Annotated in this window: 63 protein-coding genes and 1 pseudogene (1 of these 64 running past the window's edge); 48 read left to right on the top strand and 16 right to left on the bottom strand. The window is 37.6% G+C overall.

Annotated features, from left to right (window positions below):
- Positions 1–93: 93 nt before the first annotated feature.
- From EFT72_RS01250 to EFT72_RS01265, 4 genes are all read right to left on the bottom strand, one after another.
- A complete protein-coding gene (locus EFT72_RS01250; protein ID WP_124065016.1) occupies positions 94–1101 on the bottom strand; it encodes a tetratricopeptide repeat protein in 1008 nt (335 codons plus the stop codon).
- 12 nt (positions 1102–1113) lie between these two features.
- Complete coding sequence (locus tag EFT72_RS01255; RefSeq protein WP_124065017.1) at positions 1114–1422, bottom strand: hypothetical protein; 309 nt, start codon at positions 1420–1422, stop codon at positions 1114–1116.
- Positions 1423–1456: 34 nt separating this feature from the next.
- Complete coding sequence (locus EFT72_RS01260; RefSeq protein WP_124065018.1) at positions 1457–1663, bottom strand: hypothetical protein; 207 nt, start codon at positions 1661–1663, stop codon at positions 1457–1459.
- 150 nt (positions 1664–1813) lie between these two features.
- Complete coding sequence (locus EFT72_RS01265) at positions 1814–2011, bottom strand: hypothetical protein (protein ID WP_124065019.1); 198 nt, start codon at positions 2009–2011, stop codon at positions 1814–1816.
- Between the two features lie 222 nt (positions 2012–2233).
- Between EFT72_RS01265 and EFT72_RS01270 the strand changes: the two genes are divergently transcribed.
- The 5 genes from EFT72_RS01270 to EFT72_RS01290 all read left to right on the top strand — a co-directional run bounded on the left by EFT72_RS01270 (position 2234) and on the right by EFT72_RS01290 (position 4199).
- Positions 2234–2440: a helix-turn-helix transcriptional regulator gene (locus EFT72_RS01270; RefSeq protein WP_124065020.1), complete on the top strand. Its 207-nt coding sequence runs from the start codon at positions 2234–2236 to the stop codon at positions 2438–2440.
- Positions 2437–2865: a hypothetical protein gene (locus EFT72_RS01275; protein ID WP_124065021.1), complete on the top strand. Its 429-nt coding sequence runs from the start codon at positions 2437–2439 to the stop codon at positions 2863–2865. Before EFT72_RS01270 ends, EFT72_RS01275 begins: the two co-directional genes overlap by 4 nt.
- A 19-nt stretch (positions 2866–2884) precedes the next feature.
- On the top strand, positions 2885–3217 hold the full coding sequence (locus EFT72_RS01280) for a DUF3784 domain-containing protein (RefSeq protein ID WP_124065022.1): 333 nt from the start codon (positions 2885–2887) through the stop codon (positions 3215–3217).
- Between the two features lie 191 nt (positions 3218–3408).
- Complete coding sequence (locus EFT72_RS01285) at positions 3409–3621, top strand: hypothetical protein (protein ID WP_124065023.1); 213 nt, start codon at positions 3409–3411, stop codon at positions 3619–3621.
- Positions 3622–3644: 23 nt separating this feature from the next.
- Complete coding sequence (locus EFT72_RS01290) at positions 3645–4199, top strand: GNAT family N-acetyltransferase (RefSeq protein WP_124065024.1); 555 nt, start codon at positions 3645–3647, stop codon at positions 4197–4199.
- A 128-nt stretch (positions 4200–4327) separates the two neighbouring features.
- Here EFT72_RS01290 and EFT72_RS01295 read toward each other — a convergent pair whose 3' ends face one another.
- Complete coding sequence (locus tag EFT72_RS01295) at positions 4328–5671, bottom strand: PLP-dependent aminotransferase family protein (protein ID WP_124065025.1); 1344 nt, start codon at positions 5669–5671, stop codon at positions 4328–4330.
- A gap of 160 nt (positions 5672–5831) precedes the next feature.
- Here EFT72_RS01295 and EFT72_RS01300 point away from each other — a divergent pair, with 160 nt between their 5' ends.
- The 5 genes from EFT72_RS01300 (at position 5832) to EFT72_RS01320 (ending at position 9147) form a co-directional block, all read left to right on the top strand.
- Complete coding sequence (locus EFT72_RS01300) at positions 5832–6149, top strand: GNAT family N-acetyltransferase (protein WP_124065026.1); 318 nt, start codon at positions 5832–5834, stop codon at positions 6147–6149.
- A gap of 1 nt (position 6150) precedes the next feature.
- Entirely contained in the window at positions 6151–7071 is a 921-nt protein-coding gene (locus EFT72_RS01305) for a DMT family transporter (protein ID WP_124065027.1), read from the top strand.
- 187 nt (positions 7072–7258) lie between these two features.
- Entirely contained in the window at positions 7259–8143 is an 885-nt protein-coding gene (locus EFT72_RS01310) for a fructose bisphosphate aldolase (protein WP_124065028.1), read from the top strand.
- A gap of 13 nt (positions 8144–8156) precedes the next feature.
- Positions 8157–8930: a 2,3-diphosphoglycerate-dependent phosphoglycerate mutase gene (gene gpmA, locus EFT72_RS01315; RefSeq protein WP_124065029.1), complete on the top strand. Its 774-nt coding sequence runs from the start codon at positions 8157–8159 to the stop codon at positions 8928–8930.
- Between the two features lie 46 nt (positions 8931–8976).
- Positions 8977–9147 carry a hypothetical protein gene (locus EFT72_RS01320; protein WP_243109913.1) on the top strand — a complete coding sequence of 57 codons (171 nt, stop codon included), beginning with the start codon at positions 8977–8979 and terminating at the stop codon, positions 9145–9147.
- Between the two features lie 24 nt (positions 9148–9171).
- Here the strand turns inward: EFT72_RS01320 and EFT72_RS01325 are convergent, their stop codons facing one another.
- Together EFT72_RS01325 and EFT72_RS01330 are read right to left on the bottom strand one after the other, a co-directional pair.
- On the bottom strand, positions 9172–9804 hold the full coding sequence (locus EFT72_RS01325; protein ID WP_124065030.1) for an HAD family hydrolase: 633 nt from the start codon (positions 9802–9804) through the stop codon (positions 9172–9174).
- Between the two features lie 82 nt (positions 9805–9886).
- Complete coding sequence (locus EFT72_RS01330; RefSeq protein ID WP_243109914.1) at positions 9887–10999, bottom strand: PTS transporter subunit EIIC; 1113 nt, start codon at positions 10997–10999, stop codon at positions 9887–9889.
- A gap of 165 nt (positions 11000–11164) precedes the next feature.
- On the opposite strand from EFT72_RS01330, the gene EFT72_RS01335 reads away from it, so the two are divergent.
- The 11 genes from EFT72_RS01335 to EFT72_RS01395 all read left to right on the top strand — a co-directional run bounded on the left by EFT72_RS01335 (position 11165) and on the right by EFT72_RS01395 (position 25340).
- A complete protein-coding gene (locus EFT72_RS01335) occupies positions 11165–12058 on the top strand; it encodes an AraC family transcriptional regulator (RefSeq protein ID WP_124065032.1) in 894 nt (297 codons plus the stop codon).
- A 270-nt stretch (positions 12059–12328) separates the two neighbouring features.
- Positions 12329–14605, top strand: a complete 2277-nt coding sequence (locus tag EFT72_RS01340) for a pyruvate formate lyase family protein (RefSeq protein ID WP_124065033.1) — start codon at positions 12329–12331, stop codon at positions 14603–14605.
- Entirely contained in the window at positions 14595–15557 is a 963-nt protein-coding gene (locus tag EFT72_RS01345; protein ID WP_164473039.1) for a glycyl-radical enzyme activating protein, read from the top strand. The genes EFT72_RS01340 and EFT72_RS01345 overlap by 11 nt, the downstream gene beginning before the upstream one ends.
- Positions 15558–15605: 48 nt before the next feature.
- On the top strand, positions 15606–16919 hold the full coding sequence (locus EFT72_RS01350) for a DUF6271 family protein (RefSeq protein WP_124065035.1): 1314 nt from the start codon (positions 15606–15608) through the stop codon (positions 16917–16919).
- A 193-nt stretch (positions 16920–17112) separates the two neighbouring features.
- Positions 17113–18165 (top strand): methyltransferase, encoded by a 1053-nt coding sequence (locus EFT72_RS01355; protein WP_164473040.1) that lies wholly within the window; start codon positions 17113–17115, stop codon positions 18163–18165.
- Complete coding sequence (locus tag EFT72_RS01360; protein ID WP_124065037.1) at positions 18137–18589, top strand: MarR family transcriptional regulator; 453 nt, start codon at positions 18137–18139, stop codon at positions 18587–18589. Before EFT72_RS01355 ends, EFT72_RS01360 begins: the two co-directional genes overlap by 29 nt.
- Before the next feature lie 17 nt (positions 18590–18606).
- Positions 18607–19713 carry an ABC transporter substrate-binding protein gene (locus EFT72_RS01365; RefSeq protein WP_124065038.1) on the top strand — a complete coding sequence of 369 codons (1107 nt, stop codon included), beginning with the start codon at positions 18607–18609 and terminating at the stop codon, positions 19711–19713.
- A gap of 5 nt (positions 19714–19718) precedes the next feature.
- Positions 19719–20756, top strand: a complete 1038-nt coding sequence (locus EFT72_RS01370; protein WP_243109915.1) for an iron ABC transporter permease — start codon at positions 19719–19721, stop codon at positions 20754–20756.
- A complete protein-coding gene (locus EFT72_RS01375) occupies positions 20756–21526 on the top strand; it encodes an ABC transporter ATP-binding protein (RefSeq protein ID WP_124065039.1) in 771 nt (256 codons plus the stop codon). The genes EFT72_RS01370 and EFT72_RS01375 overlap by 1 nt, the downstream gene beginning before the upstream one ends.
- 128 nt (positions 21527–21654) lie before the next feature.
- Positions 21655–23256 carry a GNAT family N-acetyltransferase gene (locus tag EFT72_RS19860; protein WP_206426592.1) on the top strand — a complete coding sequence of 534 codons (1602 nt, stop codon included), beginning with the start codon at positions 21655–21657 and terminating at the stop codon, positions 23254–23256.
- A 278-nt stretch (positions 23257–23534) separates the two neighbouring features.
- Positions 23535–25340 carry a BCCT family transporter gene (locus tag EFT72_RS01395; RefSeq protein ID WP_124065040.1) on the top strand — a complete coding sequence of 602 codons (1806 nt, stop codon included), beginning with the start codon at positions 23535–23537 and terminating at the stop codon, positions 25338–25340.
- Between the two features lie 130 nt (positions 25341–25470).
- On the opposite strand, the gene EFT72_RS01400 is transcribed toward EFT72_RS01395, so the two are convergent.
- Positions 25471–25662: a hypothetical protein gene (locus tag EFT72_RS01400; protein ID WP_124065041.1), complete on the bottom strand. Its 192-nt coding sequence runs from the start codon at positions 25660–25662 to the stop codon at positions 25471–25473.
- Positions 25663–25830: 168 nt separating this feature from the next.
- Here EFT72_RS01400 and EFT72_RS01405 point away from each other — a divergent pair.
- Positions 25831–26166, top strand: a pseudogene (locus tag EFT72_RS01405) (nitroreductase family protein); the annotation flags it as partial.
- 2 nt (positions 26167–26168) lie between these two features.
- Here EFT72_RS01405 and EFT72_RS01410 read toward each other — a convergent pair.
- Positions 26169–26369, bottom strand: coding sequence for a hypothetical protein (locus EFT72_RS01410; protein ID WP_124065042.1), 201 nt, complete (start codon positions 26367–26369; stop codon positions 26169–26171).
- Positions 26370–26580: 211 nt separating this feature from the next.
- Here EFT72_RS01410 and EFT72_RS01415 point away from each other — a divergent pair, with 211 nt between their 5' ends.
- From EFT72_RS01415 to EFT72_RS01430, 4 genes are all read left to right on the top strand, one after another.
- Positions 26581–27060, top strand: coding sequence for a thioredoxin family protein (locus tag EFT72_RS01415; protein ID WP_124065043.1), 480 nt, complete (start codon positions 26581–26583; stop codon positions 27058–27060).
- Complete coding sequence (locus EFT72_RS01420; RefSeq protein ID WP_124065044.1) at positions 27045–27698, top strand: thioredoxin family protein; 654 nt, start codon at positions 27045–27047, stop codon at positions 27696–27698. The genes EFT72_RS01415 and EFT72_RS01420 overlap by 16 nt, the downstream gene beginning before the upstream one ends.
- Positions 27699–27713: 15 nt before the next feature.
- Positions 27714–28235 (top strand): hypothetical protein, encoded by a 522-nt coding sequence (locus EFT72_RS19425; RefSeq protein WP_206426593.1) that lies wholly within the window; start codon positions 27714–27716, stop codon positions 28233–28235.
- 227 nt (positions 28236–28462) lie between these two features.
- Positions 28463–29242, top strand: coding sequence for an SUMF1/EgtB/PvdO family nonheme iron enzyme (locus EFT72_RS01430; RefSeq protein WP_124065045.1), 780 nt, complete (start codon positions 28463–28465; stop codon positions 29240–29242).
- A gap of 854 nt (positions 29243–30096) precedes the next feature.
- On the opposite strand, the gene EFT72_RS01445 is transcribed toward EFT72_RS01430, so the two are convergent.
- Positions 30097–31059 (bottom strand): glycoside hydrolase family 43 protein, encoded by a 963-nt coding sequence (locus tag EFT72_RS01445; RefSeq protein WP_124065046.1) that lies wholly within the window; start codon positions 31057–31059, stop codon positions 30097–30099.
- 131 nt (positions 31060–31190) lie between these two features.
- A complete protein-coding gene (locus EFT72_RS01450; RefSeq protein ID WP_124065047.1) occupies positions 31191–32324 on the bottom strand; it encodes an ROK family transcriptional regulator in 1134 nt (377 codons plus the stop codon).
- A 251-nt stretch (positions 32325–32575) separates the two neighbouring features.
- Here EFT72_RS01450 and EFT72_RS01455 point away from each other — a divergent pair, with 251 nt between their 5' ends.
- The 4 genes from EFT72_RS01455 to EFT72_RS01465 all read left to right on the top strand — a co-directional run bounded on the left by EFT72_RS01455 (position 32576) and on the right by EFT72_RS01465 (position 36345).
- The gene (locus tag EFT72_RS01455) at positions 32576–33352 is read left to right on the top strand and encodes an SDR family oxidoreductase (RefSeq protein WP_124065048.1); all 777 of its coding nucleotides are present in this window, start codon (positions 32576–32578) and stop codon (positions 33350–33352) included.
- Positions 33353–33435: 83 nt separating this feature from the next.
- Positions 33436–33861, top strand: a complete 426-nt coding sequence (locus EFT72_RS19865; RefSeq protein ID WP_347561824.1) for an FGGY family carbohydrate kinase — start codon at positions 33436–33438, stop codon at positions 33859–33861.
- Positions 33768–34961: an FGGY-family carbohydrate kinase gene (locus EFT72_RS19870; protein ID WP_347561825.1), complete on the top strand. Its 1194-nt coding sequence runs from the start codon at positions 33768–33770 to the stop codon at positions 34959–34961. Before EFT72_RS19865 ends, EFT72_RS19870 begins: the two co-directional genes overlap by 94 nt.
- A gap of 16 nt (positions 34962–34977) precedes the next feature.
- Positions 34978–36345, top strand: a complete 1368-nt coding sequence (locus EFT72_RS01465) for an MFS transporter (RefSeq protein WP_124065049.1) — start codon at positions 34978–34980, stop codon at positions 36343–36345.
- 63 nt (positions 36346–36408) lie between these two features.
- Here the strand turns inward: EFT72_RS01465 and EFT72_RS01470 are convergent, their stop codons facing one another.
- Positions 36409–38247 carry a rhamnogalacturonan lyase gene (locus EFT72_RS01470; RefSeq protein ID WP_124065050.1) on the bottom strand — a complete coding sequence of 613 codons (1839 nt, stop codon included), beginning with the start codon at positions 38245–38247 and terminating at the stop codon, positions 36409–36411.
- 383 nt (positions 38248–38630) lie between these two features.
- Complete coding sequence (locus EFT72_RS01475; RefSeq protein WP_124065051.1) at positions 38631–38846, bottom strand: nucleic acid-binding protein; 216 nt, start codon at positions 38844–38846, stop codon at positions 38631–38633.
- A 328-nt stretch (positions 38847–39174) separates the two neighbouring features.
- Here EFT72_RS01475 and EFT72_RS01480 point away from each other — a divergent pair, with 328 nt between their 5' ends.
- The 5 genes from EFT72_RS01480 (at position 39175) to EFT72_RS01500 (ending at position 42368) form a co-directional block, all read left to right on the top strand.
- A complete protein-coding gene (locus EFT72_RS01480) occupies positions 39175–39486 on the top strand; it encodes a metalloregulator ArsR/SmtB family transcription factor (RefSeq protein WP_124065052.1) in 312 nt (103 codons plus the stop codon).
- A gap of 84 nt (positions 39487–39570) precedes the next feature.
- The gene (locus tag EFT72_RS01485) at positions 39571–40584 is read left to right on the top strand and encodes a permease (protein WP_124065053.1); all 1014 of its coding nucleotides are present in this window, start codon (positions 39571–39573) and stop codon (positions 40582–40584) included.
- Between the two features lie 20 nt (positions 40585–40604).
- Positions 40605–40937: a thioredoxin family protein gene (locus EFT72_RS01490; protein WP_124065054.1), complete on the top strand. Its 333-nt coding sequence runs from the start codon at positions 40605–40607 to the stop codon at positions 40935–40937.
- Positions 40934–41989, top strand: a complete 1056-nt coding sequence (gene arsB, locus EFT72_RS01495) for an ACR3 family arsenite efflux transporter (RefSeq protein ID WP_124065055.1) — start codon at positions 40934–40936, stop codon at positions 41987–41989. The genes EFT72_RS01490 and arsB overlap by 4 nt, the downstream gene beginning before the upstream one ends.
- The gene (locus EFT72_RS01500; protein WP_124065056.1) at positions 41976–42368 is read left to right on the top strand and encodes an arsenate reductase ArsC; all 393 of its coding nucleotides are present in this window, start codon (positions 41976–41978) and stop codon (positions 42366–42368) included. Before arsB ends, EFT72_RS01500 begins: the two co-directional genes overlap by 14 nt.
- 106 nt (positions 42369–42474) lie before the next feature.
- Here the strand turns inward: EFT72_RS01500 and EFT72_RS01505 are convergent, their stop codons facing one another.
- Positions 42475–43518, bottom strand: a complete 1044-nt coding sequence (locus tag EFT72_RS01505; protein ID WP_124065057.1) for an NADH:flavin oxidoreductase — start codon at positions 43516–43518, stop codon at positions 42475–42477.
- 179 nt (positions 43519–43697) lie between these two features.
- Between EFT72_RS01505 and EFT72_RS01510 the strand changes: the two genes are divergently transcribed.
- Entirely contained in the window at positions 43698–45254 is a 1557-nt protein-coding gene (locus tag EFT72_RS01510; RefSeq protein ID WP_124065058.1) for a DUF5060 domain-containing protein, read from the top strand.
- Between the two features lie 18 nt (positions 45255–45272).
- Here EFT72_RS01510 and EFT72_RS01515 read toward each other — a convergent pair whose 3' ends face one another.
- On the bottom strand, positions 45273–45833 hold the full coding sequence (locus EFT72_RS01515; RefSeq protein ID WP_124065059.1) for a TetR/AcrR family transcriptional regulator: 561 nt from the start codon (positions 45831–45833) through the stop codon (positions 45273–45275).
- Between the two features lie 132 nt (positions 45834–45965).
- On the opposite strand from EFT72_RS01515, the gene EFT72_RS01520 reads away from it, so the two are divergent.
- The 10 genes from EFT72_RS01520 to EFT72_RS01565 all read left to right on the top strand — a co-directional run bounded on the left by EFT72_RS01520 (position 45966) and on the right by EFT72_RS01565 (position 54798).
- Positions 45966–46508: an HXXEE domain-containing protein gene (locus EFT72_RS01520; protein ID WP_124065060.1), complete on the top strand. Its 543-nt coding sequence runs from the start codon at positions 45966–45968 to the stop codon at positions 46506–46508.
- Between the two features lie 237 nt (positions 46509–46745).
- Positions 46746–47084, top strand: coding sequence for a DUF4280 domain-containing protein (locus EFT72_RS01525; protein WP_124065061.1), 339 nt, complete (start codon positions 46746–46748; stop codon positions 47082–47084).
- 24 nt (positions 47085–47108) lie between these two features.
- Positions 47109–48515 (top strand): contractile injection system protein, VgrG/Pvc8 family, encoded by a 1407-nt coding sequence (locus tag EFT72_RS01530; protein WP_124065062.1) that lies wholly within the window; start codon positions 47109–47111, stop codon positions 48513–48515.
- Positions 48516–48528: 13 nt separating this feature from the next.
- Positions 48529–49053, top strand: a complete 525-nt coding sequence (locus EFT72_RS01535; protein ID WP_124065063.1) for a hypothetical protein — start codon at positions 48529–48531, stop codon at positions 49051–49053.
- On the top strand, positions 49028–50410 hold the full coding sequence (locus EFT72_RS01540; protein WP_124065064.1) for a hypothetical protein: 1383 nt from the start codon (positions 49028–49030) through the stop codon (positions 50408–50410). The genes EFT72_RS01535 and EFT72_RS01540 overlap by 26 nt, the downstream gene beginning before the upstream one ends.
- Positions 50411–50423: 13 nt before the next feature.
- Positions 50424–51074: a hypothetical protein gene (locus EFT72_RS01545; RefSeq protein WP_124065065.1), complete on the top strand. Its 651-nt coding sequence runs from the start codon at positions 50424–50426 to the stop codon at positions 51072–51074.
- A 4-nt stretch (positions 51075–51078) separates the two neighbouring features.
- Positions 51079–52215 carry a pentapeptide repeat-containing protein gene (locus EFT72_RS01550; protein WP_124065066.1) on the top strand — a complete coding sequence of 379 codons (1137 nt, stop codon included), beginning with the start codon at positions 51079–51081 and terminating at the stop codon, positions 52213–52215.
- Positions 52216–52233: 18 nt separating this feature from the next.
- Positions 52234–54249, top strand: coding sequence for an EndoU domain-containing protein (locus EFT72_RS19430; protein WP_206426594.1), 2016 nt, complete (start codon positions 52234–52236; stop codon positions 54247–54249).
- A 14-nt stretch (positions 54250–54263) separates the two neighbouring features.
- A complete protein-coding gene (locus EFT72_RS01560) occupies positions 54264–54566 on the top strand; it encodes a hypothetical protein (RefSeq protein ID WP_124065067.1) in 303 nt (100 codons plus the stop codon).
- A gap of 13 nt (positions 54567–54579) precedes the next feature.
- On the top strand, positions 54580–54798 hold the full coding sequence (locus tag EFT72_RS01565) for a hypothetical protein (protein ID WP_124065068.1): 219 nt from the start codon (positions 54580–54582) through the stop codon (positions 54796–54798).
- A 51-nt stretch (positions 54799–54849) separates the two neighbouring features.
- Here the strand turns inward: EFT72_RS01565 and EFT72_RS01570 are convergent, their stop codons facing one another.
- Positions 54850–55125, bottom strand: coding sequence for a hypothetical protein (locus EFT72_RS01570; protein ID WP_124065069.1), 276 nt, complete (start codon positions 55123–55125; stop codon positions 54850–54852).
- A gap of 976 nt (positions 55126–56101) precedes the next feature.
- On the opposite strand from EFT72_RS01570, the gene EFT72_RS01575 reads away from it, so the two are divergent.
- Positions 56102–57415: an IS110 family transposase gene (locus tag EFT72_RS01575; RefSeq protein WP_347561826.1), complete on the top strand. Its 1314-nt coding sequence runs from the start codon at positions 56102–56104 to the stop codon at positions 57413–57415.
- A gap of 120 nt (positions 57416–57535) precedes the next feature.
- On the top strand, positions 57536–57671 hold the 5' end (the start) of the coding sequence (locus tag EFT72_RS01580; RefSeq protein WP_124065070.1) for a hypothetical protein. It continues 341 nt past the right edge of the window; only the first 136 of its 477 coding nucleotides appear in the window; the start codon lies at positions 57536–57538; its stop codon lies off the right edge, out of view.

Consider the following 57671-nt stretch of genomic DNA (forward strand, 5'->3'; position numbering starts at 1 on the left):
GTATAATGTTCTCAGACATAGTTTTTATCCTCCTTTGGAAATTTTGTTGTGGTAACTTAATTCTACCAAACGATAAAAACTATGTCTATTTGCTTATTTGAATTTGCGCAATCTATTATACGTCATCCTGTAATCACTGTCAGTTCCCATAACAGCAGAGATTTTCAGTTCGGCTTCCAGTAAGCACAATTCTGCCTTTTCAGGGTTATTCTGAGATAGCGCAATTATCCCTTTTCCCATCTGGCAGATAGCATAATCAAAACTGTTATCACCTTCATGTTCCAGCACTAAGGATTCATAAAGGGATAAAGCTTGATCTGCAAGATCATAATTCTTCGCCAGAATCAACATGTTTGTCAGGTTCATTAGCTGTTGCAAAGTATCATGGGATTCAAAAATTCCATATTCCCTACGAATTTCAAGTGCCATTTTCAAATGTTCCGTTGTTTCTTTGCCGTTTTTCAGAAAAAGGTACACATTAGAAATATTATTATGCAGATTGGAAAGCAGGGCAGCAACCTTTCTATCCATATCTGATAAAGGAATAGAATGAAGTAATTCCAGTGCTTTCAATCGCTTCTTTAATGCACTGCCATAGTCTTTACGGATAATAAATAGTTCTGCTTTGTAATCCAGTAACAAGGCTCTGTCAGAAATGGAATTAAGTTCATGTTTTTCCATGGTATAAGAAATTCGTTCCATTAGCTTTGGCAGATAATCCATGACGAGATATTTATCCAGATAAGGAAACATATCCTGAAGGAATAAAAGATAAGCTTCTGGTTCATCCATTAGAATACGCTCCACAACACTAATTAAGGACTGAATCACATTCTCTGGACGTTTGACTTCTAACCCATGGGTCAGGCAGATAAGGTGTGAGCTGTCAATCAAAGTCCTACAATTAGATACAGAAGGCATCGTTTCTAACATAGCCACGTCCTTAATTAGGGGATGGAGGCTTATTTTTTTGTTCTCTTCATCATCCATGACAAATCCATATCGTACTAGATGGTTCACTTCGTTCAGAGTCCCAAGCTTTAGCCACTTCTTAAAGGCATTCTTTAATACACCAGAGTTCGGAAGCAATGATAGATTCATTAAAATATCCATCTATTCTGCGGTTAATTGATTTAACTGTAACAGTTTTCTCAAGTGTTCTATCATTAATGCTTCTGAATATTCCTCGTCTTTGTAGATTTCAACTTCTTCACCAGAATGAATGTTCAATCCACAGCTCTTTAATTCAAACAATAATTCTTCTGGTTCCATGCGACTTGCAGAAAGCGATAAAGCTGCTAGGCAGACAGTCAGTGTATGGCCTTTTAGTTCGCGTATGATGTCATAAGTAAACTCAAGTTCCCTCTTAGCAGAAGGGCAGGACTGATAAAATAATGCTGTTAGCTCATTCGCTTTATCCAATTCTTTTACTTCCAGTGTTTGAAAAGATGTTCTTTTACATCTGGATAAATTCCTTAAAAAATGGATCATCTTTTGGAAGTACATTAAAGTTATCTAGAATCATCAGACTGTCAGAACGCAGTTTTTGCAAGGTCTGATAGTGGCTCTGGAACAATTCTTCTTCGGTCATTTCTACAGTGTCATCTGTAAAAGAAAGCCCGGCAATACATTTCTTTATACTTCCCTCATAATGAAAGAACAAAATGTTGGTATACTTCTTTCGATTCTTATTTGCGAAGGTCTTTGCAAATTCACTTTTTCAAATACCAGCAATTCCAGTCACAAATAGAAGTGCATGTTCCTGTAGCAGAGACAATGCAGCTTTTAATTCTTCTTTTCTTCCAAGAAATGTTTACGTTGCAGTTGGTACTTTAGAAGAAAGCAATACTTCACCTAAATCTGGTGAATACAGTGTGCTATGGCTATGGTCGTTTAAAATGGCATATCGGATTGCTTCGGTAAAGAATTGATCCAATGCTTGAATCATGAGTATTTCATCAGCTTTCTGATTACCTATCACAGTTTTGCTATCTTCAATCAATTCTTCCATCTGAGAGCGAGCCTGTGTCTCGTTAAGCAGATTTGGAATAATCATATCCAATAGTATTTAAAGAATGGATTCTAGGAAAAGTAATTCACTTATATTTCTATATGTATAAATTATATATTTAAATAAAAAATATGTAATGCTAGCTTGACATATAAGCATCTTTACTGTATAGTAAATGTAAGGGTAGCATTACATATGACTGTCTGGGAAAGGAGAATCTCAGTGGTTAATAAGGTGAAAGAATTACGAGAGGGACTGGGTTTGTCTCAAAAACAATTAGGCGAACAAGTTAACGTTTCTCGTCAAGCAATTAACGCCATAGAAACAGGAAAATACGATCCCTCATTATGGCTAGCTTATAATTTAGCTAAACTTTTTGGTAGATCAATTGAGGATATTTTTCTTTTTAAGGAGAGTGATCAAAAATGAAACTATTAAAATATCCTATGGCTAATGCTTTTTACACAGGTGCTATTACAGTAATATATGCTACAGTTTTTATTTTGGCAGCAAAATTTCTAAATACGCATGCAATTCCTGATACGAATAATTCTTTGGTGGTGTTTGTGAAAAATGGGAATAGTCTTTATGTAGGCTTAATTATGATAACTATTGCAGTGATTTTAGATATTGTTTCAGCTTCAAAGAAAAAATTATACGACGAGTATCAATGCAGGATTTTTGAACTAAATCTCATTATAAGCAGTATAGTCAATATTATATTACTTCCGATAAGCGCATATATGCAGCTATTTTTTTATGCGTATAGCTTTTGCTTAATTCTGTTATTGATGTTCCTACATTGGGTCTTAATAATATGCGTAAATTCTATTATTCTAATAAAAAATTACTAGATAAGAAGGAGATAATATTATGCTTGTGTTATGGATTATTATAATAATCTTTCTCGTTTTGACACTTATACTATTAAGTGGAAAGGGAAGTAACCTTGTTGCGGGCTTTAATACATTACCGGAAGAACAGAAAAATAAATTTGATAAAAAGAAGCTAAGTAGAGATACGGGATTCTTTCTTGTATTTGTTGATATAGGTCTCATAGTATTAGGAATTTATCTAAAAGTAAGGGTGGCAACCAGAACTGATATCGCACCAATATCAAATGAAGTAACGGTAGTAGCTTTACTATTTCTAGCCTATTTAATTATTCTTCTTGTGATTTGGATGTTACGTGGACGTAAGAAGTAAAATTAGTATAAAAGTATTTGCTCACTTTTTATGATAGAGACGTGGCTGTATTATTCTTATATCAATTCCCGTATGCAGGATTAAAGGCCTCCATTATGAATGTCAGAAACGTAAAATCGAACATGTGAAAGTCTTTCTGTAAAAAAGGGTCTTCTATGATAAAATAATTAATCATAAGGAGGTCCTTTATTATGGCGAGAGAAAAGAAACCAGTGCACAGAGTACAAATGACAGATGGTAAACGTAATACTATCCGACAACTTCTTGAAGATTCTGCTACCCAAGAATATCAGAATCAGATGAATGAGTGTCAGCCTCTAATCTTCACAGAGAATGAATTCAGGGCGGTACCGAAAGAAAGAGCGAAAAGAAGTAACGTCTTTACGGACGAAAAAAATAAGTAATCATAATTTGTTGAGGTGAAGTCATGATTGAAACAGAAAGATTGATACTGCGTCCTTTCCTTGAAAGTGATGCGACAGATGTATTGGAATATTTGAGAGAACCAACGGTAAACTGCTTTGCCAGTATGAAACTAAACTCACTTGAGGAAGCCAAAGCAGAAGTGAAAAATAGAGTCAGTGAGACTGAATATTATTTCGCCATCGTTCTGAAAGAGACAGGAAAGGTCATCGGAGAGATAGATGCCTATCCCGAGCGTGGTGAGCCTCACGATACAAGTTCGCCGTTGGATACCTTCAGCCCATGCTGGATGCTGAACGGAGATTATCAAGGCAAAGGTTATGCACATGAAGCAGCTCACGCTTTTTTTGATTATCTGTTCCGAGAGATAGGTGCAAGACGCATCTACGCCTATACGGAGGATTACAATTTGTCCAGCCAGCACCTTTGCGAAAAACTCGGTATGCGACGGGAAGGATTATTTGAGGAATTCGTATCCTTTGTCAATAACCCGGACGGCACACCTTGCTATGAAAACACGATGCAGTATGCCATTCTGAAAAAAGAATGGAACGGGTAATTGCTATCATGCAAACAACCATGAGGTTATGTTCTTCGTTACTGAAAAACATAGCCTATTTTTTGTTTGATTTGCAGAAAAAAGAAAGGTCTGATTAAGATGCTTCCACATGGATAAGCATCAATTCATTAGAAAATTTGGTCCACAATCTGTGAAATACCTTCTTCAATATAGTTTTCTTCCACATTTGAAATATTCAGTTTTAATATAGAGTCTCTTGTATGGAAGGAACACATATAATTATTATCTGTTCCATCAATGATAATTGATTTGTTTTTTAGTCGCTGAATCACCTTTTCACGTGATACCTGTTCATTCAATTCAATATAAGTATGAAAAGCAATATTTTTTATAGGAGTAAACGAAAATTTAGTGGGAGCCCCCTCTTTTTGTTTGTTTTCCAATGCTGATATTAGGTAGTTTGCTCTTGAAAGATAGGTTGCTTTCATTTTTTCCTTATGTCTTTCAAACATGCCGTTTTTAATATAGATTTCTAGTGCTGCCTGAGAAAGCATAGAGCTGTCTATATCAAGGATTCGTTTGTGTTGACGAAATGTTTCAATCAGTTTATCAGGAATTACAGCAATACCGATTCTTAATCCCGGGAAGATAACTTTTGAATAACTTTTTAAATAGATGACATGTGTAAAATCATCATAGGAATAGATTGGATCAGCTTTTGAATTCTGTTCAAAATCAGCTAAATAATCATCTTCTACAATAAATACATTATATTTTTGTGCCAATTCTAGAATTTCTTTCTTCTCTTCTTGAGAATAAGACGTTCCCAGAGGGGCATGATATCTTGGCATGGTATAAAAAAATTTAATATTCCCTTGTCTAAATAGTTTTTCTAGTTCTACGAAATCGATTCCCATGCTGGTTCTTTTGATACCAAGTACCGGTATTTGCAGTGTTTGTAGGACTTCGATGAATAAATGATAACCGGGTTGTTCTATTAATATTGTTTTCTTATTATTGGGGAAAGGAATTGTAGCTAAGATGGATAATGCCTGCTGAATTCCAGAGGTTATAAAAATATTTTGTTTCTTAGCAAACACCTGATAATTGGTTAACTGTTTTTGTACCACATCGATTAAGGAAGGCAATCCCCTAGGAGTGCCATAGATAAATAAATCATTTTTATAGATGTCAATGGCTCGATTAATGCAGTGCTGAAAATCCAAATATGGAAATACCGCAGGGTCAGGAGCAGAAGAGGAAAAGTCCATTACAAGGTTTTCGCCTTGGTTTAATTTGTTTTTTGATGTTACAACATAATATCCGCTTTTTGGAAGTGAATAAATTACATGTTTCCGTTCCAATTCAGCCAACGCACGAAGAACAGTACTTTTATTACAATGATAAGAAACAGATAAGCTGCGGATAGAAGGAATTCTCTCGCCTTGCCTATAGGTACCATTTTTTATCATGTTTTCAATTTCATTTAATAGGGTTAAATATATATACATAACATACACCTCTATTTCTGTACCGGTACACATTGACTTTATTTACATTGTAACATAGTGCTATATAAATTAAAATAGAGATATGAAAACTATAGATATAAAAACTATAGATATAAAAACAATAGTAAATAATAGAAAAATAATAAAGGGAGGCATGGAAATGAAAATGCTCTATGAAAAACCAAAAGCAGAAGATTATGTAAGCTTGAGACTCCGTTCGGGAATGGGAAATAAGGATTTGGAAAGAAGCAGAAAAGCAATCACAAATTCTTTATTTACAGTCTCTCTTTATGACAAAGAAAAATTAATAGGATTTGGAAGGATTGTAGGGGATGGAGGAATCACTTATGTGATAAGTGATATTATGGTAGATGAAACATATCGAAGAAACGGATTTGCAGATCAACAATTTGAGTATTTGCCACCGAATAAGTATGGCATGCTACGGGAGCAAGTCAAGACTAGAGGTGAATGTTAGAATGAAAAATAAAACAACAACAAATGCTTATTTTGCGGCAGTACTGTATGCTTTTATAATAGGTCTATCTTTTCTGTTTACAAAGATGGCCTTAACTGTGGATGATCCGCTGAATATTCTGGCGCATAGGTTTACAATTTCTTTTTTCACATTATTGATTCCAGTATTGTTTGGATGGATAAATTTGAAAATTACTGCAAGGGATGTGCTTTCTATATTGCCGCTATCCCTGTTTTATCCCGCACTATTTTTTGCCTTTCAAGCTTTTGGATTAGTCTATGTTTCTTCCTCTGAGGCGGGTATTATTCAAGCAACCATTCCCATTTTTACCATGATTCTGGCGGCTCTTTTTTTAAAGGAAAATATTAACCTGCTACAAAAGGTATCTTTAGGGGCATCTGTATGCGGAGTGATTTATATATTTGCAATGAAAGGCATTCAATTAAAATCTGCCAGTTTTCTTGGTATTGTATTAATTATGTTATCAGCACTTTCAGCAGCATGTTATAACGTAATGGCAAAGAAAATAACCCAAAAATATAAAGTAATAGAGATAACTTATATCATGACTGCAATTGGCTTTTTAAGCTTTAACGTATTATCAGTCGCAGATCATATTATTAAAAACACTCTTATAACATATTTCAAACCGTTTTCAAGTCCAGTGTTTTTGATTTCCATATTCTATTTAGGAATTCTATCGTCATTGATAACATCTCTGCTATCAAATTATATATTATCTAAAATTGATGCATCTAAAATGAGCGTATTTAGTAATTTGTCTACGCTAATAACTATATTTGCCGGGAGTATCTTTTTGCATGAGGGAATCGAATCTTATCATATGATTGGGGCAATTATGATTCTGTTTGGAATTATTGGCATGAACTTATTAGGCAGAAAGAGGAATATTAATCATTAGCAGCTTGCAATTCTATCAAGTGTATGCTTGACGTACAATAAAAAAGGGCGCATAATTAATATAGAAAAGGTTAGTTGAAACTAACGTTTGGCAAATGGAAGTAAAATAGAGTATTAGTCATGCATTAAGGATGTGTTGTTTCCTTATCTGGAAAACAACGCAGAAGATAAAGGAGGTTATGTATAACATGAAAACAGAACAATTAGAACGAATGAAACAGGGTGCTGGATTCATAGCAGCATTGGATCAAAGCGGAGGGAGCACACCGAAGGCTCTAAGAGACTATGGAATTGAAACGTCAGAATACCATACAGACGATGAAATGTATGATCTGATTCAGCAGATGAGAAGTAGGGTTATAGAAAGCAAGGAATTTACGTCCAAACATATATTAGGGACAATCCTATTTGAAAAAACAATGGAACGTAAGATCGACAACCTGTATACTGCGGATTATCTATGGGAGAAAAAAGGGATTGTACCTTTTCTGAAAATTGACAATGGACTGGGTGAAGAAAAAGACGGGGTTCAGTTGATGAAGCCGATTCCTAAGCTGGATGATCTTTTGAACAGAGCGACCGACAAAAACATTTTTGGAACAAAGATGCGTTCCGTTATCCATGAAGCAAATGGTGATGGCATTCATGCGATTGTAGAACAACAGTTTGAATTAGGACAGAAAATTTTTGATGCCGGATTTGTACCGATTTTAGAACCGGAGGTAGATATTCATAGCAGCAGCAAACAAGAAGCAGAGGAAATGTTGATCACGGAAATTATAAGCCATTTAAAAAAGCTTAATGATTCAATGAACATTATGCTCAAAGTGTCGATTCCTTCAGTGGCCGGTACTTACAATTGTCTAATGAATGATCCGAGAGTTGTGCGGATAGTGGCATTATCCGGTGGTTACAGTCGTAAAAAGGCAGATGAACTGTTGATGCAGAACCCGAAACTGATAGCCAGCTTTTCCAGAGCACTTCTCTCGGACCTTTCTGTAAAGCAGACACAGCAGGAATTTGATGCGGTATTATTGAAAACAATTAATGAAATTTATGAAGCATCCTTATAGGGAGGAACTAAATATGAGTCATCAATTAGTATTACTCCGTCATGGAGAAAGTATCTGGAATTTAGAAAACCTGTTTACTGGCTGGACGGATGTTGACTTATCAGAATCCGGCAAAGAAGAAGCAAGAGAAGCTGGCCGGTTGTTTAAGGAGCAAGGATATGAATTTGACCTCTGTTATACTTCTTATCTGAAACGTGCAATCCATACGCTGAATTTTGCCCTAGAGGAAATGGATGCAGAATGGCTGCCTGTAATAAAGGCATGGCAGCTTAATGAACGCCATTATGGAAATTTACAGGGATTAAATAAGTCACAGACGGCTGAAAAATATGGAGAGGAACAGGTGAGAATCTGGCGGCGTTCTTTTGATGTACAGCCACCGTCTTTAGAGCCGCAAGACGAAAGAAATCCGGCGCATCAAAAAGCATATCAAAATGTAGGGGAAAACGAATTGCCGTTAGCGGAAAGTCTGAAAGACACCATCGCACGGGTCATTCCATACTTTGAGAAGCAGATCAGACCACAGCTAATGGCAGGGAAAAGGGTACTGATTACAGCTCATGGAAATTCTCTGAGGGCACTGATTATGTATCTGGAGCATCTTTCCCAGCAGGAAATTATAGGGCTTAATCTAGCTACGGGCATACCATTGGTATATGAACTGGATGATACACTCTCAGTCATTAATAAGCAGTTTTTAGGAAATCCTGATGTGATAGCCGCAAAAATGAAGAGAGTAGCAAATCAGGGAAAAGCAAAAACAATAGAACGCACAGCGAGTGGATAAAAACGTTTTTTGGTTCATAGATAAACAAAGTTGTAGGAGATCGGCTTTGCCAAATATACAAATGGATGGCAACTTACTGGTCGTTCCAGCAGGAAGTATTGACAGTGATATAAATATCAAACCCCAAGGCCATATCTTTTTTGCAAGCAAAGCAAATTGGGATGCTGACTTTGAGACTGTACCAAAGTTCGAAGAACTTCCATATGATTTAAAATAAAAGTATACGTCTGAGACCTGTTCCTCACACACGTGAACGATTGTACAGTTTAAGCAGATCCTCAGGCGATGAAAATAGATAGTCAACATTAGGTTCTAAAACAGATGAATGGTTCCAGGTAACAAGTCCAGAAGCAAAACCAGCCGCATTTGCACATGCAATATCTGTCGGCATATCGCCGATATAGATGCATGAATTTGGGGTTGCACCAGACCTTTTGGCATAATAGAGAAGTGGTTCAGGATCCGGTTTGTGTTGCTGCGTATCGTCAGCACAAACGATCAGATCAAATAGTTGATCAAGATTGAACGTTCGGAAATAGTTTTCATATTCCGTTTTCTTTCTGGAAGTGACAACACCAAGTTGTAAGCCACTTTTTTTCATAATCAGCAGCATGTCTTTCGTACCTGGGAAAAATACAGCCTGGTCTGAAAACTTGCTATAATTTTGTATCCATCTATTTTCAAAATCCTCATCTACACATGCATTAAGCAGTTTAAGAGCCTCAGGAATCGGAATTCCCAACACGATACGCAGATTTACAAGAGAGTACTCAAGTCCATAGGATTCAAGTGTGTACTGCCAGGTCTTCAAAATGGCATTTTCGGTATCAATCAGTGTTCCATCCAAATCAAATACGATATGATTATATTGCATAAGCGTCTCCTTTTATAGTTAAGATATAATTTTCGATAGGCGTCACATTTGCTGTCTTGAACCCAATATATCAGATTTAAGATTAGGGCGCAGAGACATCAGCTAAGATGCCGGTATCGGCAACGGCAGTATCAGATGCGATCAAAAATGTAAGAAAAAATCCAATCACAAACCCAGAAAGACATCCCATTAGATAAAGCATAAAGTGATCACTAGAATAGATTGGTAATGTGATAAGACTGGGTAAAACAAAAGCGGGAGTCTGAATTTTGGAAAGTCCAGCTAGCAGCCCACCAATGGCACCACCAATGCATCCAAAAATGAAGGGCTTTTTTCTGGGAAGATTTATATTAAATAATGCAGGTTCCGTTATTCCAAACAGTGCAGAAAGAACTGCAGGGGCACATAAGGATCGAAACGAAATATTTTTACTTTTTATCATAACTGCAAGGGCTGCACCTGCCTGAGCGAAAATAGCAGGAGCCATGATTGGAATAATACTGTCATGCCCCATAACTCCAATGTTATTGATTGCTACCACAAACAATCCCCACTGAAAGCCGAAAATTACCATTGGTTGAATCAGTACACCGAGCAGAAGACCAGCTGCTGGAGAGGAAAAAGAATAAAGCAATGAATACCCCCCTGCAAGAGCATCACCAATTATGGCACCAATTGGTCCGAAAACAAAAAGGGTGGCAAGACTGACAAACGTGAGACTGAGAAGCGGGGTAAGAAAACCTCGAACCAGTTCTGGGATGATCCGATCAAAAAAACGCTCCGTAACAGCCAAAAGAGCACTTGCAGCAATAATTGGAATGATACTGGAGTGGTAAGTTACTGCTTTAATTGGAAGATCGAAAAAATAAAGAGTTGTACCAGATTCAAAAGCATTTGTTAATGATGGATACAATAGAATCAAGGCGACTACTGTACTGTAAAACGGATTGGCGTGAAAGGTTTTTGCGGAAGTAATTGCCAGCAGCACTGGAAGAAAGTAAAAAGTGCTGTCGGATATTGCATTCAGTATGAGATACGTACCACTACCGTCAGACAGAAGGGAGGATGCTGTTAATATAAGCAGAACCCCTTTCATAATTCCACCTGCGCACATTAAATTCATAAGGGGCATAAACATATTAGAAATGGCGGATATCGACCTGGAAAGTAATTTTTTTTTCTTATCATGCTTCACTGTATTTAACATCCTTTCATTTGACCCTTTTATTTTGTATGAATATAATTATAACGAACAAAATAAGTTGTGTCTTTCTGGTGTGCGACATATAATATAATTATTACGACATACATAGGATTATGCAGGTTTCATGTTGAAGCGGAGATAAAGAGGTGAAGAAGTATGTTTTCGATTGTTAATACAATTCCTTTGAATGAGGAAGGAAAAGAAATCAAAAGGCGTGGAACACCAGGTTTTTCCTGCAATGCTTACATCGGTGATGTTCATAATTTTATCGGAGGTGAAATATCGCTGCATTGGCATAGTGAGTTTGAAATGTTTGTGCTGGATGAAGGAATGGTGCAGATCATAATTGCAGATCATTCCTATGTTCTGCGACCGGGCGAGGGTTATTTCTTGAATTCGGATGTCCTGCATAAAATAATCTGTAATACAGATCAGCCCTGCCGATACCGCTCTATTGTTTTTGATCCGTACGTTATAGCAGGACGTACTGGAAGTGTATTTGATGAAAAATATGTCAGACCCTTTATAAAAGGAAGCTCATCATCCTGGACATTTAGTCTGAGAGATGCAGGCAGTGCGTCAGTGCTCTCTCTTTTTTATACAGCGTTCAATGCCTGCGAGTTGGAGCCGGATGGCTATGAATTTACAGTAAGAGATACAATGTCGAAGATTATCATGTTATTGAATGGAGACAAGGAAAAGCAGATCATCAGAGTTGACTCAATGAAGGAACAGCGCTTGAAGCAGATGATGAATTGGATTGATGAACACTATATGGATAAAGTAACCGTTGAACATATTGCTGGTGCAGCCGGAATCTGTGCACGTGAATGTCAGAGGACATTTGCAACAGTTATCAAGGATACTCCCATAAGATATCTGATGCGAAGGAGAATTGCGGTTGCAGCTGATATGTTGAAATCATCAAACGCTGCCAATAGTGAGATCTGTGCACAGTGTGGTTTTGAAAGTCAGAGCTATTTTACAAAACAGTTTCGGCTTATTATGGGAGTTACTCCAAAACAGTATCAGAAAAATGTACGGATTTGAATTTTCTTTTTGCCAAGATAACATGTAATAGAGATGAAATATTATAAAAAGGATACTGAAACAGAACCGGTAAATATTACGGTTCTGTTTTGTTATATAATGAGAAAATTTTAACATACAGACATAGAAATATGCTCTTTAGACTATATGATATAATTTTATATCAATATTAATATATAGTTATTAATAAAAAAGGATGAAGGTGATAGAAAGGACTGCCTTAGGAAGAACATATTACAGTATAGATTAAAGAAAGGAAGTATACAAACTATGAGAAAAAGATTGGAAAAATTAAAAAAAGTTCTTTTTGAAAGTTATTATTTAAAAAAAGAATGGTGGGGTGATGATTTATCTATCTTTGATGATGATCCTTTACTTGGAAATCAACCCTTGGTGATTAGAAAGGCAATTGCGACTCAAAAAGTATGTAGGGAGATGCCAATTTCCTTGATATCTGATGAACTTATCGTAGGGAAACCAACGATGTCATCCGTAGGTTATGGCCATACGTTCCCACGCTATGAGACGATTGAAGAAGAGAAAGAAGCTGCAAAATATAATTTGAACAGAAAATCAGTTTGGGGACACCATAATCCTAGTTATAAACAAATACTTGAAAGAGGCATTCTTTCAATCATAGAAGAAGCAATAGAGTTAAAAAATAAGGTTTTAGATGATCAAATTGAAACAAAGAATTGGTACGAGTCTGTTATAATTTCTTTAAAAAGTGTTGAAATTTTATCCAATAGATATTCTAAACTTTTAGAAACAGAAGCGGAAAAAGAAGAAAGCCAAGAAAGGAAAAAAGAGCTATTTAATATGTCAAAGATCTGTTCTAAAGTACCGATGCAACCAGCTTCCAATTTTCATGAAGCACTTCAAAGTGTCTGGTTTATACATGTTATTTTGCATAGTACGTTAAACTATACGTCTATCGGAAGATTAGATCAGTATCTTTGGCCTTTCTATAAAAATGATTTAGACAATGGAATGATAACAACGGAGTATGCAGAAGAACTATTAGGATCCTTTTTAATAAAATTTAATGAACGAATTCAATTAAATAATGATCATATAGAGAATCATCTTACGTTTGGTGATATGTCACAAGGGGGAAACTTAGATCAACTTCATTACTCCGTATCAAATGAGGCTCAGTTTAATTTTGGACAAACATCCAATAGTTGGCTTCAAAACTGCATACTGTCAGGCATTACCCCTGACGGAGATGACGCAACGAATGATCTTACTTATATGATTATGGAATTAGTCAGAGAATTGGAAATTACAAATCCAATGGTATCAGTAAGATTGCATAAAAACTCTCCAACTAAATTATTCAAATCAGTTGCAAAAGTCTTATCAGATGGTGGTGCTCAGCCAACGATATTTAATGATGATGTATTGGTACCAGGTTTGGTGAAGCATCTTGGGATTCCGGAAGAAGATGCACGTGATTACAGCAACGATGGATGTTGGGAAACGCTGCCTCAAGGGCGAACACAATCTTCTTTTGGTCATATTGATCTTTTATTATGTTTAGAAAGTGTTATAAATCAAGGAAAATCATTAATCAATGAGAAGCCAATTGGGTCAGACTATGGAAATCCAGTTCAGTATAAAACATTTAACGAATTTTTTGAAGCTTTTAAAATGCAATTGAAAGAAAGTTTACAGTCTTTATTAGAAGATAAGATTATAAATTATGAATATGTATATCAAATAGCGCCAGATCCCTTATTATCAGGTTTATTAGAAGACTGTCTTAAAAATGGAAAAGATATCACTCAAAAAGGAGCAAGATATAAGATATATGCTCCATTAGTGGCAGGGTTATCACACTGTGCAGATTCTTTAGCAGCTATTAAATATTTAGTTTATGAAACTAAGACGATTTCCATTGAGCAACTTAGAATGATACTGAAAAATAACTGGAAAAATGAAAAAAAATTACAACAATATGTTCTAAATAAGGTACCTAAATATGGAAATGATGATGATTACGTAGACAGTATCAGCGTTGATCTTTTAGAAAGTTATTGTAATTATTGTGACGAATGGAATAGAAAAATCGATTGGTTAACAATTGCTCCAGGAGTAGGTACGTTTGAAAATTATGCAAAGATGGGGTACCTTTGTGGTGCTTCTGCAGATGGACGGCTTTCACAAGAATCTCTTTCTTCTAATTATTCTCCTTCATTCGGGATGGACAAAGATGGTCCTACATCAATTATCAGATCTTCAATCAAATTCAACCTTCAACGTTTAAATAATGGATGCCCTATTGATCTTCGTATCGATGTAAACAAATCGGATCAAAAGAAAAGTATTGAAGTTCTCAGTGCGTTCGTTAAATCTTTTATAATTGAGAGGGGAAATATACTTACAGTTACAACGGTAAGTACAGAAACTCTATTAGCGGCACAGAAGGAGCCTGAAAAATATGGTTCTCTTAGAGTGAGGTTAGGAGGATTAACAGCCTATTTCGTACAGCTTTGTAAGACTCAACAAGATGAATATATTAGGAGAACACAACATGAATTCTAAAACAAATCTACTTATGGAAGGGAAAAGCTCTTTATCAATAATACCTAAAAATAAAAAAGGATTAATTTTTGATATACAAAAGTTTGCGATTCATGATGGATATGGCATAAGGACACTTGTATTCATGAAAGGGTGTCCGCTTAAATGTAAATGGTGCAGCAATCCCGAATCACAGGAAGTAAATATTGATATTACCTTTCATTCTGAAAAATGTATACAATGCTATGAGTGTATAAATGTATGTCCGTCGGGGGTGTTAAACAAAAATAACTTATTTTCCAATCGTGGAGACTGTATTAAATGTGGAAATTGTGTTGATGTTTGTTATTCGCAAGCCAGACAAAAAGTAGGTAGATGGGTAGGAATCGATGAATTATTTGACATTGTAAAAAAGGATAGTACTTATTATACACAAACGAATGGAGGAGTTACGATTGGAGGCGGTGAACCAACCTTTCAAAATGAATTCTTAGTAGAATTCCTGAAAAAATGTAAACGAAATGGAATTAATACAGCAATTGAAACATGCGGATACACATCATGGGAAAAAATGAAAAAAATTCTAGATTATACGGATCTTCTTCTTTTTGACATGAAACAAATAAATTCAGAAAAGCATGAAAAATATACGGGTGTAAAAAATGAAGTTATAATTAAAAACGCAATATTAGCTGCACAATATGTAAAGGAAATGATCATACGAGTCCCTTTAATACCAGAAGTGAATAATTCATATGATGATTTGAATTCACTTGGAAAATTTATTCATGAAAAACTTCCAAGAGTAATGAAAGTCAATATATTGCCATACCATTCTATGGGTGAGTCAAAAGCAATGAAACTAGGTAAAGAATATAGTTTGAGTGGACTAAGAACTTTAAGAAAAGAAGAAATTCAAGAGGCAAAAAAAATTCTTCAATCTTACAAATTAGAAGTAGACATTTTAAATTAACACAAGTTGGATGATAATATGAACAAAATGCGATAGGAGGAAGAAATTATGAACAAACATGTGTATACGATTGGAACAGAACGTAGATTAATTCCAGAATTTGTAGGTACTTATTTTAAAGAAATAGAGAATATGCAAAAAACTACAAATGAAGAAACCACTTTGGTTATCATTGATGAATGCAATGATGAGGCGGCAAGAGCTAATGACATAATATTGAAAAAAAATAAAAGGTCAGGTGTAAACTATATACATTTTGATAAAGAAAAGCAATATGAGTTGTTTCATTACCTAAGAAATAATTGTTCGGACTCTTCCATTGTTGATTTGTTAGACTTTGAAGGATATTCCTATGGGAGAGTTATGAATAAACAGTTCTTGGTTGCAAGTATGCTAAATGCTAATTTTTTACATAGAAGAGATTCCGATGTAAAAATTATTGATGATACATTTGGATTTCCATCAAAATTTGAAAATAAATACTTAGGAAAAAAAGTGAAAGATGTCAATTATCATGTGAATGGGAAAGAAAACCATTCATTAGAACAAGTTATTTATATGGTAGGAAGTGGTTATTCAGGCAAAAGCAGTTGGAAGGCAGATTTTGGTATATTTTTAGAAAAGGATATGAACTTAATTAGTGAAGTTGCTAAATTATTTAATTATGATGATTCGTTAATGAAAGAATACATGAATGAAATTGTTGATGGGAATGTGAATATAGAGGGAGATGAATTATTCTTACCATTGCATAATCATCCAAATCCTGTTTGTGGTAATATTTCTATGTATGAGGTATTTAAGCATTTGCCATGTTCAACTATGGAATCTACAATTGGATCAGATAATTTGATTCGAGAATTCTTAAAGAGAGTAGGAATGCCAATAATATATCATTCTAATTTTGTGTATCATGAATTTGGTAAGGATAGAGATAATAGTGATATTAAGTATTTATTATCCTATTGGCCTAGAATGATAAATAAATTAATCTATTATAAAATGATTGAAAATCTAATATTTAAAAATCAAAAGTTAAAATCGGATACGATTAAAAATGTGGAAGATGTTGATTTTAAAAATTTAATTAATAGAGAAAAATTAACATATGATTACGTATATTCTACAGCGAATGAGTGTATTGATTTATTTGTCAACATAATGAAAAAAGGCAAAAATTTTAAGTTTAAACTATTAATAGAGCATTTCCAAAACGAAGAATTCTTAAGAAATACGGCAGATAACATGTACAATGGTATGGTAAATGGGGATAAACTATTAAGAGATTGGGAAGAAATAATTTATCTTTGTGAAAATTACAGCGTTTCAAAAGATACAGAGAAGATTATGAAAATCGTATAGTAATCGCAGTGAAGTGAAGTAATGAACACTGGCAGAACTCCCCTTACCTACGTTTTTTGTTTGCGTTGGTAGGGGAGTTTTTTTCTCTTCCTATTCGATAAAAAAAATGTATGCTTGACATACAATTAAAGAGGTTGTATACTTGGCATACACGAAAGTTAGCGAAAACTAACCAATGAAAGGAAGTGAGGTAATGTATCAATCAAATGGAAATCAAAAGTTGTATTATAAAATGCTTCATCAGAAACGAGAAACAGAGCTGCTTTTATCAGCATTAAGGGTGAAGTTATTTTCGTATCTGGAAAGCTGGGAAACTCCAAAAGCGGTTGCAACGAATTCAGGCTTAAATGAGCGTAATTTATCGTTTGTGTTAAACGCATTGGCATCCATTGGATTACTAGAAAAAAGCAGTGAAGCTTATAGAAATACACAGCAGAGTAATAATTTTTTAAATCCAAACAGTTCAGTTTATTTGGGCGAGAGTATCCTTTTTAGGGAGAAAATGATGTCTCTGCGAAGCATCGAGGAGCGTTTGATAAACGGTCCTAACAAAAACGTTCTTCATAATAATCAAGGGGTGGAGGTATATGATTTTTATGAGGCTGCGCGTGTGAGTATTCCTGAAATGTATACAGGGCGTGTTCAGTCTCTAATTCAGGCTGTTACAAATCTTTATGGAAAGAAGACCCCTGAAAAGATACTTGATCTCGGAGGCGGATCAGGAATTCTTGCAATGGAACTTGCAATTACCTTTCCCAATTGCAAAAGCGTTGTTTTTGAGCATTCGAATGTAGCACGGCTGCCACGTGAGTTAGTGTTAGAGAAAAACCTTTCCCAGCATGTAAGTGTGCTAGAAGGAGACTTTAATACAGATGATATCGGAAAAGGATATGATTTAGTTATTGCCTCAGGAGTACTGGATTTTGCAAAAGACCATTTGGACTCCGTGATGAGCAAGTTATATAATGCTTTAACATCAAATGGTTACTTATATGTTGTTACCCATAATGTCAGTGAGGATTATCAGAATCCGCCTGAAAGCATTCTTGGTTGGTTATCCAGTCATATGGATGGACTAGATATATTGCTTACAAAAAAAGATATTGAGAATGCATTAACGATCCACGGATTTCAGCAGATTCAGAGTGATGATGACGGTGGCGTATTTGAAGGCTTGCAAGGCGAATTTTACTTAAAAAGAACGGGAGGAATTCAAGATGGAAAAGTTACAAAAACTCGTGATTAATGATTTTATACAGATGACAGAGCGAATAGCCAATGGAAAGACAAATGTATTAGATTTTGGCTTAGAAGAAATGCAATTCTATCGTGGAGAAATCCACATGATTAAAATGGTGGGGGATCATCCAGGGATATTTATTTCTGAAATGGCACGCAACTTTAATGTAACACGTGCTGTCGTAGCAAAAACGGTCCGAAAGCTTGAAGAACACGGTTTTCTCGAAAAAAAAGAGGATGAAAAGGATAAAAAGCGCTTGTGCCTTTTCCTTACGGAAAAAGGGGAAATGGCTTATAAGCTTCATAATCAGTATCATCAGGAATATGACCGCCCGTTGTTTGCTTATCTTGAAAGTTTGAATGACAATGAACTTCATACCATTCAGGAATTTTTAAAGTATGCAAATAGGTTGATAGTAAATCATTTTTAAATCTCAGGAGGGATAGAATGAAATCTAAAAAGATATTTTTCTTAATGTTATCAATAGTTTTAACTATGGCTTTCGCAGGCTGCGGGGCACCGGAAAAGGCATCGGTTACAGAGTCTAAAAATTCATCAGCATCAGCCATGAGAACGATAACCGATTTAGGCGGAAACACCGTGACTGTGCCGACGGCAGCAGAAATTCAGCGTGTAGTCATCATATCTCCGCCAACGACATCCGTACTTTTGGGTGTCCTTTCGGATCCCGATCGAATTGTAGGGGTTAATTCTAGAGCGTTTACGACGTCAAATACTGAAATTGTCAGTAAGCTTTTTCCGAACTGGAACGGTGTTGAGACCTCATTTGTAAGTGAGGGCTTTGTTTCAAATACAGAAGAACTTTTAAATCTCAATCCGGATCTTGTGTTTTATTATGGAGAAGCTCAGAAATCAGGCATTGAAAACTTAGGGATACCGATTGTTGATATGATGAAAAAAGGAGATAATAATCCGGAAACAGTTACGATTGCATGGGATAACCTGATGCGTGAGGTATTTGAGGTAGATAATTCTGTTTCGCTTCAGAACGAATGGGACGCTTCCGATAAAAAGGGAGCAGAGGTTCTTGATACATATACAGGAGAAAAAAAGACTGCACTCTTTCTTTTTAGCAATATGGGAGGTGTGATTTCCGTCTATGGAAGTGGAACTTATGCAGATACGTGGTTTTCAAAAAGCGGTCTTTCCAATGCGGCAGCAGAAATATCAGGACAAGCTGAAGTTAGTATGGAACAGCTTTATGAGTGGAATCCCGATTTTATTTATGTATTTATCGGAAGTCCTGCTTCTGCTCTGTTGGAAAATAAAATGAACGGACAGGACTGGAGTTTGCTTTCTGCTTATAAAAACAACAAAATCTTTGATATTCCACAGGGAATCTACTCATGGGGTGCACCATGCGCAGATGCTCCGCTTACACCACTATGGATGATTTCCAAAAGTTATCCCGAGTTGTTGAGTGAGAGTGATTTTAAAATGTTGTTTAAAGACTATTACAGCCGGGTGTACAAAATTACACTGGATGAGGAGCTGATTTCTACTGTGCTTCGTCCGAGGCAGCTGCAGAAATAATGATTATGAATAAAAAACGAAAACCAATGAAAACAAAAGATCATAATAAATTAAAATTTGTATTGCTCGCAGGGCTTCTTGTTCTTGTAATGGTAGCATCACTTTTTGGAGGGCGTTACCATATGGAATATGGGGTTGTCTTAAAGCTTATAGAAGCAAAGCTATCTATAGTTTCGAATCCTGGCTTTGAAGTTGCAGAGCATGTCCTGTTTCAAGTCCGACTGCCGCGTATTTTGATTGCGTTACTCGTTGGAGCAGGATTGTCCATAGCAGGAGCTTCCCTGCAGGGACTATTTCAAAATCCTCTAGTCAGTCCTGATATTCTTGGTGTTTGTTCCGGCTCAGGCTTTGGTGCAGCGCTAGGAATACTCCTTACCTCCGGCATGGGTGTGCTGACCTCCGTGTTGTCGTTAGCATTCGGACTTATTAGTATGTTCTTAACACTTTTTATGGTTCGAGCCAAGGGACAAGCTCAAACCATGTCCTATATTTTATCCGGGATTATTGTGACCTCGGTATTTTCTGCTCTAACATCACTGATTAAATATGTTGCTGATGGAAACGATCAACTTCCGACAATTACCTTCTGGTTAATGGGGAGCTTTGCAAATACGGAATTTGATGACTTAAAAATAATTATTTTGCCGATAGTTATCGGTATTGCAGGGCTGCTACTTTTACGGTGGCAGCTTAATATTTTATCATTAGGAGAAGAAGAAGCTTATTCTCTTGGGGTAAATCCACAAGCGGCACGTATTGCGGTTATTTTGTTCAGTACAATTATTACAGCAGCTTGCGTCATGGTTTCTGGTATTGTTGGCTGGGTAGGTCTGGTTATTCCGCATATATCCAGAAGGATTATGGGGGTAAACCATAAAGGATTACTGCCTGCATCTATGCTGCTTGGTGGAACTTTTATGGTAATTGTAGATAGTGTTGCCCGCAATCTAACTGCAGCTGAAATACCAATTGGAATATTAACAGCATTAATCGGAGCGCCGTTCTTTGCACTCATTTATAACCGAATGAAAGGAGAGTCATAATGTTGCTTCGTGTAGAAAAAGGAAGTTTTTATTATACATCAGATACCCCTATTTTGCAGGACATCACATTATCGCTTAAAAAAGGAGAAGTAATTGCTGTTATGGGGCCGAATGGCATAGGAAAAACTACGTTTTTAAAATGTTTGATGGGTATTTATAAGTGGAAATCTGGTCATTCACTCATAGATGGAAAGGATACTGGCAACGCAAGAAAACAGATTGGATATGTACCACAGGCGCACCGATTTTCGTTTCCGTATTCAGTCAGGGATATGGTTGTGTTTGGCAGAGCAAAGTATCTGACTGCATTTGCATCTCCTGGAGAAAAGGATTATGAGCTTGCTGATAGAGCCTTAGAAGAAGCGGGCATTTTAGCAATCAGTGATAAATCCTGTAATCAGTTAAGCGGCGGACAACTTCAAATGGTCTTGCTTGCGCGTGCATTAGTAGGAGAACCTCAATTGCTGATCTTAGATGAACCAGAATCTCACCTTGATTTTGGAAATCAGATTACAATCCTGAAAATAATCAAAAGACTAGCAAAAGAAAAAGGAATTGCCTGTGTAATGAATACACACTATCCAAATCATGCGCTTAATATTGCGGATAAGACCTTACTTTTAAAGGGAAACAAATTTCTTGTAGGGGAAACGAAACAAATACTTACAAAAGAAAATATACGAGAGTATTTCGGAGTCGATTCCATCATTGTTACAGCACAAATGGATGACAAAGAGATTAACACCTTTGTATTAACTGATTTGATATAAATATGAAGCACTCTGTAACTTGGGAATAGGTTGCAGAGTGCTTTTTACTTTATGGGTATTGACAAAATAGACACACGTGACTAAAATTGAAATAGACACGTGTGTCGAAAAAATAAGGCGGTTGAAAGATGACTGGGAAAAAAGAAAGAACAAGAGAATTAATTGTAGATATATCATATACACTTTTTGCAAAATATGGATTTAATAAAATCACAATGAAAGATATATGTGATGCAACCAATATGAGTCGTGGTGGTTTATATAGCCATTTTTCAGGTACTAGAGAAATTTTTGAGGCAATACTTGAAAAGCTAAATCAAAAAGATGTAATGAATTTTTCAGAGGAGATAGAAAAAGGCATTCCTGCTATAGAAATCATGAATCGTGCACTTTTACTTATGGAAAATGAGATGAATCATTCTGAAGATTCGTTAAGTCTTGCGATGTATGAGTATTCAGGAAGTGTAGATTCAAATTTAATGGAACATTTTAATAACATAGGCGAGAAAAAATGGACAGCACTCATCGAGTATGGGATTGAACGTGGTGAGTTTTATAATGTTAATGTAGCCGAATTGGTCAATGTTATTCTATATGCTTATCAAGGTGTTCGAATGTGGAGCCGAATTATACCAATAGAACCGGAGGTCTTCAAATCAATTACGAACCATATAAAAAATCAGGTTCATAAAAGTATAGAGGATAGCTGTGAAATTATTAAAAATGTTCTGTCAGCTCCGGAGACATATGCAGTTTGTTTAAAGGAGGATAATATGGCAATAGGAAGCATTGGTCTGATACCATCAATGCAGTCTCACACAACTGCCACTCATGAAGAAATAGAGATAGGTTATTGGATTGGGGTTCCTTTCTGGGGGTGTGGATATATTCCAGAGGCTGTACGTGAAATGCAGAGACACGCCTTTGAAGAGTTGGGCTGCAAGGCAATGTGGTGCGGTTATTACGATGGCAATGAAAAATCCAAGCGTTGTCAGGAAAAATGTGGGTTTACATATCACCATACAGAAGAAAATAAACCATGCACATTGATGGGGGATGTAAGAACGGAGCATTTTACCTATCTTACAAGAGGAAAATGGAAGATAAGTGGAACAGCAAATAAGAAAACTATAGTTTTATACATTCATGGACAGGGTGGACATGCGAAGGAAGCAGAACACTATAAGTCTTTATTTCCGGAATGTGATGTATATGGTTTGGATTATCATACATTTACACCTTGGGAAACCAGTGTTGAAATAAAAGAGGAAATCGCTGCGCTTAAGAAAAAGTATGAAAGTATTATCCTTATTGCAAATAGTATTGGCGCTTATTTCTCCATAAATGCAGGAATTGATGTGGATATCAGCAGGGCGTATTTTATTTCCCCGATTGTTGATATGGAAAAACTGATTCGGGATATGATATCCTGGGCGAATGTTACAGAGGAAGAATTGCAGAAAAAGAAAACCATCGAAACTACATTTGGCGAAACATTATCATGGGAATACCTATCGTATGTGAGGAACAAACTGACTCGCTGGTCGGTGAAAACGGATATTTTATACGGAAATGCAGATCATCTTACAACCATCGAGACCATGACTGAATTTGCAAAGAGGCATAAGGCGGACTTGACGGTAATGGACGGTGGAGAGCATTGGTTTCACACCAGCCAACAGATGGAATTCTTGGATCAATGGATTAGAAAAGCTCACGGCGCCCCATAAGACATATACCGTTCGCCCAAAAGCGATTTACTGTTATACTAGGATACTTTATGTTGAAGTGAGAGGACGCGAATATCATATGCAGTTTAGTAATTATGTATAATTTGATTTATATTAGGAACTAATATAGTGAGAAAATATAACTATATTGAGAAAATATAGTTATATTACGTTAAAAATCAATAAACTTGATATAATATTCAATGATTTTATCCCCGAATTGACAGATGATAAATTTTAAGATAGACTATAGTAGGAATAATTAGGAGGTACAAAGTTTGATAGATGAAAAAAAGGAAACAGAATCAAAAATTATACTTGCGAAAAAGTTAAAAAGCGCAGAAAAAGAAGCTCGAAAAAAAGCAATTAAAAATCGTGAACCGTTTAAGGGATTACAAATACGACCGACGCCTTCATTATTTGATGAAGAAGGACGACAGGAACCGGGTGAAAATAACTGGTCAGGTCGTGGTTTTGATATACATCCGCAGGTTACAATAATATCAGTTGTATTATTGTTTATATTTATATCATTAACTTTATTATTTCCCGGGAGAGCAGAGAATACATTTTCAGGGATGATGTCAGGCATAACAAAAAATGCAGGATGGTTTTTTATCGTGGCAGCGAATATTTTTGTCGTAGCAGCGTTATATTTTGCCTTTAGCCGATTTGGCAGTATTAAAATTGGAGGAAGTAAAGCAAAGCCTGAGTTTAGTAAGTTTGGCTGGTATGCTATGCTGCTTAGTGCGGGAATGGGAATTGGTCTTTTGTTTTGGAGTGTTGGAGAACCGATTAGTCATTTGCAAGATCCGTCCCCTATGTTTGGACAACTAGATAAAGGATCACCGATTGCAGTTCAGGCGGCAATGGCTACTACATTTTTTCATTGGGGCTTTCACCCATGGGCGATTTATGCAATAGTTGGATTGGGACTTGCATTTTTTTCTTATAATAAAGGATTGCCTCTAACGATCAGATCAGTATTTTATCCCTTGATAGGTAATAAGATATATGGAATTTTAGGGAATATGATTGATGTATTATCTGTGCTTGCAACACTGATCGGACTTGCAACTTCATTGGGGTTGGGCGTTGCACAGGTTAATGCTGGACTAAATTTTTTATTTGGAATACAAATGAGTAGAGGGATACAGGTCGTGCTTATTATAGTAATAACCGGATTAGCGACCATCTCGGTAGTTCTTGGATTGGATGGTGGAGTAAAACGGTTAAGTGAGATTAATATGATAATGGCCGGTATATTTATGTTATTTGTATTGATTGCAGGACCAACCGTATATATTTTAAGTGGATTCTCGCAAAATCTTGGTTTTTATTTTTCGAAGCTTTTGGAGATGAGTCTTTGGACAGAAACGTACAGTGACACCTCCTGGCAAGGGGGATGGACTATTTTTTACTGGGCATGGTGGATATCATGGTCTCCATTTGTCGGAATGTTCATTGCACGTATATCAAAAGGGCGAACCGTGAGAGAATTTATTTTAGGTGTTATGTTAATTCCGTCCTTGTTGTCTTTCTTATGGATGAGTGTATTTGGAGAAACAGCATTATATGTACAGACGAATCATATCGGAGACATTGCCTCGGTGGTATCCCGTGATGTGTCCGTAGCTTTATTTTCCATGCTGGAATATTTACCATGGACGTCACTATTATCTATAGTCGGAATTGTTTTAGTGACAGTATTTTTTGTTACCTCCTCTGACTCCGGCTCTTTGGTCGTGGATCATTTGATTTCGGGTGGGAAGCTTGACTCACCGGTACCGCAACGTGTTTTTTGGGCGGTTATGGAAGGCGTTATCGCTGCAACATTATTAATTGGAGGTGGGTTAAATGCACTTCAGACAGCCTCTGTTATAACCGGGCTGCCCTTTGCGGTTCTCTTGATTTTGCTTGTGTATTCCTTAAAGATCGGGATGCAGGAGGAATATGAAATTGAGGAAGCAGTGCGAATAAGCTTGATCAAGGTTGAAAAAGATCACTTCCTTAATGAAGCGATTATGGAGGTGGTTCAGGAAGAAAATGCATTACTTGCAAATTCAGTTGAAGATGAAAATTAATACAACTTTCCTTAAAAACCTTTCCTTTACCATAGGCGAGGCAGGTAATTCCGGCATTGACAGTCACAGGGAAAAACAGCCAATTGATAACTCTTTTTAAAGGGTTGTCAATTGGCTGTTTATTTTGACTTTAATGACCAGTGGTCAAACGCATCAATGCAATCGCTCCTAATAAGTTATTGGAACCGGCCTCATACCGTGCGGGACCTTTTTTGAGCTTAATCTCGTAATCAGTTGCAGAAGTTTCCATCCCGGCACCGAAATACAAGGGAAGAGCTGCATCGAACGACAGTTCTGTGTTGTACAAGCTGTGCCCCGTCAACGAATATTTCAGCACCATATCGGTGTGTCAGTCGAGCGAATGGAGTATATTCCTCTATTGCCTTGACAACGGATTCCATAGGTGGAGTAGCTATCCTCATACATTTTATTACTTAATTATATGCATGAAATAGGTTTTCATCAGGCCTTATTTTTTGTTGTGGAATCTGATCCTCCGATATTTATTGTGTGTGTAGCAGATATTCGTTGCCGTATTTCCATAGAAACCAAGGTCAGACTGGATGAGAGCAGCTCTGAACCGGAACTTAAACAAATCATCCGAGACACAGCAATTGCGATTGAACATATATTGCTTGAAGCAGAACAATTGGGATTGGCAACTTGTTGGACGGCGTGGTTTGAGCAAGAAGCCGTCAGAACTATTGTGAACATACCGGATGATAAATATGTGTGTGGAATCATTACATTGGGATATGGTGATGAGGAACCAAAACAGCGACCGAGAAAAACGCTGGATGAGATAGTAAGATATGAAACGTGGTGATTTCATTTTACAACTTCATTCAACGTTAATACAGTACTAATAACAAGTTCAATCGAACTTTTTTCTAATGCTTGTAAAAGATTTTCATTTGATATAACATGTTCAGTTAACAGGCCACCCGCTATGCTTGTAATCATACAAATTAAATATATCATTACGGCCGGAATTTCATAGCGACGGGTGTTTGCTCTTTTTTGCATCATAGATATCCCTCCGTATGCAACCGTTGTCCTTCGTACTGGAGGCACAACGGTTTTTTTGATTGTATATAGAAAAATTAGGCACAAGATTTTTATAAGTTGACAGATCTATTGTTTTATGTTTAAATAATAATACAAACAAAATAATGACTAATTAATATAAATAAAAATAATTGGAACTTATACGTTAATCAGCAACAAGAAAGGGGATTTTTTGAAAAAAGCAATACGTTTATCCATAATAGTTATTTTACTGGTCTTATCTGCGAGTTCATTCTATATTAATTCAACATCAAGTGATCACTATGAACTAATTCCGATCCAAAGCATACAGGAACTTTCTGATATCGTACAAAGTTCGAATTCTGCTTATATCTATTTTGGACGTCCAACCTGTCCTGACTGTTCTGATTTTATCCCTATTCTTGAAAAAGAACTACAATTAGCGAAAACTAATGTTTATTACTTTAATACGGATAGGTTTAATAAAGAACCTGAATATGAAAATGTTATAAAAACCTTTCAAATTATATGGATTCCAGCACTTTATGAAACAGAAAGCGGTAATATAACGAATTCTTTTGATTTAAAATTTGAACAAAATTCCGATGAAGAATCCAGAATTGAATGTGAATCATATCTTAAAAATTTTTTTCTTAAGCAGGAGGGCATTGCGCTATGTATAATAAAATAATTAGGAGTAAAAAAACACTTGTTATTCTCAAGTTTGTTTCAGTGCTATCGTTCATTTTAGGCATTTTATCCTGGGTTCCTAATATTGTTTATCATAAACCAATGGGGTTTTGGATCTATTCGATTCCTCTTGGAATCATTGGAATCATATGCTCTATAATCACAAAAAAATATTTATTGCTTGTGCTCAATGTATTAGTAGCCTTTAGCTTTTTTATTTTTATGATGATCGGATATACAAGCAATGCTATTTCAAAGCATTTTTATCCTCAAAAGAAAAATATGTTTATAAATCAAATCGTTACAGCCCCTGAAGGAACCATCCCTTTAAATGAGGGGGAAATATATGAGAAATTATCAAAAGAAACAACAGATACTCAAATCATTTACTTTGGTCGCACAAACTGTACTTACTGCGATGAATTTAATACATCACTCAATGAGGCACTGGAATTAAAAGATCAAAAATATAGCATTTATTATTATAATACAGAAGAAATGCCTTTTGAAGAAGCATCGGAGGTTCTTGAACAGTTAGATATAGACAGAGTTCCTTATTTAGTAAAAATTGAGAAAGGGATCGTTGTTGCCACGCAAACGGTAGCTGATAAAACTCAAATAATAAACTTTTTAAATTAAAATGGAGGTGTGTGTATGAAAAAGCTTTTATCCCTATTACTTGTATTAACTCTTATGTTCAGTATGTCTATCACTGCATTGGCTTCTTCTGATCATGAGCTAGATGAGATTTTAACACAATTGGATCCATATGTTGTTACAACAGAAAAGGGTACTGTTTATTTTAACACGCAAAAAGCAAGAGAAGACAATACCAGTGAATATATCATGGAGATTGGACGAACACTCAATCAGTTTAGTGCTGATATGCAGAAAAATTCCGGCGAAGCAGTAAAAACATATAAAATTAGTCTCCCCATTTGGGGAAATTGGTGTGGACCTGGACACAGCGGACCGGAAGCACCGATTGATACACTGGATGCACAATGCAAGAAGCATGATCTTTGCTATGGTCGGGAAGGATATTTCGCATGCTCCTGTGATATTGCACTGATTAAAAACATTGCTAAAAACTTTAAAAAAATGGGAACCAAAGAAAAAATTGTGGCTGCAGCTGTTACCGCCTATTTCACAGCCGCACCATGTAATCCCTTTTAGTTCATTGATTAAGTCGTGGCAACATCCTTTCTGGGAATGAATTCATTTCATCATTCAGTTTCAGAAAGGATCTTTTTTTATGACATTCAATCCCTGTTTGCATAATAAGGTCGATCATATGGATTAAAAGTGCAATAAATACAAAACTGAAATAAAAGTTGGTGAATGAGATCGAGTATGCTAGAATGACTTTATAGATAGCAGCACCTTCAAGATAGGGGAGTTTAATGAATGGGAATATAAAAGATTATTTAAACAATTTAATGGTGTCTATTCCTGGTGGCATAGAGTATTTAAGAGAATATCGGGATGATCAAAAATGGGTTAGTTCAAATTCCAAAATGAGCATACCAGGACGAAAAGGTAATTTGATGGAAACCGAAAGAAAAATTGAAATCAAGCCTTTTTTTCTTGCTAAATATCCTGTAACAAAAAGTTTATATGAAATCGTAACCCAAAAAGCAGGGATTAGTTTAGAGTCGGATTCTACGCCAGCAGTGAATGTAACCTGGTACGAAACTATTACATTCTGCAACCTGCTTTCGAAGGAAAGTGGATTAAAGGAATGTTATACGATTAATAAAAATAGCAGTAATATATTATGTGATTGGAATGCCGATGGATATAGACTGCCAACAGATGCAGAGTGGCAGTATGCGTGTAAAGCCCAATCGATCGGATATAGATATGGAGAAATTAAAGATATTGCCTGGTATTGCGATAATTCGGAAGACAAGATTCATGAAGTGGGAGAAAAAGAACCGAATAAATGGGGCTTGTATGACATGATAGGAAACTCGTGGGAATGGTGCTGGGATTTGTATGATGAGGAAACATATGGAGCATATCGTATTTTTCGCGGTGGGAGTTGGGCAGAATCGGCAAGAGGATGCGGGGCAACATGTCGTCGTCGTGGTCACCCTTCATTTGGCATAGATGACTTAGGATTTCGCTTGGCTCAATCATCCTATGCAGACAACACTAGATCAATGGATCCGGAAGCTTGAAAGAAGTGAAATGGGAGACCAGGAATTATATTCTTGATCTCCCATTTCGATTATAAATTGACGACTGGGCTAGGATTCATGATAGCTAATTATCAAATATTGGTTCAATATATCCTTTGATGAATTCTAACCGATCCTTAACATTCGGTATAAAAAAAGATGCGATAGAAATAACCATTTTATTTTTCGTATTGATATAAATCACATTTCCACCGTCTCCCATAGCTGCAAAACTGTCCTCGGATTCGAATCATTAAATCTGCCTTCTGTTTATCTAACATTACCTTGCGTTCTGGAATGGAAGATTTCCCCTTTAGACAAAGACTGATATAGAGCTTCATATCTTGTATACTCATACCACATTTTTTTAGGCAAGATAAATTGGTTAGCCAGGCAATATCCCTATCATCGAAGATTCTATAGTTGCTGAGAATATGATTAAGAATAAAGTCCAAATTGAATCATGGGCTCCATTTGGTGAAGGCAGAAACAATATGTTTACGAACTCTTTCATGCTCCATATCGGAAAAAAGTATTAGAAGTCAGTGGCTCAAGTAGTTTTAAGATGGCTGATTTAAAGAGGAGTTGTAGCCTTAGCTAAATCAACACATATGGAAAGAATGCAGGAAAACTTTGATATCTTTGACTTTGAATTATCACATAAGGATATGGAAACCATTAAAACATTAGATGCTGGAAACAGCTTATTCTTTTCTCATCAGGAAGCAAGTACGGTTGATTACTTTATTGAACTTATTAACAAAACAAAAACGTGTTCCTAAAATGGAGTTATAATAAAAAAAGCAGATATAGCAGTGGACTCCAACTGTTATATCTGCTTTCAATCTTGCGAATTAATAGGTTGGCCACCCGTTACTGAAATACAGGTCGTTGATCAATAAGGTTGGATTTCCATTCTTATCAGCATCATATGCATGACGTGTAATGATATAATTATTTCCATGCTTATAGACATCTTGACCGCCTGGACCCTTCCATCTTATATTGCCGGAATCTAAGATGGTGCCGCCTCCACTCGTCATGCTTGTCCCGTTCTGATCCACATATGGTCCAGTCATGCTTTTCGACCGGCCATAGATGATCTTATAAGTACTGTTTACACCTTGGCAGCATACACCGATGGATGCAAAGAGATAATAATATCCGTCCTTGTAAATTATAGAGCCAGCCTCTATACCTCCTGATTTATTAGCAATGGAATAAATGGTACCACTTGGCTTCATTGTAGACTTATTCAGTTTTACAATATGCAAACCGTCAAACCAAGAGCCAAAAACAAGCCAAGGATTCCCGCTGGTGTCAATTACCAGATTAGGATCAAGAGCATTGTATGAATTGGTCCCGTTTTTTGAGGAGAGAATCATTCCGTCATCCCTCCAGTCACCAGATAAAATACTGGAGCAGGAAGTTAGCCCAATGGCCGAATTATTCTTTCCAAATTCTGATACACAGTAGAATAGGTAATAACGTCCATTATAATACTCAATATCCGGAGCCCAAACATCATTTGATCCCATATTAGGAGCATAGGACCGCCACCAAGATAGTTCGGATTGGAATATCTGCACTCCGTTTTGCCAATTACTTCCATCTGAAGAGTATTTCATTGCCAATCCCTTGCCGGTATAAGGTGACCACCAGAGATTCCCCTCTTTTATTAGTGTAGGGTCGTGTGTACCAACGTCTCCGGTAAGATTCCAAAAGGCAGCCTGAACTGGCACCGTGCTTATCAGAGTAACAAGCACGATTATTGAAATTAATCGCAATAAAAACTTACTTCTTACTATTGATCCCATATTTACATACCTCCTTCATTATAATTATATCATATTATTATTAAAAAAATACTTAATATAATTTAAATAATATATTAATATAAATATAATTGAGTTAGAAATTTATTAAATGAACGGAATGTAGTAAGTTTTCAGTTTAGACTTTTAAACTGTTCCAAAAAACCCTGGATATAAGGTAATACAGCTCCAACAGGAACGGTGTGTTCCAGATATTTACTTTGGAACAGAAACGGTTCCTTATCAGGGAAGGCAGATTTTTCATTGCACAGTGCCTGTAAGGTATTGATGTCCTCCTCAGTCAGATAGGAAGAAATCTGACCACCGATAACGATATCACAATCCAGTAATGTATGCAGGCTATTAATGGCAGAAGAAAGCATTTCTATAAACTCTTCCCATCGGTGAAGTTCATCTTTGGAGTGATTTCGCAGAGCCTGAAAGAAGGCTTCCTGATTTTCATCTTCGTTTAAAAGGGCATCTATAGAACAATAAGTTTCCATGCAACCTGTTTTGCCGCAATAGCATTTACGGCCATTTGGTATCAGCTGAATATGTTCTGCTGCGCCGCAATGGCCGTTTTTACCCATAACAATCTGTCCATTCATAATCAGCGCACTGCCAAGATGCTTTCCAATAGAAAGATAAATTGCATGATTCATGGTATTTCCAAACCATAGTTCGGTTCCGGCAGCACATTTTGCGTCATGGAGAAATGAACATGGAAAATTCAGATGCTGAGAAAAAGCTTTAATATTCAGACCAGTATAGCCTAAGGTTTTTCCATAAATAATTTCCGTCCCATCCGTACTGGTCAGCCCCTGTACGGCGAACCCAATTCCTAATATTTTCTCGGTGTTATAGCCGTGTTCTAAGATAAAATCTTTTACCAGATAGGCAGTTTCTTTGTAATAAAGATCGTTATTATCATAATTTAGAGAATGCTCGGTCCAATGACAGATCGTTCCTTTTAAATCCAGACTAAGTATCTGGATTTTTTTCTTTTGTATCTCAACTCCGATGCCAATTCTTGCCGTGGGACAGATGGTATAAGCAACCGCCTTTCTTCCCACTTGCGATTTAAAAAGTCCCTCTTTCATGATTAAGCCATCTTCTTCAAGTGAAACCAGATTCTGCGTTACCGTAGGCAGACTTAAATGGAGCTGGCTGGCAAGTTCCTGCTTTGATAATTTCCCTTTTTCATATAAGAGCTGGTAGATGAGAGAGGTATTGTTTTTCTTAATATCAGATAAAGTAATGTTGTTCATGATTCCCCCACTCTTTTTTTACGACATTATATTTAAATGCAATTTATAAATCTATTTTATTAAATATAGAATATCATAAATTGATAAAAAAAACATTTGGTAAATTCATACAAAAAAAGTTGAAATAGTTTGTTGGAATATACAGATTGACGAATGAATTGGGAAGGTTTAATATATAAAATATATTTATAAAATGATTTTACAAAATAAGTTATCAAAATGAGATATTAAAATGAAAGGAGAACAATCGGATGGGCATTATTGAAAAAATGAGATTGGATGGGAAAGCAGCGTTTGTAACAGGAGGAGCAAGGGGAATCGGAAAACAGATTGCAATTGCTTTGGCAGAGGCAGGAAGTAATGTGGCAATTGCAGATGTAGATATTGAAGAAGCAAAAAAGACTGCAGCACAAATAGCGGGGCAAAACGGAGTAAAAACTATCGCAATTAAAACGGATGTTACAAAGCCGGAGGAAGTGAATGCGATGATGGAAGAAATCACTGATACCTTTGGAAAACTGGATGCAGCTTTCTGCAATGCAGGAATTTGTATGAATATTCCTTGTGAAGAGATGACATACGACCAATGGAAAAAAGTAATTGATATTAATTTAAGCGGAGTATTTCTTACGGCACAGGCAGCTGCGAAGCAGATGTTAAAACAAGGTTATGGTTCCATTATTAATACGGCCTCCATGTCGGCACATATAGTCAATGTTCCCCAGCCACAGTGCTCTTACAATGCATCCAAAGCGGGGGTTATCCAATTGACGAAATCCATGGCCATTGAATTTGCAAAACGGGGCATAAGGGTGAACTGTATCAGCCCTGGATATATCGGAACAGAATTGACCTTAAATTCTAAAAGCTTAAAACCACTCATTGAGAAGTGGAATGAAATGGCGCCAATGGGACGCATGGGAAAACCTGAGGAATTACAGTCAATTGCCGTTTATTTAGCAGGAGATACCAGCAGCTTTACCACTGGCTCTGATTTTATTGTAGATGGAGCATTTACCTGTTTTTAAGAAATAGATAAAAAACACCCGGAACAAGCAGTTGTTTCACAGAAGTTGAAACAGCTGCACCATCTGGTAGAAAAGGAGAGAATATGAACTATTTACTTGGAACAGATATCGGAACATCCGGAACAAAAACCATATTAATGAATACAAAGGGAGATCTTATTACAAAGCATCTTGTGGAATATGATGTTTTGACACCAAAGCCTTTATGGGCAGAGCAATGGCCCCAGGTTTGGTCTGATGCAGCACTTTTATCCATCCGGGAGACTGTAAAAAAATCGGGGGTAAAAAAAGAAGATATTAAGGGGATTGCCATCAGCGGTCTTTACGGAGGCTCTGGGATTCCTCTGGATAAGGATAAGAAACCGGTGAGACCTTGTCTGATTTGGATGGATCGAAGAGCTCAGGAAGAAACAGAGTGGGTAAAAAGAAAATTGGAGAAGAGAAACTGTTTAAGATTACCCAGAATGGAGCGGATCCCTATTATGGCTATACCAAAATACTGTGGATAAAAAATCATGAACCGGAAAACTGGGAGAAGACAGCTTTATTTCTGCCTCCAAATGATTATGTCATCTATAAACTTACAGGAGAGATTGCAATTGATTACTCTTCAGCAGGGAATATTGGTGGGATTTTTGATATGAATGAGAGAAAATGGTCCGAAGAACTGATGGATCATATGGGGATTCCAAAGGAACGGATGCCTCAAAAAATCGTAGAATCCACAGATATAGTGGGAGGATTGACAGATGAAATGGCTGAAAAATTAGGACTTATGCCCAATATGCCAGTAATCGCAGGCGGAATTGACTGCGGAGCCGCTAATATTGGTTTGGGTATTTTAGAACCTGGAGTCTATGCGGCAGCCATTGGAACCTCCATGTGTGCTGCTTTGATTTCGGATAAACCAGTAAAAGGACGGGGATTGATCGTTTGGCCTTACCTTTACAATGCGAGGAAGCTTTCCTATTGTTTTGCCGGAGGTAATACGGCCGGTGCGATTGTAAAATGGTTCCGTAATACCATTGCGGACAGTGAGTATGAAAAGGAATTAGCAGGCGGTACAAATGCCTATGACATTTTAAACCAACAGGCAGCCAAGATACCGGCAGGAAGTGAAGGTCTGGTAGTCTTGCCGTATTTCATGGGAGAGCGCAGCCCAGTATGGGATTCTGATGCGAAAGGTACGATTCTGGGACTGTCCCTTACCCATACGAAAGGACATTTGTATCGGGCATTCTTAGAAGCAGTGGCTTATTCGTTAAGAGATGCCATGGAAGCATCCGGCAAAGAGTTAGGGGAGTATATTCTGATTGCAGGAGGCGTGACAAAATCAGCGGTATGGAAACAGATTTTTGCTGATGTAACCGGTTATCCGGTGGTGTGTCCAATTCATGATACAGAGGCGAATATGGGAGACGTTATTCTGGCAGGAATCGGAACCGGTACACTTACTTATGAAGATGTAAAAAAATGGCAGGTACTGGATGAAAAGATTATGCCGGATGCCAAAAATCATGAGACATATAATCAGTACTTTAACATTTACAAATCAATGTATGAGAATCTGAAGAAGAATATGAAACAGCTCTCAGATATAAAAGCTTAGGGGAAAGGGCGTTGTTATGGAGAAGGTCTCGGGAAAAGAGAAGTGGAAAAAAAGAATTGGATATGGAATTGGAGATTTGGGGTGTAACCTTGTTTTTAGTACCATGGCCTCTTATTTAATGATTTTTTATACAGATGTATTTGGGATTTCGGCAGCAGTGGCAGGAACGTTAATGCTTGTCACTAAGTTTATTGATGCGCTGACAGATACAGGTATGGGAGTTTTGGTAGATCGTACTCATACCAGATGGGGACAGGGAAGACCGTATTTTATTATAGGTGCCATACCTTTTGCTGTATTTACCATATTAACTTTCTTTATACCTGATTTTTCGGTTAATGGGAAAATAATCTGGGCGTATGTAACATACTGTCTGCTTTGTACGGCATATACCGTGGTAAATATTCCATTAAATACAATCGTGCCAAGACTGACTTCGGATATTCATGAAAGAAACTGTCTGGTATCCAGCCGCATGATCTGCGCCATGATTGGAACCGCAATTGTTATGTCAATTACAGCACCAATGGTAGGATTTTGGGGGAAGGGGGATGATGCAAAAGGCTACTTAATTACGATGACAATTTATGGGTTTGCAGCCATGATTATATTTATTATTACATTTTTCAATACGAAAGAAGTTGTTCCGCCTTCCGTAAAAAGGGAAAAATCTTCTCTCAAACAGGATTTAAAAGGTCTTACCGGACAAAGTGTGATCTTCTTTTTCGTGAATTTTCTGTATTTTGGATTGTATGTGATTCGCAATACAACCGTTATTTATTATTTTACCTATAATCTTCAAAAAACAGAATGGCTCACATTTGTGGGAATCTTTGGTATTTTATCAGGACTTCCCATGCTCCTGGTATTACCATTATTAGAAAAAAAGCTGAAAAAGAAATATGTTATGTATTTAAGTGCAGCTATTTATGTGGTAGGAGATTTGCTGATTTACTTTGGCAAGAATTCAGCTGTTTATCTGGTGGTAGGTTTAGCAGTTACCGGGCTTGGAATTTATGGTATCTTTGGAACGACATTTTCGATTCAGCCAGATGTGATTGACTATTCGGAATATAAAAAGAACAAGAGTGTTTCCGGTCTAATCGCTGCGTTTCAGGGTTTTTTTGTGAAGGCTAGTATGGGTCTTGCCAGTGCAGTGATTGGCTGGGTGCTAAAATTTGGTGGTTATGCTGCCAATGAAACACAGACAACAAAAGCTCTGTTTTATATAGAAACCAGCTTTATCTGGATTCCATTGGTGCTTTGTGTTTTGATTGTCATTATTATGAGTTTCTATAAATTAGATGACGAACGTAAAGACATGGACGTTGAATTGGAAAAAAGGCGAAAAAATAATGAGGTTCAATCGCTGAGCTTTTCGTAATCATGAAAAAATTTATGCCGCTTCTGCGATAGAACAGAAGCGGCATAAACGTAAAAATTACTTTTAATAACCAGACGCTGAGGTTAATCGAATTGCTGGGATTGGTGGCTCAGACATTCCAGCCCCAATGAAAAAGCTGGTGTGGGGAGGCTGATTATAGGCCACATTCTGCCAGGCGATCCCCAAACGATATACAGGATCATGCATGAGGGTATGAATCCGCCGGGTGGTGAAGTCGGTCGTTGTATAAATACGCAGGGATCGACTGTCGGCTGTTTTAAATACAACTTCCTCTCTCCAGTCCCCAAATAGGTCAGCCTGTAAACAGGGGGTTGCTTTGGTGCCGTTATTAGAGGCACATTCGTCGGCACGGAGTAAGGTTCCCCCGCCAAACTTTGTAATGGTTGTTCCGTCTAATAATTCTCTCAGTTCGTCCCCATCCCACCAAATCGCAAAATTCACTTGAGAGGGTGCTTTGCCTATGATTTGTCCGGTACTGCTGTATAAGGGGGACCCAGACGCCCATACTTCCTCTCCGGGATAGCTGGAGGTCAGGTCGGCGGAGCAAGCCCTGCCGACATCCCGTGAAGCGTTATATTGGAACAGGATACGGCCTGTTTTGGCATCACGCATAGCCGCCCCTACTCCACCGTTCGTTTTCGTGGACTCAAAAGAGCTCCAGATTTCCAAACCGGGACGATTGGGATTTAAGTCTCCTAGATGCATGGCGTCCCCGTGCTGCAACCCAGTTGTATAGAGTCCTCTTCCGTTGTGGTCAATGGTGCAGGCTCCATAGACAATTTCATCCATTCCATCCCCATCTACATCTGCAACACCAAGATTATGGTTTCCCTGTCCGGCATAACCGGAGTTGCCCCAGCTGTTACTGTCAAAAGTCCAGCGTTTTGTAAGTCTGGAACCGTTCCAGTCGTAAGCGGAAAGAACTGCTCTTGTGTAATACCCGCGGCACATAACCAGACTTGGATGCTCACCGTCTAAGTAAGCAATGCTTGCAAGAAAACGATCCACACGGTTTCCGTAGGAATCTCCCCAATCGGATACATTTCCTCTGGCCGGTTCATAATTGGTGGTATAGAGAGCTTTTCCGGTAAGTCCTTGAAATACCGTTAAATACTCAGGCCCTGATAAGATATACCCGGAAGAACTTCTGTAATCAGCATTGGGATTTCCAATGACGGTACCAAGGCCGTCTCTGCTTCCATCTGCCGTCTTACAGGCTATCTCAGCTTTTCCATCCCCATCTAAATCATAGACCATAAACTGGGTATAGTGGGCACCTGCCCGTATATTTTTGCCTAAATCAATTCTCCAAAGTCGGGTTCCGTTCATTTTATAGGCATCGAAGTAAACGTTGCCGGTATATCCTTTTTGAGAATTGTCTTTTGAATTAGAGGGATCCCATTTTAATATAATTTCATACTGTCCATCCCCATCCAAATCTCCCACGCTGCAGTCATTTGCGCTGTAGGTGTAGGAAACGCCATCCGGTGTCGTACCTCCTGCTGGAATTTGCAAAGGAATTTGCAGATAATTTTTATCCAATACACGAACGGAAGCTGATTTCCTTTGTTCGTGCCCATTGACAACAGCGCTTACTTCATAAGTGGAACCGGCGGTTCCTGTTGGATCTAAGTAATTGCTGGCTCCGGTTATGTTTGCTAGTATCGTTGCTCCACGATATAAGTTATAAGAAACATTTGATTGTTCGGTCCCTAAAACCCTCCAGCTGATAAATACACCATTATTTACTTTCACGGCTGTTACACCGCGATCTAAATACTCCATCTGCCTTGCCGGTGCTGCGCCTGCCTTTCCCTGGGGGATGGAAAGCACTAAAATAACAGTAAAAATAAAAAGAATGAACTCAAATTTTTTAAACATTACCTACCTCCTTTTTTAGTTTGTTACATTCATATAATAATATAATAATTCAAATACGAACAAATTGGAAGTATTAATTTTATTTTAAATTATCGGTCAGCCGTCGAATTAAGATGCGCATAAGCCCACCAGTAACTCGGAGGTTACATATTTAAAGTTTCATTAATACGGACCTTATTGGCTCTGTTGTTAAAAAAAACCAGAGCGAATGCCCTGGTTTGCTTATAATGTAATGTCAAAATAGCTTTCTCTCTCTTTGTTTTTTTCAAACACCAGCATAATTTAAATTTGCACACTACATTGCATAACAATTTATTATAGACTAAATTATCTGATATATTATAGACAGGCTCTTGCGTAGTAATTCATATCTGAATATCCAATTAGAGTATTTGTTTTTGTAGCTTTTTAATAGTTTCTAAATCACTAATATAAGTCTCCACATATCCACATTTAGGACAAACGGCAACCTTTAAATCACTTATTGTCTCAGTACTAAGATTTTTATTTATCTTTACAATAATCTGATACCCTCCTCCGTTTGCTTTGCTGCTTAAATCTTCAATCATTTTTTCGTTACATCTTAAACATTTTTTCATATCGTTAATTCTCCTTTTTTATATTAATATTTATGTGTTTTGAAACGTTTTATATCGTGTTTTTCCGTGTTCTATTGTTACAAAAAAATCACAAATGAAAATAGTATTTATCCCCAAAAATCTACATGTCAAGAAAACCTACTAATATAACTATATTAATTTAATAGTAGCAATCACACTTTGGAAAGTCAACTATTTTTCTCTTTATAAAATTGTCTAATAGGAACATTATCATAAATATTTATAATTATCAATATGAACACATTGACAATTCTCGATTTATCATTTACAATGAACATATCGATAAAAATAGATATGAGGTGAGAGGATGGAAATAAGCGAATACAAAAAGAATGCCAACGTATTTAAAGCATTCTGTGATGAAAACCGCCTTATGATTTTAGAATTACTTCAGACAGGTGAAAAGTGTGCGTGTGTATTATTGGAAGATTTAAACATTAGTCAATCCACACTGTCCCATCATATGAAGATATTATGTGAATCAGGTGTTGTAAGCGGGAGGAAAGAAGGAAAGTGGATTCATTACTCCGTTAGCCCGGAAGGCAGTGCATATGCAAAGGAGCTTCTGAATAAAATTACAAAACAATCCAGTACAGAGAAACACAGTATCTGTATTTGAGTCGAGCCATCTTTTTGATGGCTTGTCAAAAGCACGATATATCGACAATGTTAGATATATGATTCAGGAACGGAGATTATTATTATGCAGATTCTTAAACATGTTTGGTTATTTTTTCAAGATCAGATTCTTAGTATGAAATGGCTTAATACACAGATTGGTAAGATGCTTTCCACGATGGGGCTTGACATGTCTGGTCGTGTTGGAGGAAGTTTACAGTTTTTTCTATATGATGTAATAAAAATCACAATATTGCTTTGCCTGCTGATTTTTATGATATCCTATATTCAGAGTTACTTTCCACCGGAACGAAGTAAGAAAATTATGAGCCGTTTTCATGGAACGACAGCCAATATTATGGCGGCACTTCTTGGCACGGTTACTCCCTTTTGTTCCTGCTCCTCCATTCCCTTGTTCATAGGTTTTACAAGTGCAGGGTTATCCCTTGGAGTGACATTCTCATTTTTGATATCTTCCCCTATGGTAGACCTTGGGTCCCTTGTTCTCTTGATGAGTATTTTTGGAGGAAAAGTAGCCATTGTTTACGTGATTGTAGGACTGATCGTTGCTGTCGTTGGTGGGACTTTGATTGAAAAAATGCATATGGAACAGTATGTGGAGGATTTTATACGAACGGCTGGCAGTGTGGATATTGAGTCACCAGATTTAACAAAAAAGGAACGTATTTTGTATGCAAGGGATCAAGTGGTCGATACCTTTAAAAAAGTATTACCCTATATCTTGGTTGGAGTCGGAATTGGTGCGGTGATCCACAATTGGATTCCAGAAAGCTGGATTGAAACAGTACTTGGCAGTAATAATCCGTTTGGAGTGGTACTGGCGACGTTACTTGGTATTCCTATGTACGCTGATATTTTTGGTACCATTCCAATCGCAGAAGCATTGCTGTACAAAGGTGCACAGTTGGGCACGGTTCTCTCTTTTATGATGGCAGTAACAACACTTAGTCTGCCGTCGATGATCATGCTTCGTAAGGCTGTAAAGCCAAAACTTTTAGGATTATTTATTGGGATTTGTACCATTGGCATTATCATTGTAGGTTACCTGTTTAATACATTTCAGTATTTATTTATATAACATTTAGGAGGGTTTATATTATGGCATTATTTGGTTTTGGAAAAAAGGAAGAAAAAAAAGAGAGCAATGCGGAAGAAAAAACAGTTAAAAAGGAAGGTGCTTCGGTAATCGTTCTTGGTTCGGGATGTGCAAAATGCAATCAGTTGGAGGCTGCGGCAAAGGAAGCGCTTGCAAAACTTGGGATGGCAGATACCATTGATCATGTTACAGATTTTTCCCAGATCGCAGCATATGGAGTGATGTCAACACCTGCTCTTGTTGTAGACGGGAAAGTGGTTTCCTCTGGAAAGGTATTAAAAACAAAAGAAGTGATTCAAATACTGCAAAAAGTCCGAACAGGAGAAATCAAGTGATAAAAGAAAAGAAACAAGACATTAGGTTTTTTGAAAAGTACCTGACTTTATGGGTCGGAATCTGTATGGTGTTCGGAGTATTGATCGGAAACTACCTGCCTGAACTACCTGCTTTTCTTGGAAAATTTCAATATGCAAATGTATCAATTCCAATTGCCATTTTAATATGGCTTATGATATATCCGATGATGCTTAAGGTCGACTTTCAAAGCATAAAAAATGTAGGGAAAAATCCAAAAGGATTATATGTAACATGGGTTGTAAATTGGTTCATAAAGCCATTTACTATGTTTGGAATAGCCGCCTTCTTTTTTCTTGTGGTATTTAAGAAAATGATCTCACCGGAATTAGCGAAAGACTATTTGGCAGGTGCAGTACTGCTTGGAGCAGCGCCATGTACTGCGATGGTATTTGTATGGAGTCATCTATGCAAAGGAAATGCAGCATACACAGTGGTTCAAGTTGCAACCAATGATTTAATTATATTAATCGCCTTTACTCCCATTGTAGCACTTTTGCTTGGTGTAAGTGGAGTGGCAATCCCTTGGGAAACCTTGATATTATCTGTGATTTTATTTGTAGTAATGCCTTTAGCGGCAGGGATTTTAACCAGATTGGTTGTGGTTAAGAATAAGGGGGAAGCTTATTTTAACAATCGTTTCATTCCTAAATTCAGTGGGATAACGACATCTGGTTTATTATTAACCTTGATCCTTATTTTTTCCTTTCAGGGAAAGGTGATTTTAGAGAATCCGTTCCACATTGTTTTAATTGCAATTCCACTGATCTTGCAGACGTTTTTCATATTCTTTTTGTCTTATATTGCAAGTAAGAAATTAAAACTGCCCCATGACATAGCTGCTCCGGCTGGAATGATAGGTGCTTCGAATTTTTTTGAACTGGCAGTCGCAGTAGCTGTTTCATTGTTTGGAGCTCAAAGTCCAGTTGCCCTTGCTACGATTGTGGGTGTATTGGTGGAAGTACCGGTAATGTTAACACTTGTAAAAATAGCAAATAGTACGAAAGGATGGTTTCCCAATGAGCAAACCTAAAGTAGCATTTATCTGTGTTCATAATTCATGTCGAAGCCAGATTGCGGAAGCACTTGGCAAACATCTGGCCTCTGAAGTATTTGAAAGTTATTCGGCTGGAACAGAAACAAAACCCCAGATCAATCAAGATGCCGTCCGTTTGATGAAGCAAATTTATGGAATTGATATGGAGAAAACACAAAAGTCGAAGCTCCTTGATGAAATTCCTCCTATCGATGTTGTAGTGACAATGGGCTGTAATGTTACGTGTCCCTATTTGCCTTGCAAGAAGCGGGAAGATTGGGGTCTTTTAGACCCATCGGGAAAAAGTGACGACGAATTTAAGAAGATCATTCGTATCATTGAGGAGAAAATCGAGGAATTAAAAACTAAATTATGAAATACTTATGTAATGATTGTGCCGATGTTTTTACATCGGCACTTTTTGTGTTGCAAAGTTTGATTCAGGATTTGTCCATATAATTCTCGCCGGCTGTTTTGTCATGCTATTGTTTCAACTGTGCCATTCTTTTTTGACCAGGGCATGCATTGCTATTCCATTTGCAGGCAGGACAGTTGACACAATATCCTGGTATTTCATCGTTTCGTGCTTTTATCGCCCAATCTGGATCAACTAACATGCTTCGACCTACATCGACCATATCAACATTTGTTTGTTCTAATACGGCTTTGGCTGTTTCTGGTTTGTGGATATTACCTACAGCAAACACAGGAATCGTTACTCTCTTTTTGATTTCTTCTGCAGCGTATATTCGAGTATCAAACGGATAACCTTCTGGTGCAAATGGTTCGGATTCCTGAACAAATCCAAAAGAGATATCAAGAAAATCAATTCCTGCTTTCTCCAGTATGATTGAATTTTGGATGGTGTCTTCCAGTGTTGGTTCAAAGCCACCCAGACGAATGCCGACTATAAAATCTTCGGGTGTAATTTTACGGATTTCATCAAGGATTTCCGTCACAAATTTAATTGGTGTTACACCATACGTATCAGTACGTTTGTTTACGCGGGGATTGAGAAATTGGCAGATCAGATAATTATGGCATCCATGTAATTCAACCCCATCATAGCCTGCCAGGTAAGCCCTTCTTGCGGCCTCCACAAAATCCTTTTGTGTCTGAGCAATTTCCTCAAGGGACATTTCTTTACCTGTTTTTTCGTTAAATTGGTAGGGGGAGGGACACAGGGGTTCTTCGGCAATCCCCACAACGCCTGCATGATGAATTTGAAGGATTAGCGTCCCCCCTTTTTCATGAACGGCAGTTGTTATTTTTTTTAAGCCATCAATCTGCTCATCGCTCCAGATACCAAGCTGAAGGGGGGCAAGTTTTCCGTCTGGATGGATGCAGGTAGCCTCTTGGATCAGCAGCCCGGCGCCTCCTTTTGCAAGGGTTCTATAGTGCGTGATGCTTTCTTCCCGCACCATTCCATCTGCATGGTCATATTTGAAACAGACCATTGGTGGGAAACAAATCCTGTTTTGAATTAATGTATGTTTTATTTTGAATGTATCATTGAATGCTTTCATAACAACAACCTCCATTTAAGTGTTTTATTGAATTCTATTTCATTATAATCTATAATAGTACATAGGAATAGAACGCACGTTTAAGATATAGTATAACCTTTCTGAAACAGAAATGTCAATTATGACAGTGTTGCGGACCACATGTCACTGGAGCTCTTTTTTAGAGATGGAGGAAGTATATGAATGACTTTAGGTATAATGAACAAGTTGAAAAATGGGGTGTTTTTGAGGTAAGAGTGTTAGGTAAGATGGAAGGGAATCCCTTTACAGATTATGAAATTTCGGGAGTTTTTAAGGGAACGGAAGAGTCAATGACTGTAAATGGCTTTTATGATGGAGATGGGGAATATGTTGTTCGGTTTATGCCGAATTTTGAAGGGAAGTATGAATTTGAGTTGAGTGGAAATTTTTCGGAACAGTCCTATAAGGGGGCGTTTGAATCAAAAAAGCCAACAGACAATAACCATGGTTGCGTGCATGTATCCGATAATTGTCATTTTAAATATGCAGATAAAACTCCATATTACTCAGTAGGAACGACCTGCTATGGATGGGTTCAACAGCCAGTAAAAAGGCAGGAACAGACACTTCGTACACTGGAGAACAATGCATTTAATAAGATAAGATTCTGCATTTTCCCCAAGCATTATGATTATAACTATGCAGACCCCATTGCATTTCCTTATGAAGGTTCCCCCTGTGATCATTCCGGACTTAATCGGGATACGGTAGTTGCTTATATGGAGGATAAAAGTTCCAATGATTGGAATTTTAGCAAATTCAATCCAGAGTATTTTAGATGGTTTGACTTGCGAATCAGTCAGTTGATGGACATGGGTATCGAAGCGGATCTTATTTTGTTTCATCCATATGACCGATGGGGATTTGATGGGATGGGGAAGGAATATGATGACTTGTACGTAAAATATGTTGTCGCAAGATATGCAGCATATCGAAATGTATGGTGGTCACTCGCCAATGAATACGACTATGTGAAAACAAAATCAGGTGAAGATTGGGAACGGATTGCCTCTATTGTATGTGAAAACGATAAGTATGGCAGACTGCGTTCTATCCATAATGGCCCACAGTTTTATGACTTTACTAAGCCTTGGGTAACCCACTGCAGTTGTCAGGGAGTCGACCGATATAAGTCGGTAGAGACGACCGATGAGTTAATGATTAAATATAACAAGCCGGTTGTATGGGATGAAATCTTATATGAAGGGAATTTAAATTTGGGCTGGGGAAATATTACCGGAGAGGAGCTTGTCAGACGTTTTTGGGAAGCTTCCATAAGAGGCGGATATGCGGGACACGGTGAAACATATCTGGAATCACCAGATGATTTAGGGGAGCAGCCTGTCCTTTGGTGGTCCCACGGCGGATTGCTGCATGGAGAAAGTCCGAAACGAATTGCCTTCCTTTTAAAGGTTCTCTCTGAAATTCCAGGTGGGTATGGACTAAGAAGTATGCCAAAGTTTTGGGATGCAGTGGTGGGAACAACCGATTATGAAGGGGATAAGGACAAAGAGGGAAAGGACTATTACTTATTTTATTTCAGCTTCATGCGCCCTTTATTTAAAGATTTCTATTTTGACGAGGATACCGAATATAAGGTAGATCTGATAGATACCTGGAATATGACGAGTGTTTTCCAGGGGATCTATAAGGGACATTTTAGAATTATCACAGGTGGAAGATCCTATATGGCAGTTCGTGTTCAGAAGGTATAAAAGTTGACACTTGTATCTTTAAGACGGATAGTTACAGATGGATATAAAATCTTCTACGATCACAGCCATTTCATCGGGAGACTTCTGTACATCATCGTTTAGCCACCGAATTAGGATGCGCATAAACCCACCGGTACTAAAGGTTAACGCATACTGTATACTTTCCTTTGAATAAGGTGCGTTTTCGCCCTTTACTACATAAAAAGAGGAGGGTAAAAGTTCATCCACTTTTGCTAGAAAAAGGGGGAGCAGCTGATGACGGTTAACGAGTGATAGGAAGTCTAAATGCTTTTTCATTACTGTAAAAAAAACTCTTGCAATATTGGGTAAAGATAAGTCTGTTTGTTGTAAGATCAGGGATCGGTATTCGATCCATATACGATAGAAACATCCTTCGATGATTTCGTCTTTTGAAGAGTAGTTACGGTAAAAGGTACGTCTGGAGAGCCCAGCATGATCTGTAATTTCCTGTATCGTAATTTCCTCATAATTATCTGTCTGCATCAAGGTTAGCAAAGTGCGTTCCATCCATAGTTTTGAGCGATTGGATACTGGATTTCCGATATTTTTTTTAGACATAATGATTCCTCCTAGAGTCACATATTTTTAAATGTGTAGCGATTGCTTCCAAATGGTTGATTTCATTCCTTCAACTATTATAATAGAAAGTGTCGATCGACACAAGTGTGACAATAAAAGGAGGGTAATTTTATGAATACTATGAATTTTATCGTATGGCTGTTTCCAGTCATTTTTATGATCCATGATTTTGAAGAAATCATTATGACAGAGGTATGGGGCAAACGTTTTAAAAAAGAGATAGATACAGTTTGGCCGAAAAGACAACCGTTTGGTTTAGATTATATACACGTATATCAAACACCAACTTTTACCATTGGAGTTGTAATTGAATTTTTACTATTTTCATTCATTAGTTTTTTCTCGGTATATTTTCAAAGTTATTTTCTTTGGTACAGTGCATTTTTCGGGATTACGATACACTTGGTTTTAGCTCATATGCTTCTTTGCGTTAAGTTTAAGCATTATGTGCCAGGAATTATCACATCCATTGTTTTTATACTGCCAAGTATCTGGATTTTATATCTAGCAAAAACGATTCTACAGTATAATATGGGAACAATTTTACTAACTGCAGCAGCAGGAATTCTGATCATGATAATTATTATACCAGTGCTTCATAAAGCCATGGAATCCTGGTCTAAATCATTAAAGAAATATTCAGAAGCGAAATAAAATAATCGAGGACAAAAAAGTGGGCAAGGAGGTTTTACTCCTTGCCTACTTTTTTTACGGGTGATGGCTAGATCAAATACCAATAATTACATGCAAAGTGTTATTTATTACATGAATCTACATAATGTGACAAAATAGACTATAATTAATTAAAAAATAGAGTCTTGTAATTATTTATAGAAAGCTCTTTATACAGCTTTTATGTATACATGAATAGGGGAAGAGGAGAAAAATAGTATGGCTGAGATTTACAATGTAAAAGAAGGCGCTGTATTAAAATGTTCCTTAGGAACAACGACAAGCCAGTTAAAGGTTCCGAAGGGACATGGAGCATGTATTCAGGGAAAGAATCAAGCGACCGTTGCTGATCATATTCCCAATGAAAATATTATGCCCTTTGGAATGTGTACCAAGAATGTTCCTTCGGTTCCATGCAACCCTTCCATTACACTAAAATGGATCAATGGAAAAAAAGATCATCAGCTTCAGGGAGAGATGGCATTGATCAATACTTGTATGGTGCCTTGCATGCAGGGGGGAATCATAAAAATAGACCAGTCCGGGCAGCAGGAATAGAAACCGATCAGGGAGGAAAAACATATGCCAGTTATAACTTATTCTCAGCTGACTACAGATTTAGCGTGTATTCAGCAGATTAGAGAAGTACGGATCATTCAAGAAATAAATGAGCATGGAGTATTGCATTTAACGGCAATACTGGATGAACAGAGCAAAGACGATTATGTGAAAAAGAACTTAAAGGATGAACAGATTACCCTAAAAACAACGGGAACAGATTCTAAAGTTCTTTTTAAAGGGATGATAAGTGAAATTAAGACAGAGACCGTAAGCGGATTATATTGCTTAAAGGTTGTGGCGGTTTCCAATTCATTTAAAATGGATTTGAAGAAAGAGTCCCATTCATTTCAAGATAAATCTATGACGTATAAACAGCTTCTGCAGAGCATTGCGGAAAAATACCCAGGGGGAGATATCATAGACTATGTTTCAAAGGGAAATAAGCTGAATAACCTGATTCTCCAATATCAGGAGACAGACTGGGAGTTTCTTAAAAGACTGGCGTCTCATTATCATACAGGGCTCATTCCATCCGTTCTCCATGATACACCTAAAATTATGTTTGGAGTCTCAGATGGCACTGACAGGGGAACCATAGAAAGCTCTGGATACCATATTACAAAAGATATTGAATCGTTTATGAAGGACTCAGAAAATTCTGATACAGAAATTCAGGAACAGGATGCGGTGGAATTTCACATAGATTCAGAAAATAATTATGAGATTGGCGACCCTATTTTCTATCAGGGAATCTCCTTGTACATAAAGGCAAAAAAAGCAGAAATGGTGCATGGTATCCTCACCTTTTTTTATACACTGTCCACCCAAAAAGGCTTTAGTAGAAGGAGGCTGCATAATGGGAATCTGACTGGTCTTTCCTTAAAAGGCACTGTAATAGACATAATCCGAGATAAGATAAAGGTACATTTGGCGATTGACCAGGATCAGAAGAAATCAACGGCTTGGGAATTTCCTTATGGAACCTTATATACGGCTGAGGACAGTATTGGATGGTACTGTATGCCAGAAAAGGGAGATACCGTCCTGATACATTTCCCTACATGGGAAGAGGCAGATGCCATAGGAAACGGCTCTATTCGCGTAAATGGGGATGATTCCAATGATATGGAAGACCCTGATGTAAAGATATTTCGGACTAGGGATGGGAAGGAAATTCGTTTCAGTCCGGATGAGATCCTTATCACCTGTGTGGAGGATGAGGTTTATTTGCGGCTTAATCAGGAATCTGGTATTGAAATCATCAGTTCAGGCCCGATCCGGTTCCAGTCAGAGAAAGGAATTCGGTTGGATGCAGAGGAGACCATAAAACTGCTTGCGCAAGATCAGGTTCTCTTAAAATGCAAGACAAGCCAGATTGTTATTGACGATAAGATTGATATATGCGGAGAGGATGTAAAAATTAATTAATTTAGGAGAAACTATGGAATATTTTCTAATGCTATCGGATGACCGGATTGGAAAAAGGTTGAAAATCCAACCAGATGCTATAGATTTTGAGACAACAGAAGCATGTTCCGTTTACGCTGATTTTAAAGAGGATACGGTGTTTGTAGATTATTTGCCGATTAGGCAGATGTTTCGCCATGCCTTTTGTGTATCAGATGACTTCAAGGAACTTTTAGAGATCTATACGGATAACCTGTCTGCTTTCCCTGTTTTTGTTACTGATAGAAACCAGAAAGGGCAAAAGATATACTGGAGGGTTGCCATTGAGCTGGAGGATTGTGTAGTAACGATGCCTTATATGAGCAATACCAACATAACTCTTCGCAAAGAAGGGCTGTGTGGGAAACATATTTTTCGGATAGCCTTTGAAAAGCAGGAGTACTTAATTGTGTCCTTAAATCTAGCTGAAACAATTCTTAGAAAAGAGCCTGCAGGAATTCGTTTTTATCCTGTGAAGCTTCAGGAGGAAAACGATGGAAAACCGACAATATTCTTATGAGGATATATTTCTTGATATTCCCGTGGCATTCAGCCACATAAAAGCACTAAAGATAGAACAATGCCCCAATGATCATGGAAAGGCTTGTTTGTCAGGTGTTCTAAAGGATGAAAGTTATCAGGGAATTCATAAGTTGACCCGTAAAACTGTAGTGAAAATTAAAGCGAAAAAGGGTGCAGGAGAGGAGACACTTTTTTGCGGGATTCCTGTGGGTGTCACAATCAGACAGGAAAGAGGGGTATATGAAGCAGAAATTAAAATGAAAAGTGTTTCTTTTTTGATGGATGTCAAAAAGAAGAACAAAAGCTTCCAAAATAAGGACAAGTCATATTCTTGGTTGTTTGAGACTCTTTTGCAAGGGTATGGAGGAGATGTATTGGATCATGCTTCCCATGGTAAGCTCCAGGGGTGTGCCTTAATCCAATATGAGGAAACCGATTGGGAATTTTTGAAAAGAGCCGCCTCTCGTGTGGGTGCCCTGGTATTTCCGGATGTCCGTTTTGATATTCCTAAAATATTTGTGGGAGTACCCTTAGGAGATTTAGCTGCAGAAGCTGGCAAGAACCATGTTATCACAAAAAATGAAGGGAAATATCTGTTTTTAGATCGTAATTTTGAAGATTGGATGGAGCAGGATGTGTTGTCCTGTGAATTTGAAAGCAGAGAAAATCATGGGATTGGAGACAGGATTACCTATGAGGGGGCTTCTCTCATAATAGCAGAAAAAATAATGGAAATGAAGGGAGGAATCTTAATCTTCCAGTATGGGTTGAGGAATGAAAATGGCCTGAAGGAGCATGTCATATATCATGCCAGATTGAAGGGGACTGCTTTAAAAGGAACGGTGCTGGCGGCTCGAAGGGATCACTTAAAGCTTCATTTATCTATAGATAAAAGTCAGTCCCCATCTGAGGCTGCATGGTATCCATTTCTGACTCCTTATGCTGCGGAAGGTGCTACCGGATGGTACAGTATGCCGGAAAAGGGAGAAACGGTTTCTCTTCATTTTCCAACGGAAAAAGAGGAGGATGCGTATGTTGGAACAGCTCTTCGCAACAAAGGAGAGAAAAATCCAAAAACGAGGAAATCAAATGTGAAATATTATGGTACAGAGCATGGAAATGAACTGGCCTTTGGACCGGAACGTATTTCTATCAGTACCAGAGGAAATGCGCTTCGTATGAAGCTTGATGAGAAGTCAGGAATTCGGATAAAGAGCTGTCAGGATATTCATTTAAAGGCTCAGCAACTATCAGTCAGCTGTGGGGACGTGGAAATCAAATCGAATGAGAAGATTGTGATTGCAACTCCTTCTTCCAGCATGATCATAGATGATATCGTACATATAAAGGGATAAGGGTGAAATGGTTATGAATAATAGGACAGATTCAGAAGAAATCATGAGAAAGCGGAAAGAGGCGAAGAAAGGGGAAGAGCAGGAACTATACACTATGGAAAACGATATCCAAAACGGATTTATTGTAGTGAAGTATAAAAAGTTCGATGTGGAAGAAAAAGAGATTATGGATGGGAGTCTATCTATGATCATGCCAACTGATTTTGAATTAATGGATGAGGAGCTTGCTGAAATAAAATATCCGGGAGAGGACCGCCCGGATTATATCTATAGTGGAGAGGATACCACGGTTAACTTAACATTTACCATGGAGGAAAGTGGACAAATAGACAATGATGAGGTAGAAGAGGCCAAAAATATTCTGGAAAAGCAGATTGGCCGCCTTTATCCATCATCAAAAATCGAGGATAGTCAGACGATTCAGGCGGGAGAAAAGAATATTAGCTTTTTTGGTTTTGATGTTCCGTTGCTTGATGGAAAGGTATATAATCTTATGTTTTTTATGGAGTACCGGGGCAGTCTGCTTATGGGGGCATTTAACTGTAGCATTCATCAAAAAAAGCAGTGGAAAAAGGTGATATTTCAGATGCTGATGACCATACGTGAAAAATCGCAGCCTGTTGAGCCTGTCAAGGAAAAAGAACTTGGTGAAGAAAGCAGGTGATCTTATGTCATCAGAAAACATGTCCCCTGCCTTCGTGCGCTTCCATGAAAAAGATGTATTCCCTTCTCTGGAAGAGGCATTAAATGATCTGGAACAGGATTTTCAGAAAAATTTACACCAGATGAAGCAGCAGCATTTAAAAACATTTAAAAGTGTATGCCAAAATATAGCAGAATATCAGGATAGCGGTCAGGGCAAAGTCGGATTTCTTATCTTTCATCTTCTAAGAACCAGAATCCTGCGCCATGATTATACTTATGTAGCAATGACATATGACAAGGATTGGTATTTAAATGAGGGAGTCCCGGTAGGAGAGGCAGACGTTTCATTTATTTATAAGTATTATGAAGAACTGTGGAAAAAGTTGGAACGGGAATCAAAAAAGTATATTGGACAGATAAATGGAGCAGATATAGAGGGAATCATGTTGAAACTGCTGAACCCTTTTCATCAGTATGTTACGGAGCTGATGCGCTGCAGCCTGATGGATGCTCTGGAGACCAGTGAATATAAGGCCCTTGATCGGGAGAAACATTTTGAAATCCAGACAGGGGAGTATTTTGAGCTTTGTGATCTGGTATATATGGAAGAACAGGAAAAGGACGATGAGGAGAGACAAAGCTGCCTTGAACAGAGCCAGGATCAGTCCTGCTGTTTTCATGATTTTAGGTATTTGGATTTAAGAGGGCAATCCTATTCTGGGAGAGATTTACGCTATGGGGATTTCCGGAATAGTAATATGAAGGAAATTCACTTAAGAAATTGTCTTCTGATTGGAGCGCGTTTTAAGAATAGTTGTTTAAGGGAGGCAAGCCTAATGGTATCCATGATCCATGATGCCTGTTTTGAAGGGGCGGATTTAACTAGGGCGAAGCTGCAGTATTGTGTGGCATTTACTGGAAAAAACAAGGCGAACAAGTGGAAGAATACAGGGTTTACAGGGGTAAGCTTTAAGAATGCCATATTGACAGAAGCAGATCTAAGCGGAGCAACCATAATGGGAGGAGATTTTGAAGGGGCTGACTTAAGGGGAGCGATATTCAAGGATGCAGTCCTCTACCGAAGCCGTTTTAGTAAAAAGCAGCTGGAAGAATGTGAATTCAGTCAGGAACAGCTTGAACAAATGAAAATCCTGCCGTAAAATGAAAGGAGAGAAGCTATGCTTGGATTGGGAAATGCGCTGAAAAAGGTGAAGTCGTTGGTTCCAAAGGTTGTAAACGTTGGAAAAAAGGCGGTAAAGAGTGCGGTGAAGAAGGTAACGAACAGTGCGCTTTTAAGGGCGGTGGCTTCCATTCCCTCGGCATTAAAGACCAAAGCCGTACAGGCAAGACAAATCACAAGAAAAGCTGTGGCGGCAATACCCAAAATACTAGAACCTATAAGGAAAAGGGCAGTGCAGATAAAGAATACAGCTGTAACGAAGGCGAATCAGATAAAGAATACAGTTGTTGCCACGGCAGTACAGGCAAAGGAAACGGTCGTGGAAACAACCGCTCTTGTAAATCAGGTTCACCATATGATGGGGCAGAAATTAGTTAATAAAATTGTAGATCTCCAGCAGAGAAATGGGAGGATCCTGGATAAGCTGAAAGCAGAATGGGACAATACTTCTTCGGATCTGATTAACGGAGTAATAACTGCAGGAGCATTTCCTAATTACTATTCAATAAAAACCTCTTCCCTTTTGCTGGATTTCCTGCTTAAGTCAAGGAGAGCCGTGTTAGAGGAATATCCCATACTGGAGTGGCCGCTTCCCCAGCTTCGAGGTGGGCTGGATTCTCTAAGGAGCGAAATCACAGAGAAGGGGGCAGCTGCTGGTTCTTATATTTATAAGCAGAATCTTCCAGGTCTGTCTGATTTTGTTGGGGCATTTACCGATCAGAGGGATCCTGATGATGAAAGCAATCTGTTTTCAGTGTCTGGTGCAATCTATAGGGGAATTTGGGTGAAAGGGGCGCTGGGAACGGTCGATGGAATTGCCAGTTTGGTAACCGATCCATTTGCGGCTGTCGAAGGTTTGAATTCCATTGTTGCACATCCGGAAGAAGTAGCACCGGTTATGTGTGAGGGAGTAAAGACCTTTTGGAATGAAAAAATAGTGGAAGGAAGTGCGGAAGACAGAGCAGAGGTAGTTGGACAGGCAGTCTTTGAGGTTGCAACATATTTTATAGGAGTAGGAGAAGCTAAGGCGGGGATGACCGCAGGCAGTACAGTTACTAAAACAGCTAAATTAATGGATAAGGCTGATGATCTTGCAGATGCAGGTAAAATAGCAAAATCGGCTAAAGTGGCTTCAAAAACAGCTAAAATAGCCGATGGGGTTGACGCAGTAAGTGATACAGCTAAAATGTTAAAAGCAGGCGAGACGATTATAGGAAGAAGTGCAGTTAAGCTAAATAAGACATGGTTAAAGAATTTAGGAAAAACAGCAGCAAAAAATCTTGATGAAGCAGTCATAAAAGCTGGAAGAAAAACGGGTGACTTGATTGATAACATAAGATGGGCAATAAACCGAAAGTCTGGTCCGAAACCAGCTTTTGCAGGAATTGGGGGAATTGATTCTCTTTCTAATTCCGGAGATGCGATTGAGGATTACTATAGATTAATAAAAAAAAGTATAAAGAACAGCCTGGATAATCCTGGGGGCCATAAGGTGAATATAAAGCCAAAGGTGGAGGCGGATGATATTCCAAAGCCATTGAAGAAAAGTGGTGATGGACCCGGTATTGGTAATAAGGGGACGGGGAAGACTGTAAGTAGTTTAAGCCAAGATACAATAAATCATTCAACAATAGGAGATTTTACATACAATCCTAAAACAGGTGCAGTATCAAAAGTAAAAGGTGGAGGGCATGGACAAGCCAATATTGACTTCTTGGAGGAAAATGGAATTCCATATAATATTGAAAAAACTTACGATAATGGTGTTAGAATTGGAAATATTCCAGATCATAAGAACCCTTTAAAAAGAATAGGTACAAGCCAGTCATGGTTCCCAGAAACTTGGGATACGACAAAAATTAATAATGCAGGTGAATATGTAGTTGAGTTACATAAGGGTGAAACTATTACTAACGGTGCTCCTATATATGGAATATACGATGGTGTTGAAGTTGGAGTAATATACACTAATGGTAAACCTGCAACAATATTCCCTAATGGGATTCAACCTTAGAAAGGAAAGAATTTATGCTAAATGAAAAAGTAACAGATTTAATTTGTGAAGGTATGTTGTTAGACATAAACGATCCATCAATTGGTGATATATGGGATGAATTAACACATTTACTTAGTGCTGATTCGGAAAATACTATTAATTATTTAAGTGGATGTAATGAAAAGGAGATTGAATTTTTATCTGCTGTTTTTGAAGATGTTGCATATAACTTAAAAAGTGATAGATACATAAAAGAACTTGAAAATCTTAAGAATAAATTCCCAAATTTAAACTTAGATTCAATAATTTGTTTAGCTAAAGAATATTCAGAATAGAGGAGATTATAATATGTTTAATGACTTCTATGTCTATCGTACAGAAGTGCGCAAGAAACTTGGACGCTCTCAGCTTTATCCTGAAAAATCCAATATTTATAAAGTAGAATTAATAAATATATTTCAAGAGAATAAAGTATTAACAGAAATGTATTTTAAAAATCTTACTTTCAATGAAAAACAGGCTTTAGAAATACTTTTTGGAAATATCAGTCGAATAAAATATTTGTAGTTTGTTAATTTTAGTTTGGACTTGTGTCAATAATAGATACAAGTCCATTAGTTATAGTTTATCAATATATTTTAGAATTTTCACTCCATCCATAAAACCATGCTGATATAGAAATCTTTCCTCCAAAGCAAGTTGGTTTATCAATGAGTCAATGTAATTTTTAATCAGATTTTTCTCTTTATCCGGTAAATTATCAATGAAAATCTCAGCCTGTAGAATTTGCTCTTTTTTCTTCATAGATTTGTCAGGATGGTTTTTGTGAAATATATCAATTAACATGTTGATACGTTCCTGAATGAACATATCCAATAATTCCTGTTCGGTCATAGTGTTTCCCTCCATTGACACAATACAATACCGGAAGAGTTGCAGAAAGTCGATACCAAAAATCACTAAAAATCGTTGCATTTATTGGTGAAAATACAGAGTAGAAATTCAAAAGGTGAATGGTATATATTGTCGAGAATGGTGATATTTTATAGGTGCACCTACACAGACACCTTAAAAACCCTTTAATTTGGCGGATCTCAAAGCTGTTACAGCCACCTAACAGGTGTATCTTGCCCAATTTACAGCCACCTGAAAAAAACATCATTTCGTCTAAAAATCCTTAAGCAGTCGGCATTGCCGTCTGCTGTGAATCGGCAGGAGCGCCGTAAGGTGCACCTGCCTTTAACCAGCATCATTTTAATTACCATGGTTCACCTCTGTTTTAGAGCAGGAAATGAGCGGAAATATTTCGCAATCAGATTAAAAAAAAAGCTGCAAAAGTGCGACTTGAACCATGAAAAAAACAGATCATAGATGCGACCATTTTTTTAGTAGTCGGAAGATGAACAGGTGGCAACAGCAATTCAAACATTTATCAGTGAAAAGGAAAAATCCTTTGTTTCTCAAATTTGCCCCAAAAGGCGTTTTATTGCCTAAGTGGCATACATGCTCCACCATTGGTTTTAAAGGTCACACAAGGGCAATATTTTGCGACACAGGGCTAAATGAGTATGGGGCATCAATTGCTACTGCTATTGGTAAGATAATTGCCTACCCCCATGGTTCATGGTGAACCATGGGATTTACAGAAAATTGGTTCTATGGTAAACTGGGGCTGCCGGGGGTTACAGGGGGTAGAAATACCTTTTCTGTAGCCCCCTTTTTCGTTCTTTTTTATCTGCCGTTTCTTCTCCTGAAAATAAAACTAGAAATGACTTGCAATCCATTTGATACAGAGTTAACATCAACAACCAATAAAAGAAATAACTTGTCCTTCCACCCATTGGTTTGTTGTAGATAGGCTGTCGTCCCCTTGCGGACTCATGAAGAGTTAACGCTGTCATCTGAGGTTGCCGGTACGGGAACTGATTGGTTGGAAACAAGATCAGAAGGGAGAGAATTGCAGAGAAGAGAAAATCTGCTTTATGTGGGGATTGACCTGCATAAGGAAAGTCATACCGCAGTGATGGTGAACTGCTGGAACGAAAAGTTAGAGGTAATTGTCATAGAAAACAAACCCAGTGAATTTAAAAAGCTGGCAGAGAAGGTGAAAAGGAAATCCTGTCATCTTGGACTTGAACCCATTTATGGATTGGAAAATGCTTACGGTCACGGCAGAAGCTTAGCTGTCTGGCTGATTGAAAATGGTTATATAGTAAAAGACATTAATCCAGCGCTGGCTTATGACCAGAGAAAAAGCGCCCCCATGCTCCGCAAGAATGATGAGTATGATGCGTATTGTGTGGCAACGGTACTCATTAACCAGCTGCATACGTTGCCTGATGCAAAACCAAAAGATAACGAATGGACACTGGCTCAATTAGTAAATCGGAGAGATTTACTGGTAAAAGACGGTATCCGTTTTAAGAACGGACTCCATGAGCAGATATCCATGGCATATCCCAGTTACAGTAAGTTTTTCAGCGAGATAGATGGGAAATGTGCCATGTATTTCTGGAAGACCTACCCGTCTCCTGCCCATTTGCAGGAAAAGACGGCAGAAGAACTAACAATTGAATTCAAAGAGATATCTCCGATTATCAGAAAAGATAAAGCAGAAATGATTCTGGACTGTATGAAACACGATGGAAATACCTTTCGGGAATATCAGGAATCCAGAGATTTCATTACAAGAAGTCTGGTAAGAGACTTGGAACATCAAAAAGAAGAGAGGGCAGGAATTGATATAGAAATTGAGAAGATCCTGCTTAGTTTTGATTATAAGCTAACCAGTATGCCAGGCATAGGAACGTCGGTAGCCAGTAAACTAATTGCAGAAATCGGCGATATCCGAAGATTTCCCAGTGCAGACAAGCTGGCAAGATTTGCAGGAGTAGCTCCTGTAAAGTTCAGTTCTGCCGGGAAAGGCAAGGAGCAAAGTTCCAGACAGGGAAACCGCCAGTTGCATGGATTGTTTTATTTCCTGGCAGTAACCATGGTGTCGAAGCCAAAGAATGGAGTACCCAATCATCCGATATTTTATGATTATTACATGCGAAAAATCGGCGATGGAAAGACAAAGTCTCAAGCGCTGGTCTGTATCATGCGCCGTTTGGTGAACATTGTGTACGGAATGATGAAAAATAAGACAGAATACCGTGAACCGATTCGAGAAGAAGAACAGTAATTTTTCTATTTAAAAACAGCACAAAGACGTGCTATAATTTTTTTAATTGGATACGAAAATTCACCGTTCGTCGCATACCTCAGTACTCCACCTGAGGGGACGGGTAATGGTGGAAGTAAGATGAGTCTTTTAGACGACCCTAAAATTGCAAAGGATGTTGTTGCAGATCCAGATGCGGTTTATGGTTATAGACCAAAGCAAGGTTCTTCTTTAGACCAGTTTGATATAGACTGGAGTAATGCAGATGAAGTAGCCA

The sequence above is a fragment of the Clostridium sp. E02 genome (assembly GCF_003833015.1).
Classification (GTDB): Bacteria; Bacillota; Clostridia; order Lachnospirales; family Lachnospiraceae; genus Lacrimispora.

What these genes read in the sequence shown, in the direction of transcription:
- EFT72_RS01450 (WP_124065047.1), bottom strand. Translation starts at nt 32,324, where the DNA reads ATGAACAACATTACTTTATCTGATATTAAGAAAAACAATACCTCTCTC.
- EFT72_RS01505 (WP_124065057.1), bottom strand. Translation starts at nt 43,518, where the DNA reads ATGAAAGCATTCAATGATACATTCAAAATAAAACATACATTAATTCAA.
- EFT72_RS01560 (WP_124065067.1), top strand. Translation starts at nt 54,264, where the DNA reads ATGCTAAATGAAAAAGTAACAGATTTAATTTGTGAAGGTATGTTGTTA.
- EFT72_RS01350 (WP_124065035.1), top strand. Translation starts at nt 15,606, where the DNA reads ATGAACAAACATGTGTATACGATTGGAACAGAACGTAGATTAATTCCA.
- EFT72_RS01305 (WP_124065027.1), top strand. Translation starts at nt 6,151, where the DNA reads ATGAAAAATAAAACAACAACAAATGCTTATTTTGCGGCAGTACTGTAT.
- EFT72_RS01445 (WP_124065046.1), bottom strand. Translation starts at nt 31,059, where the DNA reads ATGGGATCAATAGTAAGAAGTAAGTTTTTATTGCGATTAATTTCAATA.
- EFT72_RS01480 (WP_124065052.1), top strand. Translation starts at nt 39,175, where the DNA reads ATGGAAATAAGCGAATACAAAAAGAATGCCAACGTATTTAAAGCATTC.
- gpmA (WP_124065029.1), top strand. Translation starts at nt 8,157, where the DNA reads ATGAGTCATCAATTAGTATTACTCCGTCATGGAGAAAGTATCTGGAAT.
- EFT72_RS19865 (WP_347561824.1), top strand. Translation starts at nt 33,436, where the DNA reads ATGAACTATTTACTTGGAACAGATATCGGAACATCCGGAACAAAAACC.
- EFT72_RS01470 (WP_124065050.1), bottom strand. Translation starts at nt 38,247, where the DNA reads ATGTTTAAAAAATTTGAGTTCATTCTTTTTATTTTTACTGTTATTTTA.
- EFT72_RS19425 (WP_206426593.1), top strand. Translation starts at nt 27,714, where the DNA reads ATGAAAAAGCTTTTATCCCTATTACTTGTATTAACTCTTATGTTCAGT.
- EFT72_RS01370 (WP_243109915.1), top strand. Translation starts at nt 19,719, where the DNA reads ATGAATAAAAAACGAAAACCAATGAAAACAAAAGATCATAATAAATTA.
- EFT72_RS01290 (WP_124065024.1), top strand. Translation starts at nt 3,645, where the DNA reads ATGATTGAAACAGAAAGATTGATACTGCGTCCTTTCCTTGAAAGTGAT.
- EFT72_RS01360 (WP_124065037.1), top strand. Translation starts at nt 18,137, where the DNA reads ATGGAAAAGTTACAAAAACTCGTGATTAATGATTTTATACAGATGACA.
- EFT72_RS01550 (WP_124065066.1), top strand. Translation starts at nt 51,079, where the DNA reads ATGTCATCAGAAAACATGTCCCCTGCCTTCGTGCGCTTCCATGAAAAA.
- EFT72_RS01465 (WP_124065049.1), top strand. Translation starts at nt 34,978, where the DNA reads ATGGAGAAGGTCTCGGGAAAAGAGAAGTGGAAAAAAAGAATTGGATAT.
- EFT72_RS01475 (WP_124065051.1), bottom strand. Translation starts at nt 38,846, where the DNA reads ATGAAAAAATGTTTAAGATGTAACGAAAAAATGATTGAAGATTTAAGC.
- EFT72_RS01250 (WP_124065016.1), bottom strand. Translation starts at nt 1,101, where the DNA reads ATGAATCTATCATTGCTTCCGAACTCTGGTGTATTAAAGAATGCCTTT.
- EFT72_RS01535 (WP_124065063.1), top strand. Translation starts at nt 48,529, where the DNA reads ATGGAATATTTTCTAATGCTATCGGATGACCGGATTGGAAAAAGGTTG.
- EFT72_RS01300 (WP_124065026.1), top strand. Translation starts at nt 5,832, where the DNA reads ATGAAAATGCTCTATGAAAAACCAAAAGCAGAAGATTATGTAAGCTTG.
- EFT72_RS01510 (WP_124065058.1), top strand. Translation starts at nt 43,698, where the DNA reads ATGAATGACTTTAGGTATAATGAACAAGTTGAAAAATGGGGTGTTTTT.
- EFT72_RS01565 (WP_124065068.1), top strand. Translation starts at nt 54,580, where the DNA reads ATGTTTAATGACTTCTATGTCTATCGTACAGAAGTGCGCAAGAAACTT.
- EFT72_RS01490 (WP_124065054.1), top strand. Translation starts at nt 40,605, where the DNA reads ATGGCATTATTTGGTTTTGGAAAAAAGGAAGAAAAAAAAGAGAGCAAT.
- EFT72_RS01520 (WP_124065060.1), top strand. Translation starts at nt 45,966, where the DNA reads ATGAATACTATGAATTTTATCGTATGGCTGTTTCCAGTCATTTTTATG.
- EFT72_RS01410 (WP_124065042.1), bottom strand. Translation starts at nt 26,369, where the DNA reads ATGATGCAAAAAAGAGCAAACACCCGTCGCTATGAAATTCCGGCCGTA.
- EFT72_RS01515 (WP_124065059.1), bottom strand. Translation starts at nt 45,833, where the DNA reads ATGTCTAAAAAAAATATCGGAAATCCAGTATCCAATCGCTCAAAACTA.
- EFT72_RS01375 (WP_124065039.1), top strand. Translation starts at nt 20,756, where the DNA reads ATGTTGCTTCGTGTAGAAAAAGGAAGTTTTTATTATACATCAGATACC.
- EFT72_RS01355 (WP_164473040.1), top strand. Translation starts at nt 17,113, where the DNA reads ATGTATCAATCAAATGGAAATCAAAAGTTGTATTATAAAATGCTTCAT.
- EFT72_RS01275 (WP_124065021.1), top strand. Translation starts at nt 2,437, where the DNA reads ATGAAACTATTAAAATATCCTATGGCTAATGCTTTTTACACAGGTGCT.
- EFT72_RS19430 (WP_206426594.1), top strand. Translation starts at nt 52,234, where the DNA reads ATGCTTGGATTGGGAAATGCGCTGAAAAAGGTGAAGTCGTTGGTTCCA.
- EFT72_RS01545 (WP_124065065.1), top strand. Translation starts at nt 50,424, where the DNA reads ATGAATAATAGGACAGATTCAGAAGAAATCATGAGAAAGCGGAAAGAG.
- EFT72_RS01285 (WP_124065023.1), top strand. Translation starts at nt 3,409, where the DNA reads ATGGCGAGAGAAAAGAAACCAGTGCACAGAGTACAAATGACAGATGGT.
- EFT72_RS01455 (WP_124065048.1), top strand. Translation starts at nt 32,576, where the DNA reads ATGGGCATTATTGAAAAAATGAGATTGGATGGGAAAGCAGCGTTTGTA.
- EFT72_RS01525 (WP_124065061.1), top strand. Translation starts at nt 46,746, where the DNA reads ATGGCTGAGATTTACAATGTAAAAGAAGGCGCTGTATTAAAATGTTCC.
- EFT72_RS01530 (WP_124065062.1), top strand. Translation starts at nt 47,109, where the DNA reads ATGCCAGTTATAACTTATTCTCAGCTGACTACAGATTTAGCGTGTATT.
- EFT72_RS01570 (WP_124065069.1), bottom strand. Translation starts at nt 55,125, where the DNA reads ATGACCGAACAGGAATTATTGGATATGTTCATTCAGGAACGTATCAAC.
- EFT72_RS01295 (WP_124065025.1), bottom strand. Translation starts at nt 5,671, where the DNA reads ATGTATATATATTTAACCCTATTAAATGAAATTGAAAACATGATAAAA.
- EFT72_RS01310 (WP_124065028.1), top strand. Translation starts at nt 7,259, where the DNA reads ATGAAAACAGAACAATTAGAACGAATGAAACAGGGTGCTGGATTCATA.
- EFT72_RS01280 (WP_124065022.1), top strand. Translation starts at nt 2,885, where the DNA reads ATGCTTGTGTTATGGATTATTATAATAATCTTTCTCGTTTTGACACTT.
- EFT72_RS01325 (WP_124065030.1), bottom strand. Translation starts at nt 9,804, where the DNA reads ATGCAATATAATCATATCGTATTTGATTTGGATGGAACACTGATTGAT.
- EFT72_RS01540 (WP_124065064.1), top strand. Translation starts at nt 49,028, where the DNA reads ATGGAAAACCGACAATATTCTTATGAGGATATATTTCTTGATATTCCC.
- EFT72_RS01340 (WP_124065033.1), top strand. Translation starts at nt 12,329, where the DNA reads ATGAGAAAAAGATTGGAAAAATTAAAAAAAGTTCTTTTTGAAAGTTAT.
- EFT72_RS01265 (WP_124065019.1), bottom strand. Translation starts at nt 2,011, where the DNA reads ATGGAAGAATTGATTGAAGATAGCAAAACTGTGATAGGTAATCAGAAA.
- EFT72_RS01430 (WP_124065045.1), top strand. Translation starts at nt 28,463, where the DNA reads ATGAATGGGAATATAAAAGATTATTTAAACAATTTAATGGTGTCTATT.
- EFT72_RS01345 (WP_164473039.1), top strand. Translation starts at nt 14,595, where the DNA reads ATGAATTCTAAAACAAATCTACTTATGGAAGGGAAAAGCTCTTTATCA.
- EFT72_RS01485 (WP_124065053.1), top strand. Translation starts at nt 39,571, where the DNA reads ATGCAGATTCTTAAACATGTTTGGTTATTTTTTCAAGATCAGATTCTT.
- EFT72_RS01500 (WP_124065056.1), top strand. Translation starts at nt 41,976, where the DNA reads ATGAGCAAACCTAAAGTAGCATTTATCTGTGTTCATAATTCATGTCGA.
- EFT72_RS01335 (WP_124065032.1), top strand. Translation starts at nt 11,165, where the DNA reads ATGTTTTCGATTGTTAATACAATTCCTTTGAATGAGGAAGGAAAAGAA.
- EFT72_RS01365 (WP_124065038.1), top strand. Translation starts at nt 18,607, where the DNA reads ATGAAATCTAAAAAGATATTTTTCTTAATGTTATCAATAGTTTTAACT.
- EFT72_RS19860 (WP_206426592.1), top strand. Translation starts at nt 21,655, where the DNA reads ATGACTGGGAAAAAAGAAAGAACAAGAGAATTAATTGTAGATATATCA.
- EFT72_RS01420 (WP_124065044.1), top strand. Translation starts at nt 27,045, where the DNA reads ATGTATAATAAAATAATTAGGAGTAAAAAAACACTTGTTATTCTCAAG.